Genomic DNA, 52,082 nt, shown 5'->3' with positions numbered 1-52,082 from the left:
GGCTTGCGCCCAACGCGCCGTCAATCGATCCGTCATGCCGAGCGCACGGACGATTTCCGCGTTGCGCTGGGTCGCATCGGCCAGCACCTGCCGCTGCGCGTTCATGTCCATCGCCGCCTTGGTCGCCCCGCGCGAGATCCGTTCGGTCACCAATGTCATGGCAATGATGGCTGCGGTGCCGAGCATCGCCGTGAAGCCGATCAGCGGGTGAAACAGAAACAGCCCGATCAGAAATATCGGAATCCACGGCATGTCCAGGAACGCGGTCGGTCCCATCCCTGACATGAAGGTGCGCACCTGGTCGAGATCGCGTAGCGGTTGCTGCATCAGGACCGGCTTCACCCCGCGCAGCGGCAGAGTGGCGAGCGCCGAGTGGATCGAGGCCTGCAGGCCCGCATCGAACAGCGTTGCGATCCGGCTCAGCATCCGCGATCGCATCGCATCGAAATATCCCTGCACCAGATAGGCGAACAGCACCATCAAGGAGAGGCCGAACAGGGTCGCGAGGTTACGACTCGGAATCACCCGATCGTAGACCTGCAGCATATAGATTGAGCCAGACAGCATCAGGATGTTGATGACGCCGCTGAACACGGCGACGCCGATCATGCGGCGCGCGCTGGAGCGCAGCGCGCCGGTGACGGGATCGTCTCCGGCCAGCTTCGACAACAGACCGGAAACGGCGCGGGGCGTCGGCGCTGCCCGCGCTCGGTCCTGTGCCTGACCCTGAGCGATACTCATTGAATTGCCCTTCGACCCGCGCAACCGCCGGGCCTCCCTGCAAGTCTCCTTGACGCGCGATGCGGACCATTTTTCGGCGAGAATGCGACGAACACCGATTGTTCGAGTTCGTGCGTGGGTAGAACGATGGCAAAGGCTTCTTGCCGCCCGTCCGACGTGCACGACGACCAACAGGATTCCGTTACGAGCGGGCCGATGCCTCGAACCGTCGCAACAGGCACGGAAAAACGCCGCTTTATCCCCGTCTCGCGCACGCCGGCTTCGCCGTTTTTCGGCGCGGCGAGCGTCATGGATTCGTCCGTCTATAACCTTGCTTCGGCGCTTATTGGTCGCCGTGTCGGCCGAATGACGCCACGAAGCTCAACGATCCTTCACCGTGCGCACATCCTGCTCCCTGGCGGGTGCCCGCGCACACGTCATGAATCGACTGGACGACAGGGGACGAACAAATGGCTCGCTTCGAAGGACATCAACCCGACGTTGATCTCGATCTCCCGATCGATGACGTCGCCAGTCCGCCAGTCGCGCCCCCATCGCCGACGCTGCCCGAGGAAACGCCGCCGGCCAACCAGACCATGGCGCGACCGGTCGGCTCGAGCTTTTCGGACCTCAGCGCCACCTTCAACGGCATGGCCCGGCAGCCGATGGACGCCTCGCGGCAAAGCGCCATCGACGACGGCAGCCAGGGAAGTAGCAGCATTGCACTCCACACCAACAATCTCACCGCGGTGCAGAACAACCTGCTGGCCGAGCTCAACACAGGGCAGTTTTCCGGCGCCGCGCTCGGCCATGTTCAGGCGGTCTTGTCCGACATCACCAGTGCCATTTCTGCGGCCAACGCCGCGGTGAGCGTGGCGGGCTCGTCCGCTAACGCCGCCGCAGCACAGACGCTTCGCGCCAGCCAGCTCAGCATGATCAATGCCGTCAGCACCGATCCCGTGCTGGCGAATCCGACGCCGCCGGCCACACCGGTCGAGCCTCCGGCGGCCGCCACGCCCCACAATCTCGCGGAGATCGGCGAGATGTTCGACAACGTGGCCAGTCAGATCCTTGGCGGGGTCAATGATGCCAACCGGGCAGAGATCACCGATGACATCAATGCCGTGATAGCGGACATGCAGGCGCTGATGAAGGCCAGCCCGGAACTGTTCGAAGGGCTGACCGGCGTCCACGCCGATACGATCGTGCAGCAACTCCAGCTCGAACTCGCTTATATCAACGACCCCACGATCAGCCCCATTGCGGCACAGGCCAGCGCCGACAACATCCTCGACATCATCGAGATCGTTCACGGCGACGCCAAGCTGGCTGACATGGCGACGCAGGGCGGCGTCAGCGGCTTCTCGCCGCTTTCCGACGCCACCGGTGCGACTCCGAAACTTCTCGACAACGACGTGCAAACGGTGGTCGTGGCCAACTTCATCGCGCAGTCCAATTCGCTTGGAAAGCAGGCGATCGAGCTGGTGGGCAGCCAGGACGCAGAAGCCATTGCCACGCTGATCGGCGATCTCAGGGCATTCGAGAAGAGCGTCGCCGATTTGGACGCGCACCAGGGCGGCATGCTCGGCGCCGAGATAGAAGCGATGATCAAGGGATTGCAGACCGGCAACGCGGCCCTGGTCACGGCGGCTGCGGACCAGATGCACGGCAACGCGGCCGATGTCGGCGGCAACAATATCCCTGTCACCGGTGGCACCTACAATCCGGACGGCTTGACAGTCGCCGAGGTGCTGGGGACGCCGGTCGTTGAGACGCCCGTAGCCGAAACTCCAGCGGCCGCGCCCGGTGTGCAACACACCGCGGCCCCCACCATCAGCATCGAGCCGGTGACGCTTGCGACGGCCGACGTTTCCATCGCCGGTGTGGATCAAGCTCACTCGGGCATGCCGGAATTGGCACATCATTTACATCACACCTGGGGATAGCGGCGCGCGGCGCGGCCTCCAGCGCCCCCGATGTTCCGGGGACACTGGAGGCCGATACATTATATCAAGAAGCGCGTTCGCCGGTTCGGCTCACGCGGCGGGCACAAAAGAGCTGTTCACCGGCCGATGCCCGTAAACAACGATCTTGGAAGATGGTCTCAACAACGGCTTGAGCGCCATCATGGATAATGGCAGCGACATCGGCGGTCGGTGGGATTCGGCGCCACCGGTTGCTGCCCGGAAGTGAAGTAGCGGGGCGTATGCGTGCGGCAGCGTAAGACGGATTATGGGACCATTATTCTGCACTGGACGTTCGTGGCAGCATTCGCCGTTGCGCTCGTTACCGGTCTGCGCATTGCGACGGAAACGCCCGACCGAACCTGGATCAACTGGTTCGATGCCGTATTGCCGCGCGACAGCGTATGGATCGCCCATATGCAGGCTGCCGTCGTCCTGGTCGCCGTGGCGATCGGCTACATCGTCTACATGGTCCGCTCCGGCCTCGGACGCCGCGTCCAGCTCGACAAGGTCCGGCTGCGCGGCTTGTTCGGCCGTGGACAGGCCAGGTTGAGCGCCGTGATCGCGCTGATGTACTGGATTTTCTTCATCACGATGTCCGGACTGCTGATCAGCGGCGGCCTGCTCTATTTCGGCTTCTACTCCGGCTACGACGTGGCAATGCTGCATTGGGTGGGGACCTGGGTGATCCTCGCCTTTGTCGCCCTGCATGTCCTGACACAGTTCAGGAGCGGCGGCGCCTCGCAACTGCTGCGCATCTTCCGTCCCGCTCCCCTGCCCGCGCCGCCGCCGAAGCTCGATGCCGTCGAACTCCTGGGGATGCTCGCCGAACAGTCGGCGCGCCTGCCGGACTCCGAAAAGGCTGACACCCCCGAGGTCCCGTCCCACCCGCTGCAGCCGCGCGCCGAGGCGCGCCGCGATCAAGGCGAGCCGGCATCACGAGCGCCGAAATCGCGAAACCCGACGCTGCAGGCCAATGCGTTCGTCGTGGCGGCCGCCGCGGCGATCACCGGCGCCTCGCTGCTCGTGGCGACCGATCGGCTGGCGGTGGATAGCGTGCAGATTCGCCGCATCAGCCCCGCCGACGCCCCCGTCCTCGACGGCGACACCTCCGATCGCGCCTGGCGCGGGGTCAAGCCGTTCTCGCTGCTCACCGGAGAAGGCGGAAATTTCGACGGCAAGGGCGAAACCAGGATCGAGATCCGCGCGGTGCATGACGGCACCTATGCGTATTTCCTGTTCACCTGGGAAGATTCGACGCGCTCGCTGAAGCATCTGCCGCTCGTCAAGGAAGGCGATGGATGGCACCTGTTGCATTCCGGCTTCCAGATCGGCGACGAACATCAATACAACGAAGACAAGTTCTCGGTGCTGCTGACCACCTCCGACGTCACGCTGGCGGGCGGCCGAACCTTTCATCCCGGGCCGCAGCCGGTCGCCGGCGCGCCCGCGACCATGAGCGGCCGCGGCCTGCACTACACGGCAACCGGCTATGCCGACGTCTGGCAGTGGAAGGCGACGAGCAGCGCGAGCGGATGGATGGACGATGCCCATTTCGGACCGCCCGTCGATCCGACCCCGATGCAGGCGGCGAATATCGTTCCCTACAAGGGCGGCTTCGCGCCCGACCCGGGAGCGGCAAACTACCGCGACAATTTCACCGTCGAGGCCGATACCTCAGGCGGCCCGCGTCGCAGCCGCCTGATCGCCCCGCTGCGCCTGCCGAAAGCCGTTGCCGACACGACCGCCGCGATGGGAGACATCGACCTCGACCCCAATCACGGCGAAAGCGACGGCGCGCGCTGGTTCATGACCGAACAGGATTCGGTGCCCTATTCAACCAGCATCGACGCCCGCATCCCGATAGGGACCGTGATCCCCGGCGTCATCTTGAACGGTGAATTTTCCGGCGACCGCGCCGACATCAGAAGCGCAGCCCGCTGGGCTTCCGGGCTTTGGGCGCTGGAGGTGAAGCGCCGGCTCGACACCACAAGTCAATTCGACGTGCCGATCAGAAGCGGCGTCTTCATGCGGGTCGCCGCGTTCGACCACAGCCAGATCAGACATACAAGGCACGTCCGGCCCATTCGTATCGAGGTGGAATAAATGCCGAAAATTTGCAAAGTCACCATCAACAACGAGCCGTTTCTGGCAAATTGCGGCGAGCTTCTGCTCGATTGGGCGCTGATGAACGGCGTCGATCTTCCGCACGATTGCCGCTCCGGAATCTGTGGCGCCTGCCGCGTGCGGAAGGTCGACGGCCAGGTGTTCGGCGGCCATAGCCCGGGCGACGACATGATTCATGCCTGCCAGGCCCGGATCGTCTCCGATCTCGAGATTGCGATCGAGGCCGCGCCCGAACCGGTGGCGTTGTCGGCGGAAGTGGCGCAGACCGTTCAGCTCGCCCCCGACGTCGTGGGCGTCGACATCGAGCTGCCGAAGCCGCTCGACTATCTTCCCGGCCAGTATTGCAAGCTGCAGTTTCAGGGATTCCCGGCAAGGTCCTACAGCCCGACCTATCCGCTGGAAGGACCTCCCCATGATCGCATTCTGCACTTTCATATCCGAAAGGTTACGGACGGACAGGTGTCCTCGGCGCTCGGCCGTGAAATCCGCCCCGGCCACCGCGTCAAACTGACGGGACCGTACGGCCGCGCCTTTTTCAGGCCGGACCATTCCGGGCGCATCGTGCTCGTCGCCAGCGGCACTGGCTTTGCGCCGATGTGGTCGGTCGCGGTCGCCGCCATCATGGAGCAGCCGCAGCGCGAGATGGTCTTCATCGTACAGGCCCGCAGCATCCGCTCGCTCTACATGCATGCCGCGCTGTGCCGGCTGGCGCTGTTTCCCAACGTCACCCTGCTCCCGATGGTGTCGGAGCCGCAACAAATCTCGCACGCCATTCAAGGCGGCCGGCCGACCGATCATTTGCCGAAGCTCACGCCTGATGACGTGGTCTATACCGCGGGCGCGCCGGCGATGACCGATGCGGTGGCGCGGATTGCAAAGGCGGCGGGCGCCCAATGCTACACCGACCCGTTCGTTCAGCAGGCGCGGACGGTGGAACAGGCAGGCCTGATGTCGCGCCTCACCGGATGGCTGAGCGAGCCCAAGAGCGGGTCTGCCCCGCTGCAACCGGCACAACGGGCAGCGCCGATGCCGCGAGGCGTGGCCGCGGTCGGAGCTGGCAACCGCTAGCCGGCCCTGGAAATCACGCTACGGGAGACAGCAGCTGCTCGCATCCTGTCCCCGCGATGATCGACGACACCGCTTGCCGTGCATCGCCGTCGAGCCTGGCGTATTCCTCGCCGATCCACTTGATACATTTGGCCTGATACGGGAACGGCTCCTGCACCCATGACAGGCCGTCCACTTCAGTCTCGACTGTTTTGGCGCCCTGGATGACTGCTTTGGCATTTGCCAGCATCACCGGGACGTAGACCCGGCCCATTTCGACGAACAGATCCCTCAGCGTCGCCGGAATGGCGTCGCGCGATATCCAGTCGGATTCGGTGGGTTCGACGCCGGAGAGATCTTCGAGCACTTCGGTCCAGGCGAACAGGCGCGGCGCCTCGCTGAGCGTGATCGCCGTCGGCGTCGGATCGAACCGCGCCAGTTGGGTCAACTGGCCATAGGCCGCGAAATCCGATGTGCCCGGCCGCGCGCCCATCAGGAACGGCTGATATTCCAAATGGCGCTTCATGGCGCCGAGATAGCGGCGAAAGCTCGCCTCGATGACGGGCGCGGTGACGTCGTTCGAGCCGACGACGTAGAGGCGCGAGATCTGCCGGTCCTTGATGAAGGCCTTCATCGGCGCAAGCACAGCTTCGGTCATCGGCTTCACCGACCAGCGCGGCAATATTTCCCCGGCCTGATCCGCATCTTGAGGAAAATGCCAGCGATAGTGAAACATCGCCTTGGTGAGCCACTCATCGGCAAAATCCTCGAGCAGATAATCGAGGAAGGCGATCGCCGGGTCTGACGGGACGAGCTTACGATCGGGATAGTCGTGCTCGAAGCGGCGCAGCAGCGGCGTCGAATCGACGACCGCCTCGACCGAGCCGTCTTCCTTGGTGAAATAGAATGTCGGAAGCAGTTGCGGTTTTGGCTTGGGCAGATCGGTCGGCGTACGGTGCGAACCGACCAGAAGACGATAGGGAATGCGGCGATAGCGCAGCGCTGCCAGCATCTTGCGCGTATAGGGCGAACCGGGCGCTCCCAGCAAAAGCAAAGGCGATGACATCGTGCTTCCCCCCGTTTCTCGTTTGGCATCGATACTGCCAACAACAAGACGGGCCGAGAAGCCATACGGATGGGATTGACCGGCTGCTTTCAGCCTGAGATCGCTGCGATATACCGCCGGACGGACATTTCGAACGCCGACTTGGCGTTGTCTGCGATGTTGCGGTCCCACCATGCGCCGTAGATGCGGTCGAACGCCAGCGGCTCGACCGCGCGTGCGATCCGGCGTACCGCCGTGGCGTTGAGCGGAATGTAGTTCGGATAGCTGTACATGAAGCTGAGGGAGCGGCGGTCCATCGCCACCATCGCGACGTCGCCGGTGAGCAGCGCGCCCTTCCCTTGTGCGCCCGCGCGCCAGTGCAGGATCGTGCCGCCGGCGAAATGTCCGCCGGTCCGCACCAGCAGGATATCGTCCGAAATCCGATGGCTGTCACCAGTCCATGGCACGATGGCCGGATGGGGACGCGTGACGAAGGCGCGATCGTCGCCATGCAGATAAATCGGTACGCCACCGAACGCCTCGCTCCAGTCGGCGACCGCGCCATAATAATGCGGATGCGAGACAGCGATTGCCTTGAGGCCACCGAGCGAGCGGACATAGTCGATGCCTTCTCTTGTCGCCAGCGGCACGCAATCCCACATCACGCAGCCATCGGCCGCGGGCACCAGCAGCGCGCGCTGCCCGATCGCGAAACCCGGCTGCATGCTGATGCCGGGAATGCCGAGATCGTCACGCCAGACGAGCTTGTAACGTTTCGCCAATTTCTCGCGGGTGATCCACGTCTGGCCTTTCCAGTTCACATACTGCCGCTCGTCCTCACAGACGGGGCACGCGGCGGGCGGCTCAGCGGTTTCGGGAAACTGGGCGCCACATTGTTCGCAAGTCCATAGCGGCATCGGCGTACTCCCATCCGATAGAGTGGTAACGCAAATGGAGCGATCGACCAACGGCCAGCCAGGCAGGGCAAATCGCCGCCCTGTCGCTGTCGCCGCTTCGCCGAACGCGATGCGACCGGGCAAAAACCGCAGCATTTCGGTAACTTACGGGAGGGTTCGGTATTGCGGCCCGGATGGACGGCGGATAGGCTTCGCTGGAAGTCCAACCGGATGGACGGGTTCCGCGAAGTTTGCGCCGGCGCCACCGTCATCATCCCCGGTCGGTCTGACCTGGGAACATTCTGCTGCGACCGATTTTATTCGGGATACCATCTTCATGAGGCGCAAGCTCGCCGCAATTCTGGTAGCCCACATTGCCGACTACGGCAGGTTGGTCGCCGATGACGAAGAAGAGACGCTGCGGCGATTGGCGTCCTGTCGATCCGCCATCGACGACCTCATTGCGACGGGGGGCGGCCGCATTTTCAATACCGCGGGCGACGCGCTGCTTGCGGAATTCTCCAGCGCGGTCGAGGCGGTACGCTGCGCTATCGATATCCAGGAAAGCCTGCGCACGCGGAATCTCGCTTATCCGGGCAGCCGGCAGATGAGCTATCGCATCGGCATTGGCATCGGCGACGTGGTTGAGCGTGAGGGCGATCTGCTCGGCGATGGCGTCAATATCGCCGCTCGCCTCGAAGGCCTGGCCGAAGTTGGCGGCATCTGTATTTCACGCGCGGTGCATGAGCAGGTCGCCAACAAGCTGTCCGCGCGATTTATCGACATCGGCGCGCGGAAGGTGAAGAATATTCCGGCGCCGGTTCATGCCTATATCGTGGCGACGTGGAACGATGACCATTCTTATGGAGCGCCGCAGCCGACAAGAACAAGATCGGCCAGGTGGCTTTCAGTCGCCCTCATTGGCGCCTTCACGCTATGCACTGCAGTCTTTGCTTACTTTCTTGCAACCCAGAGGCCTGACGGTAACCCTTTGCCAAGCTCAACTGCTGCCGTGGCATTGCCGCCGGTGTCGACGACCCCACCCCCGACATCGTCATCACCGACGACATCGCCAACGCCGGCTCCAGCCATCCGTCGCACCAGTTCGACTAAAAACGAATCGGAGGTGACAAAGCGTTCCTTTCAATCCTGCAAGGATCTTGCGGCCCAACGCGGTTGGGGTAACAACGAGACGCCCGGAAAGACGGCCTTTATCACCGCGTGCATGAAAGGCGATCTTTGATCGAGATCGACGTCTGCTTTCGCGTTTCGTCCAATGGCTGTGGCAAATCTTGCCAGGTTACTTGAGCGCTCCGTTGATCAAATGAGCTAGTACCCGATCGCCGCGCCGTCGCTGCGCGGATCGGCACCGCCGCTCAGCATGCCGTTCTGCCCGTCGATCGTGATCCCATGCGCGTGGCCGGCCATTTCGTTCCAGGCGTCCCAGCGGTTGATGGCGTGACCGCGCTGCGCGAGGGCATCGATCGTACCGCCAGGAAATCTGCCCTCGATATGCAGCGTGTCGCGCGCTTCGCCGAGGCCGAAGCGGCCGGAAAGGAATCGCGGCATCTCGATCGCTTCCTGGATGTCGAGGCCGAAATCGATCATGGCTGCATAGAGCTGCATCTGGATTTGCGGCTGGCCATCCGCACCCATGCAGCCGAGCACGCTCCAGAGTTTTCCGTCGCGCTTGGCCATCGAGGCAATCAGCGTGTGCAGCGGGATCTTGCCGGGTTCGAGGCGGTTGGGGTGGTTGCGATCCAGCGAGAAATAGGCGCCGCGATTTTGCAGAATGACGCCGGTCTTTCCCGCGACCACGCAGGAGCCGAAGGCGCCATAGAGGCTCTGGATTAGCGATGCCGCGTTGCCGTCGCGGTCGACGGCGGCGATATAGACCGTATCGCCGGACAGGCTGCCGTATGACGGCACCATGTCCCATCTCAATGCCGACCTTCCGTCGATCAGCCGGCCGCGCAGGTGCGCGTATTCCTTCGATATCAGCCGTTCGACCGGCACCTCCGCAAAGGAGGGATCGGCAAGCACCTGATCGCGGTCGTGATAGGCGATCTGCTTGGCCTGCACCAGCAGATGGACATGGTCGGGCCCGAGGAAATCCTTTCGGTGCAGTTCGTGCGGCTCGACGAGATTGAGCATTTCGAGCACGGTAAAACCCTGCGTCGGCGGCGGCGTGTTGAAGATGGTGACGTCGCGGTAACGGCCAACCAGCGGCGCGCCCCAGACGGCTTTTTGCCGGCTGAAATCGGCTGACCGGAACAGGCCGCCGTTCTCCGAAAAGCGCGCCATCTCGGCGGCAACCGGTCCCTGATAAAAGCCGGACCACCCACCATCCGCGATCGACCGAAGGGTGCCCGCAAGGCTTGCATTGGTGAGTTTGGTCCCCGGCCGCGCGGCCACGCCTTGCGGGAAGAACAGCGCGGCGGCTTCGCGATCACCCAGCAGATCATCGCGCATCATCTCGATGAAGCTTGCGAGGCGGCCGGTCACTGGAAAGCCATCACGGGCATAGGCGATGGCGCTTTCGAGCACGCGCCGGAGCGGCAATCGCCCATAGGCCGCGTGCGCCTCGGTCCAGCTCGCCACCGCGCCCGGCACCGTCAGCGTCGCCGGGACGATGCCCCGCAGTGGGATTTCGTTCAGCCCCCGCTGCTCGATCGATAACAGCGTGGCGCCCTCCGCCGCCTTGCCGCCGCCATTGAGGTAGCGGATCTCGCCGCTGGAGCCATCGTGGATGAGCCAGAACGCGTCGCCGCCGAGACCGGTCATGTGCGGATAGACCACCGCGAGTACGCTGCTCGCCGCAATCGCGGCATCGATCGCCGAACCTCCGGCGCGAAGCACGTCGAGGCCGGCCGCAGAGGCAAGCGAATGTGGCGACGTCACCATGCCGTTCGACGCCAGCGTGACGGGCCGGCCGGTACGAATATCCAATTCAAGCCCCCGATTATGCCGAGCCGTCAGACGGCAATCAGGCGCGGATCCGCCGGATCATGTAATTGTCGTAGGTGGCCTCGCAGACCTGATGCCACTGATACTGTTCGTTGCGGAACGCGATCGTGGAATCGTACAGCGCCTTGAACTTCGGGTTCTTGGCCGAGACCTCGGCAAACAATTCGTTGGTCGCCTTGAACGACGCGTCCAGAATGTCGTTCGAGAATGGCCGCAGTTGCGCACCAGCCGCAACCAGGCGCTTGATGGCGGCGGCGTTGCGCGCGTCATATTTGGCCGTCAGGTCGGCCGCGACCTGGCCGGCGGCAATCGTCACCATGTTCTGGTAGAGTTTTGGCAGCTCCGCCCATTTCGCGCTGTTGATATAGAGGAAGCCGTTCGCGCAGCCTTCCCACCAGCCGGGGTAGTAGTAATAGGGCGCGACTTTCAGGAAGCCGAGCTTTTCGTCGTCATAGGGACCGATCCACTCGGCGGCGTCGATCGTACCTTTCTCCAGCGCCGGGTAGATATCGCCCGGCGGAATCTGCTGCGGCACGATGCCGAGCCGGCTCAGCACCTGCCCCGCCACGCCGCCGACGCGGAATTTCAGGCCCTTGAGATCGTCGAGCGACTTGATCTCCTTGCGGAACCATCCGCCCATCTGCGCGGTAGTGTTGCCGAACGGAACGCCGTAAATACCGAACGTGCCATAGAGCTCGTTGAGCACGTCGAGGCCGCCGCCATAGGCGAGCCAGGCGTTCATCTGGCGCGTATTGAGACCGAACGGAACGGCGGTGCCGAACGCGAATGCCAGGTCCTTGCCGATGTAATAGTAGGAAGCGCTGTTGCCCATCTCGACGGTGTTGTTCGCCACCGCATCGAAGACCTGAAACGCCGGCACGACCTCGCCCGGACCGTACACGCTGATCTGGAACTTCTGATCCGACAGATCGGCGATCGCCTTGGCAAACATGTCGCAGGCGCCGTAGAGCGTATCGAGCGTCTTCGGAAATGACGTGGTCAGGCGCCAGCGCAACGCCGGAGCGGACTGGGCGATGGCCGGCGCGGCGATCGCGGTGGAGGCGACAGCGGCGCCGGCGGCCGTCTTGAGGAGCTTCCTGCGATTCATGGTCAGTCTCCTTATCTGGTGAAATGAAGAAAAGAACCCGCGGGACCCGTCAGCCGCAACACGGCCCCTCGTCGCGGTTGTCACGGCTCGCGCTGTTACGGTCGGGCGGCAGGTCCATCGCCGGATTCTCGGCAAAGAAGCCGTTCGGCTTCAAGGTGAAGCCGACATATTCGACCGGCATCACCGGAAAATCCTCCGGCCTGCAGACATGGGTCGCGCCAAAGCTGTGCCAGACCACAATGTCCTCGTTCTCGATGGCGCGGTTCTGGGCAATGTATTTCGGCAGACCGTCGCCGCCGGCGTGCTGGTTCGGAAACTCGCCGCTCGCATAGCGCTCATCGGGCGCGAAGCGCGTCACCCAGACGTGCTTGGTGGCAAATCCGCCGCGCGAGGTCATGTAGCAGCCCTCCTGCGCCAGCATCGCGGGCGCGCTGTGCGCTATGAGCTTATACGCCGTCGGGCCGCCGACGCTGTTCTTTTTGTTGGGATTGGCGATCTTCCAATAGCGCCCGGTGCGGCCGTCGGCCTCGCGGGCGGCGTCGCGCTCGCGCGAGAGCGTCCGGGCCGTGACGTCGAACACGTTGCCGTATGGATTGTCCGTCCCCCACGGCCGCGGGTGGAATTCGTGTTCGGTAACGGTGTTGCCGTCACCGTCAAGCATCATGTGCAGGCGGGCGTTGAAGAAGTGCTGGTGGGTCGGTCCGCCCAAATTTTCAGCGACCATGCCGCCCCACGGATAGCCCTCGCCCGCGGCGATCGCCGCGGTCTGGATGATGCCGGTCAATTTGACTTCGAGCTGGATGGTGCCGTCCTGGTAAAAATACCAGAAGAAGCCGTAGTCGTAATTGCCGACGGTGGTGAAGAAGGAGATCACGAGGCGGCGCGAGCGGCGGACCTCGAACGTCTCGTTGCGGAACTCATAATGCTTCCAGAGGATCCCGTAATCCTCTTCATGCAGGCAGATCGCATTTTTCATGACGCTCGGCTTGCCGTAGTCATCGGCAACCGGCACATCGAAATAATGGATGTGGCCGAGGCAATCGCAGCCCAGCTCGAGCGCGTTGGCGAGCTTGCCCAGTCCATACTCGCCGGCATCGAAGGCGCATTTCCAGAAATGGTTGGCGGTCGGATCGGCATAGGGCACGATCATGTCGGTGACACTGGCGCGATAGATGATCGGCCGCTCGCGCTCGCCATCGCGGAAAGCGATCTGGTGCAGCACCAGGCCTTCGCGCGCGGTCCAGCCGACGCGGAATGACCAGTTCTGCCAAGAGACCTTCCAGCCCTCGACCGTAAAGCTCGGGCCTTCCTTCTGCACGATGTCCAGCGGCTTGACGTCCTTGCGCGTCTGCGGGATCGACGCCCGGTCGTAGTTGCGTGATTTTTTCGGGATCGGGATGATGTCTGCTTCATCGACCAGATGGACGATCCTGTTCTCGATCAGGTCGACCAGCGCCACCACGCCCTCGATCGGGTGAGCATAGCCGTTGTCCTTGAGGTCCCTGCGCCAATACGACACCGCGCTGACGAGCCGGCGGCCCTTCTCCACCTCGCGGTCGAAATAGCCGGCCGAGAACGGATCGACCTGAACCAGCTCGATGTCCTCGTCATCGAGGCCGCGCCGCTTCATCGCGCGGCGCCAGTCCGCGTCGGCCTTGACGATGTCGCCGACCTTGAACACCTCCTCGATGGTGATCGGCGGCTGGCCGTAAGGATGGGCCTTGGTCGAATGCTCCTGCCACGCCGTCACCGACTTTGATTCAAGGTCCACCGTGGCGACATGCGTCGCGCCGGTCTTGCAGTCGAACAGGGTGGCGGCGGCCCGCCGTGGGAGTTCGGCCTCCGGCATCCAGCCGAGAACGTCGGATTTGGCCGGCTCCTCGAGCTGGACATGGGTAAATCGCGTATCCGGGCCGAGCTTCTTGACCCGCTGCAATATGTCTGATGCCAGCGCGACCTCGGCCTCGCTAAGCGGATCGAGCGGATGAACGACGTCTGCCAGGGCGAAAGGTTTTGTGCGTGCCATATCGGACCGGATGGATAGGGTTCGGAGGCAGGCTAGGCCGCTCCGCTCCGGGCGTCTTGAATGAGCCTGCCAACTCTGGCCCTTGCCAGACCCACCGGTGATGGGCGACGCTGCGGCGCCACACAGGGAAGCCAACCCCGCGCGATGCCAATCAGCGTCTCCACCGACTCGATCCGCCCGACCGAACGGGCGGCCTATTGGACCGAAGCGATCTGCCGGTCGTTCGCCCATGTCGAGACCCGGCCGCTCGGCTCCGCAGTGGTCAGCGGCCATTTCGAATTCGTCGAGATCGGCGGGGCGAAGCTCGTCCGTTTCGACTCGAGCCCGCAATGCTACACCCGCGATGCCAGGCTGGTGAGCCGGGCCGGTTCCGACGAATTCATGTTCGATTTTCAGCGGCGCGGCCGAAGCGCGATGGTGCAGGCCGGAAACGAGGGCACGATCGATCCCGGCTATGGCGTGCTCTATGATGCGCGGCGCCCGTTCGAGGATCGGCTGTTCGGCCCCGAACAGCGCGTGGAACTTTTGATCGCGACCGTCCCCGCCGCCGCGCTGTTGCGGTCCGTTCCCGGGGCGGAGCGGTTCTGCGCCAGGCCGGTGCCGCTATCCGGGACGGTGGCGCGTTCGATTGCCGCGCTGTTTCGCGACGCGATTTCCCTATCCGATGCGCCAACGCGACAGAGCGAGCCCGATATCATTGCCTATCTGTCGGCCCTGCTGCGTCTCGCCGCCGGCGCCAGCCATGCGCTGTCCCGGCCTGACCTGTTCGGCCTCATCGATACCTATCTGAGAGCCAATATCGCCGCCATCCGGCCGGTGCCCGCGCTCGCCGCCGAGTTCGGCGTTTCCGAGCGGACCTTTCATCGCATCTTCGCCGACCGCGAGACGACATTCGAACGGCACGTGCTTCATCTCCGCGCCGAACTGTTTCGGGACCTCTTGCGGCAGACGTCGCTGGCCAACGTTCCGATCGCGCGGCTTGCGCATCAGTGCGGTTTTGCCGATGCCGCCCATGCCACGCGCACGTTCAAGGACAGGTTCGGCACGACGCCGCGGGAGTTTCGCGCAAGCGCGGTCGGCTAGGCCGCGCGATGATAGCCGCGATACCAGGCCGCGAACTTCTGGATGCCATCCTCGATCGGCGTCGCCGGGCGAAAGCCGACGTCACGCACGAGGTCATCGACGTCGGCATAGGTCGTCGGCACGTCACCGGGCTGCATCGGCAGCAATTCCTTGTTGGCCTTGCGCCCAAGCTCCTGCTCGAGGACATCGAGCACATGCAGCAATTGCTGCGGCTTGTTGTTGCCGACATTATAGATGCGCCAGGGAGCGGCGCTCGATCCCGGGTCCAGGGCGCCGCCGAGGCCGAGCTTCCCGCCTTGCGGGGCGCGATCGATCAGCCGGATCAGCGCTTCCGTCACATCGTCGATATAGGTGAAGTCGCGAAGCATCCGGCCGCCATTGAACAACTTGACGGGATCGCCGCGGACGATCGCGTCCGCGAACACGAACAGCGCCATGTCGGGCCGATACCATGGGCCGTACACCGTGAAAAACCGCAGGCCGGTGCACGGGATGCCGTAGAGATGGCTGTACGAGTGCGCCATCAACTCGTTGGCCTTCTTGCTCGCGGCATAGAGGCTGATCGGGTGATCCACGTTGTCATGCACCGAAAACGGCAGCTTCCTGTTGGCGCCGTAGACGGACGATGACGACGCGAACAGCAAATGACGGCAGCCATTGTGCCGACATCCCTCCAGAACATTGGTGAAGCCGACCAGATTGGCGTCGACATAGGCGTGCGGATCCTTCAGCGAGTACCGCACGCCCGCCTGCGCAGCCAGATGGATGACGACGGGAAACCGATGGCGCGCGAACAGCGCCGGTATCGCAATGCGATCCGCCACATCGAGTTCTTCGAACTGAAAGCGCGGATCGTTGCGGAGGATAGCAAGCCGGGCCGCCTTCAGTTTCGGATCGTAGTATGAATTGAGGTTATCGATCCCGACCACGCGGTGGCCGGACTGCAATAGCCGCTGCGCCACGTGGAATCCGATGAATCCCGCGGTCCCCGTTACCAGAATTGCCTGATCCGCAATCATCATATGCGAGTATCCTTCAGTCAGCCGAGCTCATGACAGCTCGTGTTCTTCAGTACGCCACCGATTTCGGCCGCCCCACGCCGCAATAGAGAAAGCCGTTCCCCTCCACTTCCTCCGGAGAGTAGATGTTGCGCAGATCGACGATGACGGGACAGGCCATGATGGCGGCCAGCTCCCTGAGGTCCAACGCGCGGAACTGCTCCCATTCCGTGACGATGACGAGCGCGTGGCAGCCCTTGGCGCAGCGATAGGCGCTCTCGCAGAAGGTGACGTTCTCGAACACCTTCCTCGCCTGCTCCATGCCGACGGGATCGAACACGCGCACCTCGGCGCCCATGTCCTGCAGCGCAGTAATCAGTGGAATCGACGGTGCGTCGCGCATGTCGTCAGTCTCGGGCTTGAAGGTGACGCCGAGCACCGCAATGGATTTGCCGCGGATGTTGCCGCCGAACGCGTTGGCGACCTTGCGCGCCATCGCCCGCTTGCGCTGGTCGTTGACGGCGACCACCGTTTCGACGATGCGAAGCGGCGATTCATTGTCCTGGCCGGTTTTGATCAGCGCCATCGCGTCCTTTGGAAAGCAGGAACCGCCGAAGCCCGGGCCGGCATGCAGGAATTTCTGGCCGATCCGGTTGTCGAGGCCGATCCCGCGCGCGACTTCCTGCACGTTGGCACCGACCTTTTCCGCGAGATCCGCGATCTCGTTGATGAAGGCGATCTTGGTGGCGAGGAAGGAGTTGGCGGCGTATTTCGTCAGCTCCGCGGTGCGGCGGTCGGTATAGAGGATCGGGGACGCGTTGAGGTGAAGCGGCCGGTACACCTCGGCCATCACGCTGCGGGCGCGCGCGTCATCCGTTCCGATCACGATCCGGTCGGGGTGCTTGAAGTCGCGGATCGCCGCCCCTTCACGCAGGAATTCAGGATTGGAGACGACGGCGACGCTAGCGGCCGGATTCTCTTCGCGGATGATGCGTTCGACCTCGTCGCCCGTTCCAACCGGAACCGTCGACTTGGTGACCACCACCGCCCGATCGGGAAGCGCGCCCGCGATCTCGCGCGCCGCCGTGTAGACATAGGACAAATCGGCATGGCCGTCGCCACGTCGCGACGGCGTGCCGACCGCAATGAACACCACGTCCGCCTCGCCGACCGCCGATTTCAGATCGCTCGCGAACGACAGGCGGCCCTGGTCGACATTTCGTGCCACCAGTTCGGCAAGTCCGGGCTCGTGGATCGGCATCTCTCCGTCGTTGAGGCTTGCAACTTTTTCCGCGTTGCTGTCGATGCAGACGACCTGATGCCCAAAATCGGAAAGGCACGCGCCTGACACCAGCCCGACATAGCCGGCGCCGATCATTGCTATATGCATTACGGTTCCTGTCTGGAAAGCCGCGCGGCCCGAGGCCGCGTCGGCGGGATAGGCGAAACGACGAGCTAGCTGCTCAATATCGATTCGCCGTCGAGATGGCGGGGAAAGAAAAAGAAGTTGTTGACGTAGAACTGCCCGTCCTTGCGACCGCCATCCGGCCGTAACGCATCGGCATCCTGAAGCGTTCCAGGATCGAACGCCTCGACGTCAATCACCTCGTTACCCTTCAGGAAGAATCCCCGATAGGATTTACTGCGGAAGAACTCGAACACCGAGCGCGTCGCCGCGGCGCGGTGGCGGTCTTCCGCCTCCACCAAGAAAACCGGCTGGCACCGCTCCAGGAGTTCGACGGCGCCGTTGAGGACGTTCAACTCGTGGCCTTCGACGTCGATTTTCACGAACGCCACGTCCTGATTGATCACCGCGTCGAGCCGCGCGATCGGCACCTGGGCGGAGATCATTCTGGCCGACGGCTCGGCTCGCGCCTCCAGCGAGGCAAGACCATAAACAAGGCCGTCTTCGCCTTGCGGTATGAACAATTCGGCATCGCCGTCATGGTCCGACAGCGCGATCTCGTGAATGCTGACGTTGCGCGCCGAAGTCCGGCGCAGGAGTCTCGCCATCTGCTGCGATGGCTCGAAGGCATGGACCTGCCTGGAAAGGCGCGCCAGCCGCCGCGTGTAGAGACCGCAATTCGCGCCGACGTCGACCGTCACTGCGTCATCGGGGATCACCTTTTCGAGATACGACAGTTCCCGCTCCGCCGATTTGGGGCGCTTCATGAAATGCCACTGCAGCCAGATCGAGGGAAACGCGTCCTTCACCAGCTCCTTCACTTGCTGTTTTGCGCTCATGGCCGCCTCCTTTGGTGTCGCGCGCACGCCCCTTGCTGCGGCATGCGCCGTCCCCGATGCGGATGCTGCCACTCATCCGGCCGCGCCTCAGACGCGATCATAGATATCCTGTACGCGCACGATGTCGTCCTCGCCGAGATAGGCGCCGGACTGGACCTCGATCAGGTTGAGCGGAACCTTGCCGGGATTTTCCAGACGATGCATGCATCCCAGGGGAACGAAGATCGACTCGTTCTCGCGCAGCAAGATTTCCTCGTCGTCGCGCGTGACGATCGCGGTGCCGTTCACCACCACCCAGTGCTCGGCGCGGTGATAATGCTTTTGCAGGGACAGCTTGGCGCCGGGATTGACGGTGATGCGCTTGACCTGAAACCGCTCGCCGGCGTGGATTGATTGATAGTAGCCCCAGGGACGATGGACGCTGTGGGTCTGCGTCGCCGAACGATGACCGTTCGCCTTCAGACGTTCGACCAGCTTTCCGACATCCTGATCGCGCTTGCGGCTGGTCACCAGCACCACATCCGGTGACGTCGCAATGACGAGGTCCTCGACGCCGAGCGCCGCGACCAGTTGTCCGTCGCCCCGGACATAGCAACCCGACGCATCCTCCACGACCGCGTCGCCAATGACGACATTGCCTGATTGATCCTTGTCCGCCATCGACCACAGCGCGGACCAGCTTCCGACATCGCTCCAGTCGAACGTGGCGGGAACGACCACCGCGTTGCCGGTCTTTTCCATGATCGCGTAGTCGATCGAGATCGCCGGGCAGGCCTCGAAGGCACGCTCGTCAAGGCGAAGAAAATCGAGGTCGCGAGTGGCGCCCGTCAGCGCCTTGCGGCAGGCGGCGAGAACCTCCGGCGCGCGCTGCGCCAATTCGTCGATGAACTGCCGTGCCGGCAGCAGAAATATCCCGCTGTTCCAGACATGCTCGTCGCACGCCAACAGGCGCTCGACCGTCACCAGATCCGGCTTCTCGACGAAGCCCGCGACGCTACGAATGGGGGACGCGGCATCCAGTTCAACGCCCATCCGGATATAACCGAACCCGGTCGCCGCCGATGAAGGCCGAACGCCGAACAGGACGAAGCGGCCATGGCGCGCAGCGGTAATGCCCGTCGAGATGGCGGCGCGAAACGCGGCGTGGTCGCGCACCCAGTGGTCGACCGGCATCGCCAGTATCACCGCGTCCGGATCGGCTTCGCTGGCAAGCAACGCGGCCATCGCCACGGCGGGCGCGGTGTTTCTGCCGAACGGTTCGAGCACAATGGTTGGACGATCGACCCCGACCGCGCGCAATTGTTCGCCGATCGCGAAGCGGTGCTCGGCGTTTGCGATCACCATCGGGTCGGTAAACAGCGTGCGATCCTCGACCCGCAGCGCCGTTTGCTGCAGCAGGGTGTTTTCGCCAAGCAGCGAGAGCAACTGCTTGGGGTAGGTTTCGCGAGAAAGCGGCCATAGCCGCGAGCCGGCGCCGCCTGACAGGAGAACGGGTACGATACGGCCGCGTGGCTCGATCATCGCCATTGCATGGTCCTTCGATGTTCTTGAGTGATGAGTGGTCAGAACCCGCTTCCCGACAGGAACTCCTTACGGATCGTGCGGATGATGATCATGATGTCCATGCGCAGCGACCACCGCTCGATGTAATCGAGGTCGTAATCGATCCGCGAAACCGCGGGCCCGAACTCGGCCGTGCTTCCCCTGCAGCCGCTGACCTGCGCAAGCCCGGTGATGCCCGGCCGCGCCGTGTGGCGCTGAAAATAATAGGGCACGAGGTCTTCGTAAGGCAAATCCGCCGCCAGCATTCCCGGCACATGCGGCCGCGGCCCGACCAGCGACATGTCGCCCTTGAGGACATTGATGAGTTGCGGAATTTCGTCGAGGCTGGTCTTTCGCAGAATTCGTCCAACCGCCGTCACCCGCGCGTCGCCCTGCACGGTCTGCTTGACGCCGCGCACGTCGCCGGCATCGTTACGCATTGTGCGGAACTTGTAGATCTTGAAACGTCGATTGCGATAGCCATAACGGTATTGAAAGAACAGCACCGGCCCCCGCGACGTTGCCTTGATCGCCACTGCAATCGCGATCAATAGCGGCGCGAAGAACAGCAATGCACCGCTTGCGGCCGAAACATCGAAGATGCGCTTTGCGATCGAGGACGACGGTTCGATCCGCGCGCGCTTGCGCGAACGCCGGCGCGATCGATACGCGCCATGCGTACTGCCGCCGGCAAACTCGACAGGCCGGACCGATAGCTGGGTTCGCTCTCTTCGAATCGGCGTGACGTTGTTCCGATCGAAGCTGGCTGTCACAATGGAGGCCATGAGTCTCCTTTCTGCTGGAACCGGACTGTGATCGAGCATCTCGAGTTGCTCGACAACGAGCGTGACGATTTCGCAGCAGCGAATGTCCGCACTTTGCGGCCGCTAACACTTTCCAGAATCTTGAACGAAATTTGGCGAGAACGCGAAAGCGCTTCGCAGATGCGCGGAACTGAATCGTTAATGAAATTTGTGCGACGCGATATTCCGGTTTGTTCGGAGACGCTTAGTGCCAATCTGCCTGGTTAACGACCTGCGCGTCGTTTGACGCTGCTATGCATATTCAAAAATCTCGGAACAAATTCGACTCTTCGATTCTGATATTCAATCGAACAAACTCGGCATTATTGCGCGGGCAACAAATCGCCGTCACGTCGTTGTTTTGAACGAGATTGTTCATCGAAAGCCAAAGCGATCGCCCACAGCCTGTCGAAAGACAGTGATTGAGGCGCGTGATGATCGCCAGGCTTCGGGAGGAAACAGAGACGGCAGCGATTCGCGAGCCGTCCACTTCGCGGAACAGTTCCGGGGAGGCGCCCATGATGGCCGAACGTCTGCCTAGCCGCGCGCTGGTGCAACACGACAGGCTGTTGCCTGACCGCAAGCTCAGAAACCGTATCCTTATCGGGAACACGATTGCTTGGGTGACCATCGCGATTCTTGTTCGCCTGATCTTCTTCTAGAAGCATCGACGCACCGAGTCGTGGATTGACCGTCGCCCGGTTCCATGATCGACATCTTGCATCATGCACCGACCGTTTGCAGCACCTTCGCGCTCCGTAGCCGCTTCAGCGCCAGCCAGCACACGCATCTATGCGGTCGGCGACGTCCACGGCCGGGCCGACCTATTGAGCGAGATCACCGCGCGAATCGACGACGACATAAGGCGCAGGCCGATCGCACATACGATTGAGGTCTATCTCGGCGACTACATCGATCGCGGACCGGACTCAAAGACGGTGCTCGATCTGCTCGCGGTGCGTCTCGTCGCCAATCATGCAGTATGTCTGCGAGGCAACCACGAAGCTGTGATGGAAGGGTTCCTACAGGACCCGGCGATCCTGCCGTACTGGCTGCAATTGGGCGGCATGCAAACGCTTGCATCTTACGGCATCGAGCCGCGTGACGAGAACGAGACAGCCTTCAACTTGCATCGCCACTTTGTTGACGCGTTTCCTCGTGCACACGAATTGGTCATGCGATGCCTGCGCGATCAGTTCAGTTGCGGCGATTTCTTGTTCGTGCACGCCGGCATTCGCCCCGGTGTCCCGATCGAGCATCAGGATCCCAATGATCTGATTTGGATTCGTGATGAGTTCCTCGACTCAACGCAGCGTCACGAACGATTCGTCGTGCACGGTCATACGCCGGTGCCGCATCCGGATATCAGGCACAATCGAATCAACATCGACACCGCTGCATGGCGCACCGGAACTCTGACGTGTGTTGCGATCGAAGGATCGACGATCCTCTTCTTGTGATCACTGCACACTCTTTGTGATCGGTGCACACTTTATGACGTCGAAGTGACTCGTTCACCAAACCGAACGGAACTCTCGCCTTCACATTCTTTCGCCGCTTTTGCTTCTCAATGATCGCAAGCTGTTACGTGCACTCATGGAGATGCAGCCATGCAGCAACGGTCGTCCAGCGCCGGCCTGACGCTTCCCTTTCTCTTTGTCCTTGCGATCGCCGGCATCACTGCCGGTCTTTCGTTTCAAGCCTCAGCACAAACGTCGCCACCCGCATCGTCGTCCGCGGACGGTTACGTTCTCGGTCCGAACGACCGAATCAGACTCAAGGTGTACGGGGAACCCGACATCACCGGCGAGTATGAAATCAGCAATAGCGGTCAGGTTTCGATTCCGCTCGCGGGCCACATCAAGGCTGCGGGCGCGACGACGCGACAGCTCGAGAAATCGATCGCATCTGCGCTGGCAAAGGGAATCGTGCGTGATCCGCGCGTCAACGTCGAGATCGCGCAGTATCGCCCGTATTACATTCTCGGCGAAGTGAAGAAGAGCGGCGAGTATCCATATCGCAACGGACTGACAGTCATGGATGCCGTCGCGAGCGCCGGCGGATTCACGTATCGCGCCAACGAGAACAAGGTCTTTCTGCGCCGCGCAGGCACTGGTGTGGAAGAGACCCTTCCTCTCGATGCTCCTGTTCCGGTCTATCCGGGCGACAACATTCGAATTCCGGAGCGCTACTTCTAGCAATCCACGGATCCGCAGATGAAGTGAATGCCGCTCGCGAGCGGATGACAGCGCTCGTGTGGCGCCGTCATCACAGAATTTTTTGCACGTGCGAAAAATTTTGCAACGCGGGGAAACTTTTCCGGCAAGACGCGTTGCAGGCGTGCGCATCACTTTCAATCTCACAATTCACAACCCTGCGCCCGCGTACCGAGTATGAGGCCTGCCGTTCTTATGCGCAGTCGACGATCATTATTTGAGCGATGGGCTTCGCCCAATATGTGTTCGCCGCCTTCGCGTTCCCGCAAGGGATGGGTGATGGGACCAGACTCTGCATCCGCGCCGTCGAATGCGTCTAACGAAGGCGGAGAGCGATTCCGTTCCATGCGCATGCTCGATCTATCCCGCATTAGCCTCTTGCCCGCGCCGGCGGCCGCCATCCTGCTTGGTCTTGGCTCGTCGGCGAATGCACAGGCCATTCCGTGGACCAGCGGAGAATTCGCCTCGCCCTGGAACTCGCAGAAAATCTTTGAGCCGTCCGCGCTCCCGGACAGGACCGATCCCGAAACCCGCGAGGAGATACCGCCCGAGGACATGCCGGTGAAGAAGCGACAGCAACCTGGCTACGAGCCCGTCGGCATTCGCTCCGGTTCCTGGATGTTCAATCCGTCGCTGACCGCCGGCACGTTCTACGACAGCAACGTCTTTGCCTCGAACACCAACCAACGTTCCGACATCGCAGCGGTGATCGAGCCGACCTTGCGCGCGCACTCCTTATGGGGACGGCATGGTGTCGATCTGAAGCTGGATGCGCAGCAGACGACCTATAACCAGAATTCGAGCCTGGACCAGACCAATGCCAGCCTGAAGGGCAACGGCTGGCTGGATATCACCAAGGACACGATGCTGCTGGGCAGCTTTCAGATCGCGCATCTCAACGAGGGCGTCGGCACGCTCACCTCGCCCGCCAACGCCATATCGCCGACACCATACGATCTGATGTCGGGCGACGTCACGCTGCGCAAGGAGTTCAACCGGCTGACGACATCGGTCGGCTTCCGCACTGACTCATACGACTACGGATCGACGCGCGCGCAGGACGGCACCGTCATCAACCAGGATACCCGCGACGGCCAGATCTATTCGCTGCACAGCCGGATCGACTATGCGATCTCTTCCACGCTTGGCTGGTTCGGTGGCGTGGAAGGCAATCAGCGCGACATCAGGGGAACGCCCGGCCACACCCTGGACTCGCAAGGCTATCGCGCACTGTCCGGCATCACCATCGGACTGAGCAATCTGGTCACCGGCGAGTTCGGCGCCGGCTATGTCCAGCAACGTTTCGACGATCCGTCGATCGGCAACATCGAGGGCCCCTCCTATCGCGCGCGGCTGACATGGCGGCCGACGCGCCTGCTCGACGTGCACTTCAATGCCGAACAGCTCGTCACGCAGACCACCGATACCAGTGCCACCGGCGTGCTCGCGAACGCGGTTCAACTCGGCCTCGACTACGAACTGCGGCGTAACATCATCGTGTCCCTTGCGGGCGGCTACGAGAACGACAAGTTCTTCGGCCAGATCCGCAAGGACAACGTGCTGACGTCAGACACGCGCGTCAAATACCTCGTCAACCGCTTCGCGGCCGTTTCCGCCTACTACCGCTACACCAAGCGCGACAGCGACGTTCCGGTCTTCACCTTCGACAAACACCTGGTGGGAATGAATGTTACAGCGCAATTCTGACCTGCCCTATGTGATCCCCGACGAACCTCCGGCCCGCCCGGCCGAGAGCTGGCAATATCCGACCGTCGATCTGCGCGAGATGGGCCGCATCCTGCGCCGCCGCTACAAGATGGTGGCGCTGCCGGCCGTCGCCCTGCTCAGCCTGGCAGTGGTCTACCTGTTGTTCGCCACCACTCTATATACGGCGACCTCGACCGTGTTGGTCGATCCGCGCCGCGCCAACGTCGTCGAGACCAACCAGTCCGTGCTGTCGAACTTCGGCACCGACGACGCGACGATCGAAAGCCAGACGCTGCTGATCCAGTCGGTCGCCATCCTGACGCGCGTCGTTGGCAAGCTGAAGCTGACGGAGGACGAGGAGTTCACGCCACAGCCCGGCCTGCTCGATCCGGTCAAGAGCCTGTTCCGCAGCAGCGGGCCGAGCGACGGCGCGAGCCCGGAGGACGCCGCCAAGTCGCGATCGGTCGATATCCTTCAGAAGCGGATGAAAGTGACGCGGCAGGGCACCACTTTCCTCGTCGACATCGCCGTCAGTTCGCGATCACCGCAAAAGGCCGCCAATATCGCCAACGCGATTGCTGACGCCTATTTCGACGAACAGGTCCGCGCCAAATACGACGCCACGCGCATTGCGGCGACCTGGCTCAATGGACAGATCGACGATCTGAAGTCCAGGGTCGTCGCCTCCGAAAAAGCGGTCGAGGATTTTCGTTCCGCCAACAATCTGATGGTGTCGCAGGGCGTGACGCTCAACGACCAGCAGATCACCGACCTCAACGGCAAGCTGATCGCCGCCCGCGCGCAAACGGCGGAGGCGCGGGCCAAGTACGAGCAGGTTCAGGACATCGCGAAGTCGGGCGGCGATCCCGGCGGCATCAACGCGGCGATTTCCTCGGAAATGATCACCAAGCTGCGGACCCAGTACGCCGACATCGCCAAGAACGAAGCCGACCTCTCGAGCAAGTACGGTGCGCGTCATCCTTCCGTCGCCAATGTCCGCGCGCAGCGACGAGACACGCAGAAGCTCATCAACGAGGAAATCCGCCGGATTCTGGAGAGCACCAAACACGATTATGACGTGGCGCGTTCGCGCGAAGCGTCGCTGCAACAGAGCCTCGACCAACTCCAGGGCGTCTCCACCTCCTCAGGACAGGCCCAGGTGCGCTTGCGCGAACTGCAGCGCGAGGCCGAAGCCAACCGCACGCAATATGAGTCCTATCTCGCGCGCTCCAAGGAAACGACGGCGCAAGAGAGCCTGGAGATGCCGGATTCGCGGATCGTGACCAAGGCCAGCATTCCGATCAGGCCGTCATCGCCCAAGACGATGCTGATCCTCGGCCTCGCCATCATGCTCGGCCTCGGCGCCGGCAGCGTGCTGGCGTTCCTCGCCGACTATCTCGACGACCGCGTGAAGACACTCGAACGGGCCGAAGCCATCGCTGGTGTGCCTGCCCTTGCCGCGGTTCCCTTGATTGGCTCGCGCGAGCTCGCCGGTCTCGCCCGGCGCGGACGAAAGGAACTCGGCCGCTATGATCCGAAGACCACCAAGCTCCTGCCGGCGCCGCTGCAGCCGCCCCTGACGCGCTACGCGATCGACGAGCCCGGCACGTTCTTCGCGGAAGCGATCCGGGCCGTTCGCCTCGCGCTGCAACGGACGATGCGATCGCAGCCGGTGAAGGTCGTGCAGGTCACCTCCGCACTCGACAGCGAAGGCAAGACCACGCTGGCCATCAACCTGGCGCAGTCGCTGGCCACGCTCGGCATCCGGACGCTGCTCATCGATGGCGACTTGCGCAACCCGCAAGTGACCCGCGCACTTTGTCCGCGCGCCGATGCCGGACTGCTGGAAGTCGCGATCGGCCGGGCCGCGCCGGAGCAGGCCGTGCTGGTGGATCACAGCACCGGACTGTCGGTGCTGCCGTCAACCAAGATCCAGCAGCTCGAATACATCACGGAGCTGATGTTCTCGGATCGGATCGTCGATGTGCTCGACTACTTCCGCCACCGTTACGAATTGATCGTGATCGATTCGCCGCCGCTGGTGCCCCTGGTCGATGGCCGCGCGCTCGCCGAACTGGCCGATCGAATCGTCCTGGCGACGGCCTGGGACCAGACCCCCGGTGAAGTGCTGTCCCATGCCATGGACCTACTGTCGCCAGTCCGCGAGCGGGTCATGGGAACGGTATTGACCCGCGTCGATCTCAGCCGCCTGCAGTTCTACGACTATTACCGCAGCTCGGCCTATCTCAAGCCGTACGGCGCCGCGAGCCTGAAAGTCGGAGCGGCGCGGTGAGAATGCGTGGACCGTTGAACGGACTGGCAGGCGGCGCACACATGCGCCGCCGCCCCCCTGTATTGGAGGCGGTGCGGGCGGCTCACCATGCGCCTGGGCGCGTTTCGAACACCGATGCGTTCATCGAACGGATCGCGACCGGCTTGATGCTGCTGGCCGTCATCGCGACCTTCACGCTCTCGTCCTCCGTTCTGACCAACTGGAAGATTCACTATCTGACAGCGGGCGGAAACTTTTACGAAAAGCTGCATCCAGCGACTTATTTTACGCTGCTCGCCTTCTCCCTCCTGTTGATGCGCAGCCGCGGCCCGGTCGGCGAGCTCAACCGGATGTTCTCCGAATCGAAGCTGCTGCTGGCGTACCTGCTGTGCTGGGTGCTTCTGCTGGTCCAGGTGATCGTGCTCGAACGTCCCTTCACGGTAATCATCGACACGTTCCTGCTGCCGATCCTGATCGCGATGGTGATGTGGCAATTGTCGCCTGCGCAAAGGCGCCCGCTGGTCTGGGCCATTCACTGCACGATCCTGCTGAACGTCGTGCTCGGCTATTATGAGTATTTTTCCGGCCACCGTCTGATTCCACTGACGCTCGGCGATGTCGTGGTGATGGGAGAATGGCGCTCCGCGGCGCTGCTCGGCCATCCGCTCACCGCATCCGGCATCGTGGGTGCTTACGTCCTGGCGCTGGTGCTTCGTCCGGCGATCTGTCCGCCGATTCTGGTGCGGCTGCCGCTGATCGCGTTCTGTCTGGCGTCGCTGATGGCGTTCGGCGGCCGAACCTCGCTGGTCACGGTGCTGGCGGTCATCGGATTGATCGGCGGCTTCGAGGCGCTCCGCCTGATGCAGGGAAAGCGAATGCCGCTTCCCGCAGCCATTCTCGCCATCTGCGTGATGTTTGCCGCCGGCGCCATCGTGTTTGCCGCGCTCGATCTCGGCATTTTCGACAAGATGCTGCTGCGCTTCTCCTCCGACAAGGGCAGCACGCTGGCGCGCTACGCCACCTTCAGCCTGCTCTCGCATTTTGACTGGAATGAACTGATCCTCGGCCCCAATCCGGTCCGGGTGAACGCGCTGCAGTCGCAGCTCGGCCTCAACTACGGCATCGAAAACTTCTGGATCTCCTCCGTCGTCCAGTTCGGCCTCGTCCATACCATCCTGCTGACGGTCGGACTGGTGTGCTTCTTCGTCGAATTGCTGCGCCGTTCGAGTCCGGCGGCATGGGCGATCATGCTGCTGATCGTCATCATCGCGGCGAGTTCGGTGAGCTTTTCCTCGAAGAACATTCAGCTCGCGCAGTTCGTGATCCTCATCTCGATGCTGCTGCCGCGCGAACGGCGTCGCGTCACCGCGCCCTCGCAAATTCGCCCGCACGTCACCTACCGGTCCGTTGCGGCATAACTTCAGGATTCTCTTCGCATGGCTATCTATATCGACAACACCCATCTCGGACGCCACGTCACCGGCCTGGAGCGCATCACGCTGGAGCTGTTCTCCGCTAAAGCGCTTGCGCCGCTCGATGTCGTGCCGGTTCGGGCGCAGGGTCTTCGCCAGATGCTGACGACGCAGACGCTGGGATTGCCGATGCGGCTCGCCGCTTCGTCGTCCATCCTGCTATGCCCCGGCTTTCCGCCGAGCCCGCTGCTGCGGCCGTTTGCCTCGCGCGTGCTGCCCTATATCCACGATGACTTCCTGATCACGCGGCGCGCGGAGCTGAATATGCGGGCGCGGCTCTACATGGCCGGACCCTTCAAGCTCGCCCTGCGCCACTATCCGCGCTTTCTGGCAAATTCCGGCGACACAAGGCGCAAGCTCGCGGCGCATTGCCGGTCGGACGCCGAGGTGACGCTCTATCGGCCCGCGGTGCGCAACGTATTCGGCCTCGATCCCGGCCACCGCAGCAAACGAAGCGCGGAGCCGCAACCGCTTCGGCTGATCGCGCTGGGGACGGTGGAGCCGCGCAAGAATTTTGCGGCGGCGGCGAAAATCCTCGAGGCCCTGCGGATGCAGGGATTTCCGGACGCCACGCTGGATATCGTCGGAAGGCCGGGATGGGGTAACGACTGGCAGGCGCTCGAGCAGCAACCGGGCGTCACGCTGCACGGATATCAGTCCGCCGAGCGGGTCAATCAACTGCTCGATGCCGCCGACCTCTTCATCTGCACATCGCATGACGAAGGCCTGGGGTTGCCGCTGCTGGAGGCGCAATATGCCGGCCTGCCGATCGTCGCGCCGGATGCCGCCATCTTCCGCGAGGTGCTCGGCGAGTCTGGCATCTACATCGATACCGCCGATCCCGCTTCTGCCGCGACGCAGATCGCGGCTGCGCTCTGGCACGAGAATTGGCGCGCCCGATACGTGGCTGACGCTGCAGGAAATCTGGCGCGCTGGAACGATCTGGCCCGCGGCGACCGCGAGAACGTCATCAGCCTGATCGCCCGCCTTGCTCACCGCGAGGGGAACGCTGCTCCGGAGTACCGCCGCCTTGCATGATACCAGCGCCACAAGGCACCAGGATGGGTTACGGATCGTCGCGGCCGGCGCGGTGGTGATCCTGCACTATTCCGATTATTTCAAGGATGTGGCCGCCGGCCGCTTCATGGTCGCCCACACCTGGCATTTCAATCTGTTCGTGGACCTGTTCTTTGTGGTCTCCGGCTTTGTCATTGCGCGCCAATATTTCGGCCGCGTCGACGATGCCGCATCGATCGGCCGCTTCCTCTGGCGCCGTCTCGCCCGCATCTATCCGCTGCATCTCGCCACGCTCGCCTTTTATCTGGCGCTTGCCGGCGCGCTTCATTTCGGCGCCGCGCGGACGGACAACCCCGCCCGCTATCCGCTTTCCGACCTGCCCGCGCAGTTCCTGCTGCTTCACGCCTTCATCGGCGAGCGTCTGACGTTCAACTTCCCGAGCTGGTCGCTCTCGGCGGAGATGTTCTGCTATCTGCTCTTCCCGGCCGTCGCGTTGATCGCGCAACGGCGCAAGGAGGCGATCATTGCGCTCGTGGTCTTCGCCGCGCTCGGCAACTCGCTTTGGGTGGTAGCCGCTGGGACGACGCCGTGGGCCGACTGGATCAACCAGGGCGGCGCGTTCCGGGCGTTGCCCGCCTTCAGCCTCGGTATGGCCTGCTATCTGTTTCGTGACCGGATCGCGCGCTGGCCCGTACTTCCCGGCGCGCTGTCCGCATCGCTCGCGGCGTTTATCGTGCTCGGCTCGTGGCTGCCGACGATGACCGCGCTGCTGGCGATGTACGCCATCGCGCTGCTGGCCGTTCAGGCGGACTGCGCCGGGCGCGACACGCTGCTGTCGCGACTCGGATTCGATCGTTGGTCGCCGCTGACCTATTCCTGCTACATGCTGCATATTCCGGTTGCGACGGTCATCATCACCTTCGGATCGCGGCTGCTTTCCCTGTCGCCGCCTGAACGTCTGATTCTGGCACCGGTGGCGATCGTCGTGCTCGCGTTCGCGAGCGTCGTCTCGCTGCGCACGTTCGAAACGCCGCTGCGGCGATATCTGACCGAGGCTTACGACCGCCGCACCATCAGGCCCGCGGTGTCGCGGCAGGAGAGCGCGCGATGACGGTTGTCGAGCGCCTGCCGGCAAGTCCGGCATCCCTGAGCGTTCCGCATGCGCCGGCCAAAGCCCGCGACGGTGTCGTCGACACCATGCGCGGCATTGCCATTCTGATGGTGATCGGAATTCATTCGCTGCCGCAGCCGCTCGACGTGCCTTGGGCAAAATCCCTCGACGCGGCGCTGCGGCCCTGCGTGCCGGTATTCCTGTTCGTATCAGGTTATCTCACCGCGCTCTCCGGCCGCGTGCCGCGCGCGAAGCGGCTGAAAGCGGCTCTGATCCCCTACGCGATCGCCTTCGTCGCCGCCTATGCCTACATGGCGCTGCATAATCCGGCGATGGACCATCGTATCGGCACGACGCTCACCCGGTTCGGACTCGGATACGTGTTCGTCTACTATTACGTCTTCGTCTATGTCTGCTGCACGATCGGCCTGTGGCTCGTCTTTGCGGCCGGCGGGGACGGACCCGCTTCAAGACGACGCATCACGACGCTGCTGATACTCTCGATCGGCTGCGGATTGTTGACCGGCGCCTATCTCGACCCCGCCATGTCCAGGCTTGGCGCCTCCGAGGCATTGCTTGATGAAGTCCGCATGCGCGACATTCCGTTCTGGTTCTCCTTTGTCGCACTCGGCGCGCTGACCGCGATGTTCGCTGACCTGACCGATCGGGGCGTGCGCCGCTTGCTGATTGGCGCCATGCTGGCGGCGTACGTGCTCTATGCCGCCGTGCGCATTCTCAACCTGGGCGACGCCGCCACTTACGATTCGATCGCCTTCTTCCTCTACGCGGCCCTGTTCTGCGTTGCGCTGTTCGCCATCCAGCCAGGACCGCCGCTGCTCGGATGGATCGGCTCGGGCAGCTACTTCATCTATCTCTGGCACATCTTCGTCGTCATGGCGCTGCGCGATCACGCTGGCCTGCGCCAGCTCGGCGGCGCCACCAGCTTTGCCATCACCTATGGTGTGACCGCCCTTGTCAGCATCGCCGCGCTGCTGACGGTGAGGCAACTGGCCTCACCCCGAAGCTGCCGCTGGCTGGGGGCCTAAGAGATGCTCCTCAAGCACACCCTGCTCTATCTGCCCGCGCAGTTCGTTGGACCGCTGTTCCAGCTTCTGGCGATGATCGTGTGGACGCATGTCGTCGATGAGCACACGCTCGGCGTCATCACGCTGATCACGGCCACTCACGAACTGCTGCAGATCGGCTTTCTGGCTTGGTGGTCGCAATATGCGCTGCGTTTCCTCGGGCGGTATCAAGACGCGAGCGATGGACCCCATTTCTACCGCACCGAAAACGCGGTACTGCTCGCGTCCGTTATGCTGCAAAGCGCCGCCGTGGTCGGAATTCTGCTTCTGGTCATTGCGCCCGGCGCCGGAACGGGCCTTCTGCTCGCCACCATCGCCTATGTGATCACCCGATCGCTCAACCTCTACATCGGCGAACGCGCCCGCGCGCGGCAGCAGATCCGGGTCTATACGATCCAGCAGGTATTCGGACCATCCGTCGGGTTCATCGTGGGCCTGGTGTTGATCAAGCTGATCGGCCAATCGCCGGAATGGCCGCTGGCCGGCTACGCGCTTGCACAACTGATCGCCGCGCTCATCGTCCTGCCCTGGATCGGCTGGAGCCCTCGCCTGTGGCCGATTGATCGCGAGATCGTGGTCCACGCGCTGCGCTATGGCCTTCCTTTGATCGTCGGCGGCGCGCTCGGCTGGGTTGGCCTCAATGCGTCGCGCTTCATCATCAGCCAATTCTCGGGCGTGGCGGCAGCCGGGTTGTTCGCGGTCGGCTATGGCCTCGGCCAGCGGGCCGCGGCGGTCGCAGCCATGCTGGTGACCGCGGCCGCATTTCCGCTAGCGGTAAAAAGCATCGAGCAGGGCGGCAGTCAGGCCGGCATGCGCCAGCTCGCCACCAACAGCGCGCTCCTTGTCGCCATCCTGGCGCCAAGCCTTGCCGGCATCATCATGCTGCGAACGGAGATCGTGCATCTCCTGATCGCAGCGCCGTTTCAGGCGGTGACGCTCGCCATCCTGCCGCTCTCGACCCTTGCCGGCGCGATCCGCAATTTTCGCGCTCATTTCGGCGATCAGGTATTCTTGCTGCAGAACCGCACGCGCTGGATGATGGCGATTGCCGCGATCGACGCGTCGACGACCGTGGTGCTGAGCGTCCTGTTCCTGCCGCTCTGGGGATTGACCAGCGTCGCCGGCGCCACGGTGCTGGCGGCGCTGGCAGCCGCCATCGTCAGCTTTTCGATCGGCTTTACCAAGTTCGGCCTGCGCCTTCCGGTCAGCCATCTCCTGCGCATCGCATTGGCGACGATTGCGATGGCCGCCTTGCTGCGGATATTCCCGGAAGCCCGCACCCTTGCCGTGTTGGCGGCACATGTCGCGGCAGGCGCCGCCGTCTATTTCGGCGCGCTTGCCTTGCTCTACGCGCCGTCCCTCATGCGGATGCTCCGCCCACGCCCCCAGCATTCGGGGGCATGAGCGCATTCGACACGATCGGCGGTTACGACTTCCTGATGTTCTCGAACGCGCGCGCCATCGCAAACCAAAGCGGCTTCTTCTGCATCGACGAATCGAACGGCAGGGGCCGCGGCAGTCGTTGCGCGAGAGGGTCCTTCTTCTTCGCCGCATCGGTATAGAACGAGTAGTTGTCGGCCAGTTCCCAGGCGATCACCATCTTGACTGCGGGAACGCGCAGCGCGTTGTTCAGGTACTTCTCGGCGGTCTCCGCAATCATGGCGTCGCGCGCCGCGATGTCATCCGGAAACGTGTCGTCGCGCACGTCGAATTCGGTCAGGTAGATATCGACGCCGCGTTCGGCGAGCGCGTGAAGGAACTCAGCGAAGCGTCCGGGGTCGTGCGGGTAGCGCGGCTGCAGGTGACTTTGCAGTCCGACAGCATGCAGCGGCACACCGGCATGTTTCAACTCGTCGACCAGCTGCAGCAGGCCTTTGCGAACCGTGAGGCCGACATCGTCGTCGCGCTCGCTCTGCGCCTCGTTGAGAACCAGTTTTGTCTTCCGGTCGACCATCGCCACGCGCTCGAAGGCGCGGCGCACATAGCCGGTTCCGAACGTGTCGTACCATGGGCCGAGCCGGTAGCCGCCGGGCGCCTTGTGTCCCGGCCAGAACGGTTCGTTGACGACATCCCATGAGTGCAGCTTGCCGACGTAACGGGCAGCCACGTCCTCGATATACGAATCGAAGAACTTCTCGCGCTCCGCGCTGCTCATGCTCTTGATCCACTGTGGAACCCATTCGTTCCAGATCAGGCAATGGCCGCGCATCGGAATGTTGTTGCCTGCACAGAATTGCAGCAGACGATCCGCGCTCTCGAATCGCTTCGGTCCCGGCTGCGGCGCGATGGTTCCCATCTTCATCGCAACGTCAGTCGTCACAATGCGCGTCTGTGTCTGATACAGCTCGCGATAAGCAAGATCCTTGTCGATCACCGGACCTGCAGCCGCGCCGAACACAATGCCGTTACGAGCCGCGATAGCGCCGAGACTCTGCGTCGACTGAGCGGCGAGCGCTTTCTTCCCGTAAGAAGCAACACCTGCTCCTGCGATGAGAGCGAGCGCATTTCGCCTCGACCACTGCTGCATAGCTGATCTCCATCATGTGAATGCTTCGCCGCCATGTCTCTTCGTTCGCAACGCGGCATCGCCATCGTTGCGTCGCATTAGTTCGATTTCGTGACGAATGCCGGTCGAGAAAATTTTCGGCGCGCAGTTCCAGTTGCGATGCGCATGTCGATTAGTCCCCCGCCACTTGCGTCTCTCGATCACATCATCAGCAGGAGATCGACATGTCGGAACCACCCGCGCAGTTGCAGCCGCGCCTCACAGTCGATGGCATCACGATCAATGTTCCCTCGCTTCCGGAAGCCGTGTCCTCGATCGTGTCGGCCGCGCAGCATGGCGATAACTTCAGCGTCTGCACGCTCAATCTCGATCATGTCGTACAGTTGCAGCAGCATGCCAATTTTCGCGCCGCTTATCGCCGCGCCAGATTTGTGACAGCCGACGGGTTCCCCATCGTCGTACTCGGTCGTCTCATGGGAACGCGAATCGAGCGCACGACCGGCGCCGATCTCGTCGAACCGGTTTGTGCTGAAGCCCGCAAGAAAGGACTGCCGGTCTTTCTGTTCGGTGCCAACGATCTCACGCTGAAACTTACGGCCCGCCGCCTGGCGGAACGATTTAGAGGATTGCAAATCGCCGGATACTTTGCGCCGGGACCGGGATTCGATCCCTATTCCAGCGAAGCCGATGCTGCGATCGAAAGCATTCGCGCCTCGGGTGCGAAACTCTGCTTCGTCGCACTCGGCGCGCCACGTCAGGAACTGTTCGCGGCGCGGTGCCTCGACGAGCTGGACGGAACCGGCGTGCTGTGCATCGGGGCCGCGCTCGATTTCATCGCCGGCACGCAAGATCGCGCGCCATCGCTGGCGCGCAGAACCGGAATGGAATGGGCGTGGCGCATGCTGCGCGAGCCGCGCCGGCTCGGCCCTCGCTATGTCAAATGCATGACAGTGGTTCCGCGTCTCGTGGCGCGAACCATTCCGCAAATCGTCCAGGCACGCATGAGGAAAGCGGCATGACTTCAACATTGACCCTGGCGCTACGCGCTCGAAATGCCAACCGGATCAAGCCACGTTATCAAATCTGCCTGATTCACCCATTCGATCCGCGTGGCCAGAAAGTCGGCGGCCTCGAAACATACATTCGCGACTTCATCACCTTTCATCCTGTCGACACCGACATCCTCTTCATCGGCGTCGACTCGACCGGCGAGCTGGAGCTCGGGCAGCTTCACCGGCTGACGTTCCGCGGCCGCGGTTTCGATTTCCTGCCGATCCTGCATTATTCGGACCAGCAGGCCCGCGAAGCGGCCCGCACGATTCGCAGCTCGCTGACCGGGCAATTCTTCATGGCGCTGCTGCGTCATTTCCGGCCGATTGCGAAACTGATCCGCGCGAGACGATGCTCGATCGATCTGCGACGGGTGGAATTCTCCTGGCTGCCGGCGATCCTGCGGCTTCCCTTCGTGCAGATGCTTCACGGCGAAGGTGCGCCGAAGCTGCAGATGGATTCGCTGCTGCGGAAATATTCCTTCGTCCACAACACCGGCGAGCGTTTTGCCGTCGCCATGAGCGAGAAGTTTCTCTGCGTCAATCCGTTCATCACCGAGCGGCTGCAGCAGGCCTATCCGCGCCGCAAGGACAAGATCGACACGCTCTGGACCTGGGTCAACACCGACATCTTCAAGCCGCAGGTCTGGCCGCTGAACTCTTCGCCGTTCCAGATCGTGTTCGCCGGCAGGCTCGACGAATTCAAGGATCCGCCGCTGATGTTTCGCACCATCGACCGCCTGCGGCAGCGATTGAACGGCGACGTCAGGTTTCACTATATCGGCACCAGCGACCCGCACCGGTTCGAGGAGTTCGCCGCGATCGAGGACATCACCGTGCGCCACGGCTTCAAGGACGCCGCCGGCATGGCGGAGACCCTGGCGAGCGCGCATGCCGGTATCCTGACGTCCGAGTTCGAGGGCATGCCGCGCTGCGTGCTCGAGACCCTGGCGGTCGGTCGCCCCGTCGTCGCCATGCACCTGCCGCAGCTTGAATCCGTGATCCGGCCCGGCTTCAGCGGCTATCTCGTGCCGCGAACCGGCAGCCGCGACGAGATGGTGGATGCGCTGGTCCAGCGGTTCGTCGATATCAGGGATGCCATCGAGATGGGTGCGATGAACCCGGTGCAGGTCGCCGACACCATCATGGCGTTTACACCAGTCACCCAGCTCGCGCGCGTCTTCCGCTATCACCATGAAATTCAGGATGCACGCGGACTTGCCGCCGCGGCGCCGACCTATTGAGGGCGCCGGGTTGAACATCCTTCTGTTGACCAGCGAGTTCGCTCCCGCGATGGGAGGAATTGGAACGTATGCCCGCGAAATTGCCGCGGCCGCCAGCCGGCTCGGCGCCAGGGTCACCGTGGTCGCGCCGGACTACGCGCAGCACACCGACGACGACGATCGCTCCCTGCCCTTCGAGGTCGTTCGCTTTCGCGGCGGTCTCCATTCCATGCGCGATCTGCCACGCAAGATCATGCTGGCGCGACGCGGCGTCCGCGGCGACCGATATGACGTGGTTCATGCCGCCGATTGGCCGTTCTTCATCCCGCTCGCGCTGTCGCGATGGCGAACGCCGGCGCGGGTATTGATGACGGTGCATGGCACCGAGATCAACGAAACGCAGACGACGCTGAAGCGCATGGCGATACGCGGCGCCGGCGTATTCGGGCCGCGGACGGAGGTCGTCGCCAACAGCCGCTTTACCGAGACGCTGTTCCGCGAACGGTTTGCCGTCGACCCGCGCCGGATCAGCGCGATCAATCTCGGCGTATCGGAATTCTGGTTCGGCGGACGACGAACGCGCCGGGAAGTTCGCCTGGCCCATCGCCTGCCGGAAGACCGCCTGGTGATGATCACGGTCGCGCGCATCACGCGCCGCAAGGGACATCACCTGACCCTGGCTGCACTGTCGCGGCTTCCGGACGAACTGCGCCGGCGCATCACGTGGCTCGTGGTCGGTCCGGACGGCGAAGCCGATTATGTCGGCGATCTGCGACGGGCCGCAGGCGAGGCGGAATGCGACATTCGCTTCCTTGGGTCGCAATCGAACGAGGAAATCCGCGATCTCTACGCGGCCGCCGATTTCTTCTGCCTGACGGGGACGCCTGATACGACCGGCCGGGTGGAAGGATTTGGATTGGTCTATCTCGAAGCCGGCGCCGCCGGCCTGCCGAGCGTCGCGACCGACGTCGGCGGAGTGGCTGACGCCGTGCTGGCCGACGAAACCGGCGTTCTTGTGCCGCCGTCGGTAGAAAGCATATCGCCAGCGATCGCGGAGCTGGCCGCGGACCGGGGTCTGCGCGCCATTCTCGCGGCCGGCGCATCCGCCCATGCCCGCGCCCTTTCATGGGAACGATGCGCGGCGACAACGTACGGCCTGGCCTATGCCGGCAAGCGGGCATCTGCGAACCACGCCATGGGAAAGACGGCATGAGGCTATGGGTCGCGACCGCGATGCTACTGGTGCTCGCGACCGGTGCGGCGCGGGCGGACAACGAGAACTGCCGCAAGAGCCGCGAGTATCTATTGGCAACGCCCGACGGTGACCAGGCCCTGACACCGCAGGCCTACAATGACCTGTTCAAGGTCTGCATCGCGACGTCAGCCATGCCCAACGTGAAGGATGCGTACATCCTGAGGGATGGCGGCATCGCGGTAATCCCCAAGCAGGACAGCGTTCCGGCAACGGCCTCGACGCTGGCGCAGTTCTGCGACGCCTATCCTCACGGCGTGCTGCGCTTCATCACCCGCAAGGAAAAGCCTGCCATCCGCTCCGTAACCGACGTCGCACGGATGTCATCGACCTCGTCGACGCCGTGCAAGAAGATCAAGGGCGTTTCGTAGAATAGTCCACTAACCGTCGACGCTCATTTCTGCCGATTGTAATAATCCGGCATGGCGTGCGGATCCATTGCCCGTTCGGCCCTGCGCCCGAGAAAGAAGAAGCCGCTGGCGGCGTCTGCGACGGCCCGGCCGCGGCCGAATGCATCGAGATACCTGATCCAGAAGAACGGCAGCACGATCAGCCGCGACAGCTTGTCGCCTGCGCCTAGCGCGCGCGCGAAATAGCGGATCGACCATTCAAGCGCGACGCCGGCGCCGCCGACCGGCCCGGCGTCAACTTCGGAAAATCGCTTGAACAACCAGCGGTGACCGCTCTGCGTGAAACGCGAGAAGTCATAGGCCTGCTCATGCACCTGCTGCATGAACGGCGTCTCCGCATAGACCAGGCCTTCCAGACGCAGCACCCGATGCAATTCGGCGACGACGGTAGCGGGTTCCAGCACGTGTTCCAGCACCGCCTGCACCCAGACGCCATCGAACACGCCGTCTTCGAACGGCAGGCTGTGGGCGTCGGCCACCAGCGCGGTATGCGGCGAGGCATAGACGTCGGTGCCGACGAGTTCGATGGAATCGTCGCGGTAGAGTTCGTCTGCGCCCAGACCGATGGTCCCGCCTCCGATCACGAGCACGACCGGCCGCCGCGACTCTCGCTTCAACAGCTCGATGAAGTTTGCACTGTTGGAAACCGCAACCGGATTGCCGCCGAAGGTAAGACGATGCAGGCGCGATCCGAGGGAACGGCGGCTGACGTCCCGCTGCAGCGCCGAGCCGCTCTCGGCCTCATACATCCTGCGCTCAAAAATGCTGGCCGCAAAATCGATCAGCACCGGCTGTGAGCCGACTACCGGAAACCCGGCCCTGCTATAATCGCAGGCGCGGTTCGAACAGGACGGCTGCGACCACACGTTCCGCAGCGCCGACGAACAGCGAGGGCAGCGAAGACGTTGCTTCCAGTGCGCGGGTTCCGTATTCGCTAACGCATGATCGACGGCAGAAAGCTGCAAAGAAGGACCTCGTATTCATTTCTTCTGCCCTGCCCGCTCCTGACTTGCGATCGATGCTATGTCGAACGCCATGACAGCGCAACAATGCGGGGCCGGGAACAATTTGGATGGTTGTAATTCAGATGTCGCGTCAAGCTTCAGCCCGACGCCACCATGTGGGGCTGGTCAGGAATGCAACGCACGAACCCGCCCCGCTGTTTCGCGCAAATTTTAGGATTTCTCCAACTGGCGTTCCAATGGCCTTCCGTCACGCAGCCGGCCGGGCGTTGATGACGCCGCGATCGCGGATTTGACAATTCCCATCCCTGAGGAAATCTTGATTTTGCGGCCCGGCTTGCCACTAGATTGATCGAGGAATTGCGTGGTGTCAGCCCATGAACCATCGCAGCGACCGGACGGATCCGGTTTGCTTCAGGTTTTCGTTCTCGACGTCGATCGAAGGCCGACGCTGGCGTTCGAAGCGAGCGACCTCGCCGAGGCGCAGGAAATCTGTCGCGACGCCGACCTGCGGGTCGACCTGAGCGCACTCACCTCGGATGGTATTCCCGTCTGCGTGCCGGGTTCGACACTCAGCCCCCGGGCAGCAGCGCAAGAAGAGATTGCAGCGTTCCGGCATGCGGTCGAACGGGCGCCGGCTTCCGGCCAACCGACAATGACATTCCTGATCAAGATCGACGGCGTCATGGTCGTGACCGTCGGCCCCGATCACGCCTGAGCCTGCGCATCGATGCGGTCAGACGAAGACCAGATGATGAGCCGTCAGGGACGCTACGCCGGTGAGCGCGTCCGATACATCATGACTGGAATCGATGACGGTGTCATGTCCGGCTCCGTGATCGGAAAGATGCGCGACGTCGGCTGTAACAGTGGATTCGATTCGGCTCACATCGTGCCCGATTGAGTCTGCTGCCTTGAAGTCATCTGCCGCGTGGCGCCCGATGGTTTCGCTGAAAACAAACGTATCGTTGCCCGTGGTCGCGGCCCTGTGTGCGATCCCCCCGAATTCCATTTGCCGATGCGCCGTATTAGCGATGAACTGGAACGCGTCGCTATCGACCGGCGGCTGAGGGCCAGTGCTCGCAGCGGTCACGAACGAATAGAGGTCGGAGCCATCGGCATGGCGAAGCAGCTGGCCGATGATCTTGCCGGCGCCGTCGGTCGCCAGCACTTGCAGCGTGCTGCCGGAGCTACTCGCCAGACTGGCGAACAGCTCGCTGGCGTCGATGACGCCGTCGGCGAACTGCAGGAATTCGAGATCGGAGAGATGATCGGCGCCGTCGCGGCCCGCGATCCGGTCGTTCACCACCAACTGGCCGTTGGCAATCGTGATATCATAGTCGCGGATATTGCCGGTGAATCTGGCCGTATCGATCCCGGCTCCGCCGTCGATGACATCGTCGCCGATCCCGCCGTTGATGACGTCGTTGCCTGCGCCGCCATCGATCACGTCATTGTCCGTCGCCGCGCCAGAAAACCAGTCCTGATGGCTGGCCGTGTCGACATGGATATTGTGGACGTAGAGATCGAACGAGCCAGGCGAGCTTGCGTTCGCTGCGTCAGCCGGCGACAGCGCGACACCGTTGATCAGGAAATCCTTGATATGCAGCGCCCGCCCCGGTGTGGCGTTCGCCAGGTTGATGTCGATGCTGGTGATTACACCGGGATTGGCCAAGCTGATCGTGAACGCCTGGTATTCAGACGGATCAGCCGCCGGCTTGAATTCCATTAACCCGGAGACTAGCTGGCCGTTGACCTTGATCTGGGCCTGCGCACCGACACCACCGACCACCGAGCCGTAGCCGACGAGGGTGACGGTCGTTACCGACAATTTGCCGCTGGTCGCAGGCCCACCGACGATGATGTCCGCACCGGCGCCGCCATGAATGACGTCGTCGCCCAGCCCGGCATCGATCGTGTCATTACCGCGGCCGATATCGATGAGGTCGGCAACAGCCGATCCCATCATCGCAAGGTCGGGAACGGCCCCGCCGCCATGGAAATACTGCGAGACGACAGCTTCGGCCGGCTTTCCCATGACGGAATAGCCCGTGCTCGAATACTGGTTGTTGAGATCCCATTGCCAGAGCTCGACGCCCTTGAACCAATCGCCGCCATGGGCCGTCCAGACCTGGAAGAAGGCGTTGTAGGCGTCCGCCTGCTCCTGCACATCGGCCGTACCGTTGCTCGTCCACGATCCCGGCGAGATGGCAGTGCCGTCGACGCTGCGATAGCCGACTTCGGTCATCAGCAGCGGCTTGTCGTACCTCGTCGCAAGCGAATGCAGAAAGTCGACCGGCGATTTGTAGTCGAACGCCGCCGCGTAGTACGGGTTGGTCGGAACTTCGGTCCACGCGTCGATCAGGTCTTGCACCGTCGGGCTATTGCTGGCTGTCAACGGCGGATAGGTGTTGACCCCGATCGTGTCGAGTTGATCCCAGAAGCTGACATGCGAGGCTTCGTCGGTCGCCGCCGCATAGGTCAGTTCGCCGTGATAGACCTGCCTGATAGCGTCGATGATATCGACCCAGTAGCCGCGATATGACGCGCCGGACAGGCTACTCATCTCGTTGCCGATCGCGAACGTCTCGACGCCTGCGGCCTGCGCGATGGTGGCGAGGTGCACGATCTCGGCCTTGTAGGATGCAAAAAACCCCGCGAGATCGGCCGGCGCCAGGCTGGATACCCTGCTTCCGTTCAAGGTCGAGAGCGCGGCCTTGAACAGCACCGACAGGCCGGCATCGTGCGCCGCCTGAAAGCCCGCCAACAGGCTGGCGTCGCTTTCGGTCTTGGCGGGATCGGCGAAGACGGAATTGGATGTTCCGGTCTGAGTCCAGATCCGGGCGGTCAGCTCGATCGAATTCGATCCGAGCGCCGCAATCTTTTGAAATGCCTGCTTGGCCGAGGCGCTCGAGAACTGTCCATTCCATTCGGACAATGCGCCAAAGCCTTGAACCTCGAAAATACTTGCCACTCGCGCGCTCCGCCTTTCTGCGACGGATAGCGCGAGGGATTAACGTTCAGCTTAAAATCGCTTCGTGTTTCTACGCGGCCATCAACGAAATTTCTTCAACGCGCGCTTCGCGCATCAAGGAACTGCCGGCGAGTTCCAGCGCGGGAACTCCACCTTATTCAAATCGGCGCTCACGACGTCGCCGAACTGCTCCCACGAAGTTCCATTCCAGCGCTGAAGCTGTAACTGCGTGTAGGCCATGCTGTTCTCTGGTCCGGTGTTCACGGCAGTCCCAGGAATGAGCGTCGGAAGCTGTCAGATGCGCGCCGCGCGCAAGTGGCCGCGGTTCACCACGTCTCCTTGAACGGCCGGATCTCCATTTCGAACGTCCAGGCACTGCGCGGCTGCGCGTAGAGACTCCAATAGGCGTTTGCGACCGACGCGGGCGGCATCAACGCATCGGGATCGTTGAGCGCGTCCGGCCCAAGCGCCTCAAGCCGCCGTTGGCGAACCCATTCGGTGTTGACGCCGGAATCGATGATCAGGTGCGCGACGTGGATATTCTTCGGGCCAAGCTCACGCGCCATCGCTTGCGCCACCGCGCGCAGGCCGAACTTGGCGCTGGCAAAGGCCGCATAACCGCGCCCGCCGCGCAGGCTGGCCGTGGCGCCGGTGAAGAAGATGTTGCCCTGGCCGCGCGGCAGCATCAGGCGCGCGGCTTCACGGCCGGCGAGAAAACCCGAATAGCAGGCCATCTCCCAGACCTTGCGGAACACCCGCTCGGTGGTATCGAGGATCGGAAAGTTGACGTTGGCGCCGACATTGAAGATGCAGACTTCGAGCGGCGCTTCCTTGTCGGCATCGTTGAGGAAGGCGGTGATTTCCTCTTCCTTGCGGGCATCGAGCGAGCGCGCGAAGATCTTGCCGCCGGCGGCCTGAACCTCGTCCACCAACGGTGCGAGCTTGTCGCCGTTGCGGCGGCCCGCGAAGATCGTAAATCCCTCGGCGGCGAATTTCTTGGCGATCTCGGCGCCGATATAGTCTCCCGCACCGATGATTGCCGCGGTCGCGTTTCTCTTGGCCATTGATTACCTCCTGTTCGCTACTAAGGGACACGGCGGCTGATGCGTCAGCCGGCGGCCGTCGCCGGGTCGATCTTGCTCCCGTTCGCCAATTCCCGCAGCTTGTGTTTCAAAATCTTTCCGGTCGACGCCGCGGGAAGTGCGTCGAGGATCACAATCTCGCCTGGCCGCTTGTAGGAAGTCAGCAACCCCGCGGAATAGGATTTGAGCTCGTCCACGCCGATCGCCGCTCCCGGCAGGAGCTGGACGAATGCGACCACTTCCTCGTTGCCGTCGACCTTGCGTCCGACGACGGCAGACTGCACCACGAGTTCGTGGGCGTTGAGCACGGCCTCGACCTCGGCGGGATAGACGTTGAAGCCGGAGCGGATGATGAGCTCCTTGGTGCGGCCGACGATATAGAGGTCACCCTCGCCGTTGATACGGGCCAGGTCGCCGGTGTTGAACCAGCCATCGGGATCGATGGCGGCCCGCGTCTGCTCGACAGAGCGATAGTATCCGAGCATCACGTTGGGACCCCGGACATGCAACTCGCCGACGCTGCCGGCCGGGACTTCATGGCCGTTCCTGTCGACGATCCGATGTTCGACGCCCGGCAGTATCGGTCCCACGGTTTCGTCATCGGCAGGACGCTTCTCACGTACACCGGCAAGCCCCGGCGAGCATTCGGTGATGCCGTAACCGTTGAGCAGGGGAATGCCGAACTCTTCCTCCATCCGGCCTTTCAGCGTCAGATCCAGGGGGGCGCCCGCCACGCACATCATCCGCAGGCGGCCGCGATCGAGGCGCGATATCCCCTTCACGGCCTTGTATTCGAGCAGACGCTGATAGGTCGCAGGCACGCCGTAAAGCGTCGTAATCCCGTCTTTTGCGATCGCTTCCGCCAGCGCGGCAGGATCGGCCTTCGACACGACGTGCAGCGTCGCGCCGTGCATCAGGGTCGAGATCAGGAGAATCGAGTAGCCGACGATGTGGGACATCGGCAGCACCCCATAGATCCGGTCGGCGGGACCGGTCCTTCGCAGCACGCCGGACGTTTTCGCGGCGATCAGCAGGTTACGGTGGCTGAGCATCACGCCCTTCGGCGTGCCTGTCGTGCCCGAGGTGTACATCAGCGCCGCGACCTGACGCGCCGCGTCGGCCTCGACGGGCTCGGCCCGCGCCTCCTCGTTCAACGGCGCAACGCCGATGCCACCGAACGGCCCGATCGAACGCGTACTAGCCCCGGCACGCAAGGCATGATCGGCAGCTTCCCTTGAGAGCGCCGAATTGAACAGGACCCGGCGGGCGCCGCTGTGCGACCGGATCTGTTCGAGCTCGCGCGCGCTCAGACGCGGATTGACCGCGATGGCCCAGGCGTCGAGCCTGCCGATGGCGAACAGGATCGCGCCAAGCGCCACGCTGTTTTCGCTGGCCACCATCACCCGGTCGCCGGGCCTGATCTGCAGTTCCCGCAGATCGCGCGAGGCTGCCTCGACCGCGTCCGAGAACTGCCGGTAGCTCCACGAACGACCGGCCTCGACGAAGGCGGGATGATCGGGTGTTTCCTGCGCGAACTTTGCGTAGACATCGTGCACTCGCGACGGCAGGCCTTCGAGCAGATCGCTCGCGCTGATTTTGTCGAGAACAGTTTCCACGATGGCTTTCCTCGATGACGAACTGTTTGATCCTTGTCGGCCTTCGATCCCGAAAGCTAAATCAGGACGCGCGGCGGTCCTTGGATGAACCGGAGGTCTCCATGGCGCGCTGCTGCGCCAGGATCTCCTCCTCCACGTCGCGAAGCTGGTCCTTGCCGAAGAACATCTCGTCGTTGACGAAGAATGTCGGCGAGCCGAAGGCGCCGCGATCGACGGCGTCCTGCGTCAACGCCGCCAGCCTGTTCTTGACGGCGGGATCCTGCGATCTCGCGACAATCCTGTTGGCATCGATCCCCGATGAGGCCAGCGCCTCCAGCATCACGTCGAGATCGTCCATCTTCTTGGGCTCTTCCCACATGTGGTGATAGACCGCCTGGAAATACGGCCAGAAGATACCCTCGGCCTGCGCCGCGATGGCGCCGCGCATCAATTGCAGGGTGTTCACCGGGAAGAACGGGTTGCGCCGGTAGTTGGTGATGCCGTGGCGTTTGAGGAAGCGCTCGGTCTCCAGCGCCATGTAGTCGGGCTTGTTCCTGACGCCCTTGAGGTAATCGGCGGGCGAGCTATTGCCGGTAAGCTTGTAGATGCCGCCGAGCAGTACCGGAACGTAGTCGAATCTGGTCCCGGTCCGTCGCTCGATCTCCGGAATCAGGCGAGCCGCTAGATAGGCGTTCGGGCTTCCGAAGTCGAAATGAAATTCGACCTTCAACATGCCGTCCTGTGCCATACGGCCCCTCCCCGCGTTCCCGGCCTCGTGCGATCTGACAGGCTTTTCGGGCTTGATCCGGCATCGACGTCTATAGTTCTAAAATAGAACTGTCAATCTTATGTTGGCCGACGAGCTGCTATAAACGTACTTCGTGGGCACATTCTAGCGCATTCCGATTTGGAATTTACTGTGCTATGTTGTTGTATCGATTGATCAATGCCGGAGAGCGCGATGCGCTGGGACACGCTTGAGGAAGAACAATGCTCGCTGGCGCGCACGGTTGCGGTCATTGGCGACCGGTGGAGCCTTTTGATCCTGCGGGAGTGTTTTCTTCGGGTACGCCGCTTCGAGGAATTTCAATCGAGACTCGGCATTACCCGGCATTTACTGGCAGACCGGCTGAAGAAGTTCGTCCGCTACGGCGTGCTGCGGCGCGCCCGCTACCAGGAAAGCCCGGCGCGCTATGAATACATCCTGACGCAGCGCGGCCTCGATTTATATCCGGTGGTGATGTCGATCGTGCATTGGGGCGACACCCATATGGTGGACGAGCGCGGCCGCCCGCTGCTGCACCAGCACAAGAATTGCGGGAAGCTGTTCGATCCCGTGATGATCTGCTCGGAGTGCGGCGAACCCGTTCATGCCAAGCAAGTCCACACCCATCCGGGGCCAGGAGCCGCGAAGACCGCTCAGGCGTCGGGCTGAGTGGGCAGGCTTCGATTTAAAGATGACCTTGATCCGGATATTCGGCGTCCGCGTTGAGCATCCGCCGGACAGGCCGCCTGCCGATCAAATTGTTTGATAGCTGATAGAAGCAAGCTTTGGTATCGCGCGGGAATAATGTCGGCTAAGAGCGAGCGATCGTGTTGCTGCGGGTCGATGTGCTCGAGGCCCTCACAAGAACGGCCGATATCCATGGAGTGAACTCAATGCGCCTGTCTGCGATCATGATTGCGGCGGTCCTGACGACGACGTCTGCAAACGCAAGCGAACTGACCGGAACGCTTCAGAAGATCAAGGAGACGAACAAGATCATCCTCGGCATTCAGGAAGCCTCGGTGCCCTTCAGCTACCTGGACGGCGATCAAAAGGCGATCGGGTATGCCGTCGACATCTGCCTGAAGATTGTCGAAGCGGTGAAGCGCGAACTCAAGGTCGCGAACGTCGCCGTCGAAACACTTGCGGTCACGTCGTCCAATCGCATTCCGCTCATGATGAATGGGACAGTCGACCTCGTCTGTTCTTCCACCACCAACAATGCGGAGCGGCAACGCCAGGTGACGTTCACCAATTCGCATTTCCTGTCGGCAACCCGGTTTGCCGCGAGGAAGTCCGACAACATCACCACAATCGATCATCTGAAGGGCAAGCCTGTCGTCGCCATATCGGGCTCGACCAACATGGTGCAGCTCAATCAGGTCAATACCGCACGAAATCTCGGCATCGCCGTGCTGGCCGCCAAGGATCAGGCGGAGGCGTTCCTGATGCTGGAGACCGGCCGCGCGGCCGCCTACGTGCTCGATGACGTGCAGCTCGCCGTCGCAATCGCGCGATCAAAGGATCCGTCCGCCTATATGATCAGCGAGGAAGCCCTGTCCCGGGCCGAACCTTACGGGATCATGCTGCGCAAGGACGATGCGCCGTTCAAGGCCCTGGCCGATCGAACGACCGCGGAGCTGTACAAGAGCCCGGAAATCGAAGCAATCTACAGGAAGTGGTTCGAATCGCCGGTGCCGCCCAACGGCCTCAATTTCAAGACTCCGATGCCGACCGTCCTGCGCAACGCATTCGCGCATCCGTCTGATAGCCCGGACCCGGCAAGCTACGAGCGCTGAGGACCCGAGGCGAGCAGGAGATCGCGAAACGTCGGAAGCGCCGTGACTCTGCTCACTTGTTCGGGCGACGCCGACACCATCTCCGTTCCGGTGCCGTTCAGTGGTCCTTCAATGCCGGCGCGAGCGCCGCGTAGCGGTCGCGCAGGTCGATGCGCCGGCCGGCAGTTGCGGCCTCGGCAACGGCAAGCGTTGCGATCAAGGAGCGGGCGCCGTCCTCGACCGGCTGCAGTGATAGCGCCGTGCCGCGGATCACGTCGCGAAAATGGTCGAGCTGCGCGACATAGGGATCGATCGTGCCGGCATGGACGTGCTGGGCCTGGATCGGCTGATTCCAGTTCTGCGCGCCGTCCGCTTGCGCCCATTGCAGGAGATTCGGAAATTCGAGTGAACCGCGGCGTCCCATCAGACGGTAGCTGTTCTGTCCACTGAACGGGAATTCCACGGCTTCGCCCAAGCCCTGTTCCATGGTCCAGGGCGAGACCGCGCTGTCGCTGATGAAGAAGGTGCCGAGCGCGCCATTGTCGAATTCGATCAACGCGGCGGCAGTATCCTCGACCGCAAAGCCGCGCCGGCGGTTCGAGGCAATCGCCTCGACGGCCAGGATTTCGCCGATGGTGAAGCGCAGGAAATCAATCTCGTGGATCAGGTTGATCAGCACCGGGCCGCCGCCGGCCTGGCTGCGCCACGGCGCGACATCAAAATAACTCTCCGGCTTGTGGGTGGCCCAGATCGCCGACACTCCGACGACATCACCGATTCGCCCCTCGCCGAGCAGCGCCTTCAGCGTCCTGACCTGTAGATGATGGCGGCGGTGATGACCGACCAGCGATTTGATGCCGTGCTTGCGCACTTCAGTAAGCAGGGCCGCAGCGCTATCCAGCGTATCGGTGACCGGCTTCTCGATCAGGATGTGAATGCCGCGCCGGGCGCATTCGATGCCGGTCTCGGCGTGAAGCTGGTTCGGCGAGGCAATGATCACGGCTTCCGGCCGCGCCTCGTCGAGCAGCTGACGGTAATCCGCAAACACGCGCGTCTTCGGATGCTCGGCTGCGACCTGATCGACATTCACGTCAGCGATGCCGACGAGATCATAGTCGCTCCGCTCGGCGAGTTTTCGCAGGTGCTTGCGTCCGATCAGGCCGGCGCCGATGACGCCGATGGCGATGTTCTTCATATCTGGCGTCCTGTCGATGAGTTTTCGCGGCGCTGGCCCGGGCGCATTGTGCCGCGCGAGTGGCGATCAAGCAGTCGGCGGGTCGCATCAAAGGCTGCGGCGATCCGTACCCGCGTCTCAAGCGCCGGCATTGGCATCTCGACGCTGAGGAAGGCGTCGGCGGGCAGCGCCTCCAGTAGATCGCCGAGCGGCAGCGAGCCGTCTCCCGGCGGCAGCCGTCCTTCGCGCGCCTCGGCGATGATGGCAGCTTCGGTCGAAGGCGTGTCCGCTCCCGCATCGCAGATTTGCGCGGCGCGCAGCCATTCGTCGGGGATGGAAGTCAAGTCGCCTGCCTTGCCACCGGAACGGGTGAGATGCAGGGCGTCGACGAGAACGGCGCCGTTCGACTTGTTCGCCTGGCGCACGATCGCGAGCGCTTGCGGCAGCGCGCCGATTGCGCGCCAGCGCATGAATTCGAGATCGACGCGCAGGCCGAATGGCAGCGCAAGGTCGCAGAGTTCGGCGAAATGCGCCGTCAGCCGCACATTGTCGTGATCGTCGCCGGATACGGTGACCGAAATCGCGCCGAGATCGGCGGCCGCCTCGAACACGCCGGCGAAAGCCTGCACGTCTACGTCAGGCGTGAGCTGAATGAATTCGATGTCGGCTACATCAACGCCTTCGGCAGTGAGGATTTGCTTGAGCGCGCGGTGGGCTTCCGTTCCGACCCGCGTCGGATATGCCGGACCATTTGGTGTCGCCGGGACAAATCGCAAGCCAACCGACGTGAAGCCAGCGCCCGCCGCCTCGGTGACCAGCGCGGGCGGCGACAGTTCGAGCGCCGTCAGATGGGCAAGGCCAAACATCGCGCGCGTCATCTCCTCCGCCCTTAATTAATCTGCGGGTTAATTATAATTACCCTATAGGATAATTACTGTCAATGGCGACCGATTCGGTCCATGATGGCCAGCGCGCGCATTCCCGGCGCGGATGGACACCGGACTGCCAGATGGAGCCTGCGAAAAAGCCCGCGAATGCGAAGAAGCCGCCGATCCGGCGGCGCGACCGGGAGCGGACCAGGCGCGAGATCCTGGAGATTGCATTTGCGGAGTTCGCCGAAAACGGCCTGACGGGCGGCAACACCGACGCGATCGCCGCGCGCGCGAACATCACCAAGCGGCTGATCTTCTATTACTTCAATTCGAAGGAAGAGCTGTTCATCGCCGTGCTCGAGATGGCGTACGCCAAGATGCGCCTTGCCGAAGAAGGTCTCCACTTGGAGGCGCTGGAGCCGGAGGCTGCGATCCGCAGGCTTGCCGAATTCACCTTCGATTTCGACCAGGCCAACCCGGAATATATCCGCCTGGTCACCATCGAGAACATCCATCGCGGCCGGCACATCAGCGCCAGCCGAAAGCTCAAGGAGATGACGCGGCCCATCATCAACCAGATCGCCGCGGTGCTGGACAAGGGCGTGCGCAGCGGCGTGATCCAGCCGGGCATCGATCCCAACGAATTGCACATGACGCTGAATGCGCTGTGCTTCTTCTCGGTCGCGAACCGCCACACCTTCGAGGCGCAATTCGGCTGGGACATGTCGTCGCCCAAAGCCAAGGCGCAACGCCGCCGCGAGATCGCCGACCTGCTGTGGCGCCACGTGCGGAGGGGCTGATCAGCGGATCAAATGGCTGGACGGCCGGCCGGCGGGCCCGATACGAAAAAGCCCGCCGAAAGGCGGGCCGTTTCATCTCATCCGGTCGAGAGATTTGGTTGCGGGGGCAAGATTTGAACTTGCGACCTTCAGGTTATGAGCCTGACGAGCTACCGGGCTGCTCCACCCCGCGTTAAACCGTTGCAATGCCTTCGAAAAAACCGGACCCGAAACGAACCCGGCCAACGCGTGTTTGCGCCGATCGATCCCGTCCGGAGGCTTCCTGAGAAGGCGACCCGGGCAAAGCCATCGGGTGCGAGGGGTATGTATCAACGTCGCCCAGCTTTGGAAAGGGGCAAGATCCCGCTTTTGCAGATTTTATGACAGCAAAAACGAGCACTTGGAGCGCAAAAACCACCCTCTGGAACCGCTCTTGCCATAAACGCCGCAAAAGCGGAGTTTTGCGGCCCAAGGGGCGACCAAGGCCGCGGCCCGTGAGGTCGCCAGAACAATAAATCCCGGGGGAATGGACGTGGCGGAAGCTTACGATTTCGTGGTGGTGGGCGGCGGCTCCGGCGGCTGCACGGTGGCGGGACGGCTTTCAGAAGATCCGAAGACGACCGTGGCGCTGCTCGATGCCGGCGGCCGGAACGACAATTGGGTGGTCACGACGCCGTTCGCACTCGTGCTGATGGTTGCCGGCAACGTCAACAACTGGGCGTTCAACACCGTGCCGCAAAAGGGCCTCAACGACCGCATCGGCTATCAGCCGCGCGGCAAGGGGCTCGGCGGGTCTTCCGCCATCAATGCGATGGTCTATATCCGCGGCCATCGTGCCGATTACGACCACTGGGGCTCGCTCGGCAACACCGGCTGGTCGTTTAGCGACGTTCTGCCCTACTTCAAGCGCGCCGAGGACAATGCCGATTTCGGCGGCGAGTATCACGGCAAGGGCGGTCCCCTCGCCGTCAACAAGTCGCGCACCGGAAATCCGGTGCAACAGATTTTTCTGCAGGCCGCACAGGAAGCCCAGTTTCGGCTGCGCGAGGATTTCAATGCCGACGAGCATGAAGGCCTCGGCATCTATCAACTGACGCAGCGGAACGGCGAACGCTGCAGCGCCGCGCGCGCCTACATCCACCCGCATATGGGAGGCCGCGCCAACCTGCGGGTCGAGACTCACGCCCACGCCACCCGCATCCTGTTCGAAGGCAAGCGCGCAGTCGGCGTCGAGTACCGCCAAGGCAAGGAGATCAAACAGATCCGCGCCAGGCGCGAGGTGATCCTCTCCGCCGGCGCGTTCCAGACCCCGCATCTCCTGATGCTGTCGGGCATCGGCGACAGCGCCGAGCTTGGCAGGCACGGCATCGCCACCGTGCATCATCTGCCCGGCGTCGGGCAGAACCTGCAGGATCATCCCGATTTCGTGTTCGGCTACATGTCCGATAATCCGAATTTCAACGGCATCTCACTGAAAGCCCTGCCGCGGTTGCTGCGGGCGATCCGCCAGTATCGGCGGGAACGTCGCGGGCCGATGACGTCGAATTTCGCCGAATGCGGCGGCTTCCTGAAAACCCGGCCCGACCTCGACATCCCCGACATCCAGCTTCATTTCGGCATGGCGCTCGCCGACGATCACGGCCGCAAGCGCCACCGCGGCACCGGCTTCACCTGCCACGTCTGCCTGCTGCGGCCGAAGAGCCGCGGCAGCGTTTCGCTTGGAAGCGCCGATCCCTTCGCGCCGCCGCTGATCGATCCGAATTTCTTTGGCGATCCGGACGATCTGGAAACCATGGTCGCCGGCTTCAAGACCACGCGGCGGCTGATGGAGACGCCGGCGCTCCGCGCGTTGCAAAAGAAGGAGATGTTCACGGAGGGCGTGCATAGCGATGACGACATCCGCAACCTCCTGCGCGCGCGCGTCGACACCGTCTATCACCCGGTCGGCTCCGCGAAGATGGGCGTCAACGATCCCATGGCCGTGGTCGATCCGAAGCTGAAAGTCTACGGCGTCGACGGATTGCGCGTGGTCGACGCCTCGATCATGCCGACGCTGATCGGCGGCAACACCAACGCGCCGACCATCATGATCGGCGAGAAGGCTGCCGACATGATAAGAGCGGAAATGCGGCCGGGTTGATCGGCGCGCCGCGTCCTCCGTCATTGCGAGGAGCATAGCGACGAAGCAATCCATCCGTCCGTTATGCCGT

45 protein-coding genes, 1 tRNA gene and 1 pseudogene are annotated in these 52,082 nt (G+C 62.9%); 24 read left to right on the top strand and 23 right to left on the bottom strand.

Annotated features, from left to right (window positions below):
- Together CQ14_RS46285 and CQ14_RS43615 are read right to left on the bottom strand one after the other, a co-directional pair.
- Positions 1 to 741: type I secretion system permease/ATPase (locus CQ14_RS46285; protein ID WP_488230446.1), on the bottom strand; the 741-nt coding region annotated here is incomplete at its 3' end.
- Complete coding sequence (locus tag CQ14_RS43615) at positions 738 to 1,031, bottom strand: hypothetical protein (protein WP_156435031.1); 294 nt, start codon at positions 1,029 to 1,031, stop codon at positions 738 to 740. The genes CQ14_RS43615 and CQ14_RS46285, both read right to left, overlap by 4 nt.
- Positions 1,032 to 1,316: 285 nt before the next feature.
- On the opposite strand from CQ14_RS43615, the gene CQ14_RS15935 reads away from it, so the two are divergent.
- The 3 genes from CQ14_RS15935 to CQ14_RS15925 all read left to right on the top strand — a co-directional run bounded on the left by CQ14_RS15935 (position 1,317) and on the right by CQ14_RS15925 (position 5,879).
- Entirely contained in the window at positions 1,317 to 2,666 is a 1,350-nt protein-coding gene (locus CQ14_RS15935) for a hypothetical protein (RefSeq protein ID WP_156435029.1), read from the top strand.
- A 264-nt stretch (positions 2,667 to 2,930) separates the two neighbouring features.
- Positions 2,931 to 4,790 carry an ethylbenzene dehydrogenase-related protein gene (locus CQ14_RS15930; protein ID WP_057858787.1) on the top strand — a complete coding sequence of 620 codons (1,860 nt, stop codon included), beginning with the start codon at positions 2,931 to 2,933 and terminating at the stop codon, positions 4,788 to 4,790.
- Positions 4,791 to 5,879 (top strand): 2Fe-2S iron-sulfur cluster-binding protein, encoded by a 1,089-nt coding sequence (locus CQ14_RS15925; RefSeq protein ID WP_057858786.1) that lies wholly within the window; start codon positions 4,791 to 4,793, stop codon positions 5,877 to 5,879.
- Positions 5,880 to 5,892: 13 nt separating this feature from the next.
- Here the strand turns inward: CQ14_RS15925 and CQ14_RS15920 are convergent, their stop codons facing one another.
- Together CQ14_RS15920 and CQ14_RS15915 are read right to left on the bottom strand one after the other, a co-directional pair.
- Entirely contained in the window at positions 5,893 to 6,924 is a 1,032-nt protein-coding gene (locus CQ14_RS15920; protein ID WP_057858785.1) for a glutathione S-transferase family protein, read from the bottom strand.
- An 89-nt stretch (positions 6,925 to 7,013) separates the two neighbouring features.
- The gene (locus CQ14_RS15915) at positions 7,014 to 7,820 is read right to left on the bottom strand and encodes a hypothetical protein (protein ID WP_057858823.1); all 807 of its coding nucleotides are present in this window, start codon (positions 7,818 to 7,820) and stop codon (positions 7,014 to 7,016) included.
- A 316-nt stretch (positions 7,821 to 8,136) separates the two neighbouring features.
- On the opposite strand from CQ14_RS15915, the pseudogene CQ14_RS43610 reads away from it, so the two are divergent.
- Positions 8,137 to 8,641: pseudogene (locus CQ14_RS43610) on the top strand (adenylate/guanylate cyclase domain-containing protein); the annotation flags it as partial.
- 487 nt (positions 8,642 to 9,128) lie between these two features.
- Here CQ14_RS43610 and ggt read toward each other — a convergent pair.
- From ggt to CQ14_RS15895, 3 genes are read right to left on the bottom strand one after another with little or no spacing between them, the layout of a single operon-like run.
- Positions 9,129 to 10,748 carry a gamma-glutamyltransferase gene (ggt, locus tag CQ14_RS15905; RefSeq protein ID WP_057858784.1) on the bottom strand — a complete coding sequence of 540 codons (1,620 nt, stop codon included), beginning with the start codon at positions 10,746 to 10,748 and terminating at the stop codon, positions 9,129 to 9,131.
- Positions 10,749 to 10,785: 37 nt separating this feature from the next.
- Positions 10,786 to 11,874: a TRAP transporter substrate-binding protein gene (locus CQ14_RS15900; protein WP_057858783.1), complete on the bottom strand. Its 1,089-nt coding sequence runs from the start codon at positions 11,872 to 11,874 to the stop codon at positions 10,786 to 10,788.
- A 49-nt stretch (positions 11,875 to 11,923) separates the two neighbouring features.
- Positions 11,924 to 13,900 (bottom strand): primary-amine oxidase, encoded by a 1,977-nt coding sequence (locus CQ14_RS15895; RefSeq protein ID WP_057858782.1) that lies wholly within the window; start codon positions 13,898 to 13,900, stop codon positions 11,924 to 11,926.
- 144 nt (positions 13,901 to 14,044) lie between these two features.
- Here CQ14_RS15895 and CQ14_RS15890 point away from each other — a divergent pair, with 144 nt between their 5' ends.
- Complete coding sequence (locus CQ14_RS15890; protein ID WP_057858781.1) at positions 14,045 to 14,983, top strand: helix-turn-helix domain-containing protein; 939 nt, start codon at positions 14,045 to 14,047, stop codon at positions 14,981 to 14,983.
- Here CQ14_RS15890 and CQ14_RS15885 read toward each other — a convergent pair.
- The 6 genes from CQ14_RS15885 to CQ14_RS43605 all read right to left on the bottom strand — a co-directional run bounded on the left by CQ14_RS15885 (position 14,980) and on the right by CQ14_RS43605 (position 21,090).
- Complete coding sequence (locus CQ14_RS15885) at positions 14,980 to 15,999, bottom strand: NAD-dependent epimerase (RefSeq protein ID WP_057858822.1); 1,020 nt, start codon at positions 15,997 to 15,999, stop codon at positions 14,980 to 14,982. The two genes, CQ14_RS15890 and CQ14_RS15885, sit on opposite strands and share 4 nt — an antisense overlap.
- 52 nt (positions 16,000 to 16,051) lie before the next feature.
- Positions 16,052 to 17,371: a UDP-glucose dehydrogenase family protein gene (locus CQ14_RS15880; protein WP_057858780.1), complete on the bottom strand. Its 1,320-nt coding sequence runs from the start codon at positions 17,369 to 17,371 to the stop codon at positions 16,052 to 16,054.
- A gap of 65 nt (positions 17,372 to 17,436) precedes the next feature.
- Positions 17,437 to 18,225, bottom strand: coding sequence for an FkbM family methyltransferase (locus CQ14_RS15875; RefSeq protein WP_057858779.1), 789 nt, complete (start codon positions 18,223 to 18,225; stop codon positions 17,437 to 17,439).
- Positions 18,226 to 18,312: 87 nt separating this feature from the next.
- Positions 18,313 to 19,746: a mannose-1-phosphate guanylyltransferase/mannose-6-phosphate isomerase gene (locus CQ14_RS15870; protein WP_057858821.1), complete on the bottom strand. Its 1,434-nt coding sequence runs from the start codon at positions 19,744 to 19,746 to the stop codon at positions 18,313 to 18,315.
- A 41-nt stretch (positions 19,747 to 19,787) separates the two neighbouring features.
- A complete protein-coding gene (locus CQ14_RS15865) occupies positions 19,788 to 20,552 on the bottom strand; it encodes a sugar transferase (protein ID WP_057858778.1) in 765 nt (254 codons plus the stop codon).
- Positions 20,553 to 20,832: 280 nt separating this feature from the next.
- Complete coding sequence (locus tag CQ14_RS43605; protein WP_156435027.1) at positions 20,833 to 21,090, bottom strand: hypothetical protein; 258 nt, start codon at positions 21,088 to 21,090, stop codon at positions 20,833 to 20,835.
- Here CQ14_RS43605 and CQ14_RS43600 point away from each other — a divergent pair.
- The 10 genes from CQ14_RS43600 to CQ14_RS15815 all read left to right on the top strand — a co-directional run bounded on the left by CQ14_RS43600 (position 21,089) and on the right by CQ14_RS15815 (position 32,854).
- Entirely contained in the window at positions 21,089 to 21,232 is a 144-nt protein-coding gene (locus CQ14_RS43600) for a hypothetical protein (protein WP_156435025.1), read from the top strand. The two genes, CQ14_RS43605 and CQ14_RS43600, sit on opposite strands and share 2 nt — an antisense overlap.
- 63 nt (positions 21,233 to 21,295) lie before the next feature.
- Entirely contained in the window at positions 21,296 to 22,030 is a 735-nt protein-coding gene (locus tag CQ14_RS15855; RefSeq protein ID WP_057858776.1) for a metallophosphoesterase family protein, read from the top strand.
- Positions 22,031 to 22,180: 150 nt separating this feature from the next.
- Positions 22,181 to 22,768 (top strand): polysaccharide biosynthesis/export family protein, encoded by a 588-nt coding sequence (locus CQ14_RS15850; protein ID WP_057858775.1) that lies wholly within the window; start codon positions 22,181 to 22,183, stop codon positions 22,766 to 22,768.
- 363 nt (positions 22,769 to 23,131) lie between these two features.
- Positions 23,132 to 24,493, top strand: coding sequence for an outer membrane beta-barrel protein (locus tag CQ14_RS15845; RefSeq protein ID WP_057858774.1), 1,362 nt, complete (start codon positions 23,132 to 23,134; stop codon positions 24,491 to 24,493).
- Complete coding sequence (locus CQ14_RS15840; protein WP_057858773.1) at positions 24,474 to 26,786, top strand: AAA family ATPase; 2,313 nt, start codon at positions 24,474 to 24,476, stop codon at positions 26,784 to 26,786. Before CQ14_RS15845 ends, CQ14_RS15840 begins: the two co-directional genes overlap by 20 nt.
- Before the next feature lie 41 nt (positions 26,787 to 26,827).
- Positions 26,828 to 28,183, top strand: a complete 1,356-nt coding sequence (locus CQ14_RS15835; protein ID WP_199805538.1) for a VpsF family polysaccharide biosynthesis protein — start codon at positions 26,828 to 26,830, stop codon at positions 28,181 to 28,183.
- An 18-nt stretch (positions 28,184 to 28,201) separates the two neighbouring features.
- On the top strand, positions 28,202 to 29,275 hold the full coding sequence (locus CQ14_RS15830; RefSeq protein WP_057858771.1) for a glycosyltransferase: 1,074 nt from the start codon (positions 28,202 to 28,204) through the stop codon (positions 29,273 to 29,275).
- Positions 29,268 to 30,365 carry an acyltransferase family protein gene (locus CQ14_RS15825; protein ID WP_057858770.1) on the top strand — a complete coding sequence of 366 codons (1,098 nt, stop codon included), beginning with the start codon at positions 29,268 to 29,270 and terminating at the stop codon, positions 30,363 to 30,365. The genes CQ14_RS15830 and CQ14_RS15825 overlap by 8 nt, the downstream gene beginning before the upstream one ends.
- Positions 30,362 to 31,411 (top strand): acyltransferase family protein, encoded by a 1,050-nt coding sequence (locus CQ14_RS15820; RefSeq protein WP_057858769.1) that lies wholly within the window; start codon positions 30,362 to 30,364, stop codon positions 31,409 to 31,411. Before CQ14_RS15825 ends, CQ14_RS15820 begins: the two co-directional genes overlap by 4 nt.
- Positions 31,412 to 31,414: 3 nt before the next feature.
- The gene (locus CQ14_RS15815; RefSeq protein WP_057858768.1) at positions 31,415 to 32,854 is read left to right on the top strand and encodes a lipopolysaccharide biosynthesis protein; all 1,440 of its coding nucleotides are present in this window, start codon (positions 31,415 to 31,417) and stop codon (positions 32,852 to 32,854) included.
- A gap of 22 nt (positions 32,855 to 32,876) precedes the next feature.
- Here the strand turns inward: CQ14_RS15815 and CQ14_RS15810 are convergent, their stop codons facing one another.
- Positions 32,877 to 33,977 (bottom strand): endo-1,4-beta-xylanase, encoded by a 1,101-nt coding sequence (locus tag CQ14_RS15810; protein WP_057858767.1) that lies wholly within the window; start codon positions 33,975 to 33,977, stop codon positions 32,877 to 32,879.
- A gap of 203 nt (positions 33,978 to 34,180) precedes the next feature.
- On the opposite strand from CQ14_RS15810, the gene CQ14_RS15805 reads away from it, so the two are divergent.
- From CQ14_RS15805 to CQ14_RS15790, 4 genes are read left to right on the top strand one after another with little or no spacing between them, the layout of a single operon-like run.
- Positions 34,181 to 34,975 carry a WecB/TagA/CpsF family glycosyltransferase gene (locus CQ14_RS15805; protein ID WP_057858766.1) on the top strand — a complete coding sequence of 265 codons (795 nt, stop codon included), beginning with the start codon at positions 34,181 to 34,183 and terminating at the stop codon, positions 34,973 to 34,975.
- Positions 34,972 to 36,249 (top strand): glycosyltransferase, encoded by a 1,278-nt coding sequence (locus CQ14_RS15800; protein ID WP_057858765.1) that lies wholly within the window; start codon positions 34,972 to 34,974, stop codon positions 36,247 to 36,249. The genes CQ14_RS15805 and CQ14_RS15800 overlap by 4 nt, the downstream gene beginning before the upstream one ends.
- Before the next feature lie 10 nt (positions 36,250 to 36,259).
- Entirely contained in the window at positions 36,260 to 37,441 is a 1,182-nt protein-coding gene (locus tag CQ14_RS15795) for a glycosyltransferase family 4 protein (protein ID WP_082649895.1), read from the top strand.
- Positions 37,438 to 37,851, top strand: a complete 414-nt coding sequence (locus CQ14_RS15790; RefSeq protein WP_245320367.1) for a hypothetical protein — start codon at positions 37,438 to 37,440, stop codon at positions 37,849 to 37,851. The genes CQ14_RS15795 and CQ14_RS15790 overlap by 4 nt, the downstream gene beginning before the upstream one ends.
- A 23-nt stretch (positions 37,852 to 37,874) precedes the next feature.
- Here the strand turns inward: CQ14_RS15790 and CQ14_RS15785 are convergent, their stop codons facing one another.
- On the bottom strand, positions 37,875 to 38,678 hold the full coding sequence (locus tag CQ14_RS15785; RefSeq protein ID WP_245320366.1) for a class I SAM-dependent methyltransferase: 804 nt from the start codon (positions 38,676 to 38,678) through the stop codon (positions 37,875 to 37,877).
- A 583-nt stretch (positions 38,679 to 39,261) separates the two neighbouring features.
- Between CQ14_RS15785 and CQ14_RS15780 the strand changes: the two genes are divergently transcribed.
- Complete coding sequence (locus tag CQ14_RS15780; RefSeq protein ID WP_057858763.1) at positions 39,262 to 39,570, top strand: hypothetical protein; 309 nt, start codon at positions 39,262 to 39,264, stop codon at positions 39,568 to 39,570.
- A gap of 18 nt (positions 39,571 to 39,588) precedes the next feature.
- Here CQ14_RS15780 and CQ14_RS15775 read toward each other — a convergent pair whose 3' ends face one another.
- The 5 genes from CQ14_RS15775 to CQ14_RS15760 form a co-directional block, all read right to left on the bottom strand.
- A complete protein-coding gene (locus tag CQ14_RS15775) occupies positions 39,589 to 41,826 on the bottom strand; it encodes a glycoside hydrolase family 113 (protein ID WP_057858762.1) in 2,238 nt (745 codons plus the stop codon).
- A gap of 114 nt (positions 41,827 to 41,940) precedes the next feature.
- Positions 41,941 to 42,066: a hypothetical protein gene (locus CQ14_RS47620; RefSeq protein WP_283807230.1), complete on the bottom strand. Its 126-nt coding sequence runs from the start codon at positions 42,064 to 42,066 to the stop codon at positions 41,941 to 41,943.
- Between the two features lie 86 nt (positions 42,067 to 42,152).
- The gene (locus CQ14_RS15770; RefSeq protein WP_057858761.1) at positions 42,153 to 42,890 is read right to left on the bottom strand and encodes an SDR family oxidoreductase; all 738 of its coding nucleotides are present in this window, start codon (positions 42,888 to 42,890) and stop codon (positions 42,153 to 42,155) included.
- Positions 42,891 to 42,934: 44 nt separating this feature from the next.
- Entirely contained in the window at positions 42,935 to 44,524 is a 1,590-nt protein-coding gene (locus CQ14_RS15765; protein WP_156435023.1) for a class I adenylate-forming enzyme family protein, read from the bottom strand.
- A gap of 61 nt (positions 44,525 to 44,585) precedes the next feature.
- Positions 44,586 to 45,251: a 2-hydroxychromene-2-carboxylate isomerase gene (locus CQ14_RS15760; RefSeq protein ID WP_245320365.1), complete on the bottom strand. Its 666-nt coding sequence runs from the start codon at positions 45,249 to 45,251 to the stop codon at positions 44,586 to 44,588.
- Positions 45,252 to 45,464: 213 nt separating this feature from the next.
- Between CQ14_RS15760 and CQ14_RS15755 the strand changes: the two genes are divergently transcribed.
- Both CQ14_RS15755 and CQ14_RS15750 read left to right on the top strand, forming a co-directional pair.
- Positions 45,465 to 45,938 (top strand): winged helix-turn-helix transcriptional regulator, encoded by a 474-nt coding sequence (locus CQ14_RS15755; protein ID WP_057858816.1) that lies wholly within the window; start codon positions 45,465 to 45,467, stop codon positions 45,936 to 45,938.
- Positions 45,939 to 46,162: 224 nt separating this feature from the next.
- Entirely contained in the window at positions 46,163 to 47,068 is a 906-nt protein-coding gene (locus CQ14_RS15750) for an amino acid ABC transporter substrate-binding protein (RefSeq protein ID WP_057858815.1), read from the top strand.
- Positions 47,069 to 47,165: 97 nt separating this feature from the next.
- On the opposite strand, the gene CQ14_RS15745 is transcribed toward CQ14_RS15750, so the two are convergent.
- Together CQ14_RS15745 and CQ14_RS15740 are read right to left on the bottom strand one after the other, a co-directional pair.
- Positions 47,166 to 48,188 (bottom strand): Gfo/Idh/MocA family protein, encoded by a 1,023-nt coding sequence (locus tag CQ14_RS15745; RefSeq protein ID WP_430650187.1) that lies wholly within the window; start codon positions 48,186 to 48,188, stop codon positions 47,166 to 47,168.
- A 50-nt stretch (positions 48,189 to 48,238) separates the two neighbouring features.
- Entirely contained in the window at positions 48,239 to 49,099 is an 861-nt protein-coding gene (locus CQ14_RS15740) for a sugar phosphate isomerase/epimerase family protein (RefSeq protein WP_245320364.1), read from the bottom strand.
- 62 nt (positions 49,100 to 49,161) lie between these two features.
- Here CQ14_RS15740 and CQ14_RS15735 point away from each other — a divergent pair, with 62 nt between their 5' ends.
- Complete coding sequence (locus tag CQ14_RS15735; RefSeq protein ID WP_245320363.1) at positions 49,162 to 49,893, top strand: TetR/AcrR family transcriptional regulator; 732 nt, start codon at positions 49,162 to 49,164, stop codon at positions 49,891 to 49,893.
- A 95-nt stretch (positions 49,894 to 49,988) separates the two neighbouring features.
- Here the strand turns inward: CQ14_RS15735 and CQ14_RS15730 are convergent.
- Positions 49,989 to 50,065: transfer RNA gene (locus tag CQ14_RS15730), tRNA-Met, on the bottom strand.
- Between the two features lie 339 nt (positions 50,066 to 50,404).
- On the opposite strand from CQ14_RS15730, the gene CQ14_RS15725 reads away from it, so the two are divergent.
- Complete coding sequence (locus CQ14_RS15725) at positions 50,405 to 52,012, top strand: GMC family oxidoreductase (RefSeq protein WP_199805537.1); 1,608 nt, start codon at positions 50,405 to 50,407, stop codon at positions 52,010 to 52,012.
- The last annotated feature ends 70 nt before the right edge of the window (positions 52,013 to 52,082 follow it).

The sequence above is a fragment of the Bradyrhizobium lablabi genome (assembly GCF_001440475.1).
In the GTDB taxonomy this organism is placed as follows: Bacteria; Pseudomonadota; Alphaproteobacteria; order Rhizobiales; family Xanthobacteraceae; genus Bradyrhizobium; species Bradyrhizobium lablabi.
This window is presented reverse-complemented; position numbering and strand designations above follow the sequence as displayed.

Excerpts from the sequence above, each read along its gene's own strand:
- CQ14_RS43605 (WP_156435027.1), bottom strand. The coding sequence starts at position 21,090 with ATGGGCGCCTCCCCGGAACTGTTCCGCGAAGTGGACGGCTCGCGAATC.
- CQ14_RS15915 (WP_057858823.1), bottom strand. The coding sequence starts at position 7,820 with ATGCCGCTATGGACTTGCGAACAATGTGGCGCCCAGTTTCCCGAAACC.
- CQ14_RS15880 (WP_057858780.1), bottom strand. The coding sequence starts at position 17,371 with ATGCATATAGCAATGATCGGCGCCGGCTATGTCGGGCTGGTGTCAGGC.
- CQ14_RS15755 (WP_057858816.1), top strand. The coding sequence starts at position 45,465 with ATGCGCTGGGACACGCTTGAGGAAGAACAATGCTCGCTGGCGCGCACG.
- CQ14_RS15925 (WP_057858786.1), top strand. The coding sequence starts at position 4,791 with ATGCCGAAAATTTGCAAAGTCACCATCAACAACGAGCCGTTTCTGGCA.
- CQ14_RS15870 (WP_057858821.1), bottom strand. The coding sequence starts at position 19,746 with ATGATCGAGCCACGCGGCCGTATCGTACCCGTTCTCCTGTCAGGCGGC.
- CQ14_RS15815 (WP_057858768.1), top strand. The coding sequence starts at position 31,415 with ATGCTCCTCAAGCACACCCTGCTCTATCTGCCCGCGCAGTTCGTTGGA.
- CQ14_RS15735 (WP_245320363.1), top strand. The coding sequence starts at position 49,162 with ATGGCGACCGATTCGGTCCATGATGGCCAGCGCGCGCATTCCCGGCGC.
- CQ14_RS15865 (WP_057858778.1), bottom strand. The coding sequence starts at position 20,552 with ATGGCCTCCATTGTGACAGCCAGCTTCGATCGGAACAACGTCACGCCG.
- CQ14_RS15835 (WP_199805538.1), top strand. The coding sequence starts at position 26,828 with ATGCGCCGCCGCCCCCCTGTATTGGAGGCGGTGCGGGCGGCTCACCAT.
- CQ14_RS15770 (WP_057858761.1), bottom strand. The coding sequence starts at position 42,890 with ATGGCCAAGAGAAACGCGACCGCGGCAATCATCGGTGCGGGAGACTAT.
- CQ14_RS15805 (WP_057858766.1), top strand. The coding sequence starts at position 34,181 with ATGTCGGAACCACCCGCGCAGTTGCAGCCGCGCCTCACAGTCGATGGC.
- CQ14_RS15895 (WP_057858782.1), bottom strand. The coding sequence starts at position 13,900 with ATGGCACGCACAAAACCTTTCGCCCTGGCAGACGTCGTTCATCCGCTC.
- CQ14_RS15830 (WP_057858771.1), top strand. The coding sequence starts at position 28,202 with ATGGCTATCTATATCGACAACACCCATCTCGGACGCCACGTCACCGGC.
- CQ14_RS15800 (WP_057858765.1), top strand. The coding sequence starts at position 34,972 with ATGACTTCAACATTGACCCTGGCGCTACGCGCTCGAAATGCCAACCGG.
- CQ14_RS15740 (WP_245320364.1), bottom strand. The coding sequence starts at position 49,099 with ATGACGCGCGCGATGTTTGGCCTTGCCCATCTGACGGCGCTCGAACTG.
- CQ14_RS43615 (WP_156435031.1), bottom strand. The coding sequence starts at position 1,031 with ATGACGCTCGCCGCGCCGAAAAACGGCGAAGCCGGCGTGCGCGAGACG.
- CQ14_RS15850 (WP_057858775.1), top strand. The coding sequence starts at position 22,181 with ATGCAGCAACGGTCGTCCAGCGCCGGCCTGACGCTTCCCTTTCTCTTT.
- CQ14_RS15760 (WP_245320365.1), bottom strand. The coding sequence starts at position 45,251 with ATGGCACAGGACGGCATGTTGAAGGTCGAATTTCATTTCGACTTCGGA.
- CQ14_RS47620 (WP_283807230.1), bottom strand. The coding sequence starts at position 42,066 with ATGGCCTACACGCAGTTACAGCTTCAGCGCTGGAATGGAACTTCGTGG.
- CQ14_RS15845 (WP_057858774.1), top strand. The coding sequence starts at position 23,132 with ATGCGCATGCTCGATCTATCCCGCATTAGCCTCTTGCCCGCGCCGGCG.
- CQ14_RS15820 (WP_057858769.1), top strand. The coding sequence starts at position 30,362 with ATGACGGTTGTCGAGCGCCTGCCGGCAAGTCCGGCATCCCTGAGCGTT.
- CQ14_RS15875 (WP_057858779.1), bottom strand. The coding sequence starts at position 18,225 with ATGAGCGCAAAACAGCAAGTGAAGGAGCTGGTGAAGGACGCGTTTCCC.
- CQ14_RS15890 (WP_057858781.1), top strand. The coding sequence starts at position 14,045 with ATGCCAATCAGCGTCTCCACCGACTCGATCCGCCCGACCGAACGGGCG.
- CQ14_RS43600 (WP_156435025.1), top strand. The coding sequence starts at position 21,089 with ATGATGGCCGAACGTCTGCCTAGCCGCGCGCTGGTGCAACACGACAGG.
- CQ14_RS15750 (WP_057858815.1), top strand. The coding sequence starts at position 46,163 with ATGCGCCTGTCTGCGATCATGATTGCGGCGGTCCTGACGACGACGTCT.
- CQ14_RS15810 (WP_057858767.1), bottom strand. The coding sequence starts at position 33,977 with ATGCAGCAGTGGTCGAGGCGAAATGCGCTCGCTCTCATCGCAGGAGCA.
- CQ14_RS15790 (WP_245320367.1), top strand. The coding sequence starts at position 37,438 with ATGAGGCTATGGGTCGCGACCGCGATGCTACTGGTGCTCGCGACCGGT.
- CQ14_RS15855 (WP_057858776.1), top strand. The coding sequence starts at position 21,296 with ATGCACCGACCGTTTGCAGCACCTTCGCGCTCCGTAGCCGCTTCAGCG.
- CQ14_RS15920 (WP_057858785.1), bottom strand. The coding sequence starts at position 6,924 with ATGTCATCGCCTTTGCTTTTGCTGGGAGCGCCCGGTTCGCCCTATACG.
- CQ14_RS15840 (WP_057858773.1), top strand. The coding sequence starts at position 24,474 with ATGTTACAGCGCAATTCTGACCTGCCCTATGTGATCCCCGACGAACCT.
- CQ14_RS15900 (WP_057858783.1), bottom strand. The coding sequence starts at position 11,874 with ATGAATCGCAGGAAGCTCCTCAAGACGGCCGCCGGCGCCGCTGTCGCC.
- CQ14_RS15935 (WP_156435029.1), top strand. The coding sequence starts at position 1,317 with ATGGCGCGACCGGTCGGCTCGAGCTTTTCGGACCTCAGCGCCACCTTC.